Source organism: Mesorhizobium sp. CA8 (assembly GCF_020164955.1).
GTDB lineage: Bacteria > Pseudomonadota > Alphaproteobacteria > Rhizobiales > Rhizobiaceae > Mesorhizobium.
Window position 1 is genome coordinate 1 of sequence record NZ_JAIUHG010000022.1, and the last position, 56,575, is coordinate 56,575.

A 56,575-nucleotide genomic window follows, 5' to 3' on the forward strand; every position below is an offset into this window, starting at 1 on the left:
ACGGCAAGCGCTCGATCAGGGGTCTCAGCCTGTCGCTCGGCTCCAACAAGGTGTCGGGCGATCTCGCGCTCGACGACAAGTTCCTGCCGCTCGGCACGCTGACGCTTGCCGTGCCTGACATCGGACCGCTTGCGGCGCTCGCGGATCAGACCGCCACCGGCGACATCAACGGCACGATCGCCTTTGCCAAGGACGGCGAGGCGCCGACCGTCACCATCAATGCGGCCAGCACGTCGATCGCGCGCGGCGATCTGGCGGCGAAAGCCATCACTGTCAACGCGCTGATCGCCAACTACCTGAAAGGGCCGGCGATCTCAGGCACGATCAAGGCCGACAGCGTGACCTCCGGCAGCACGGTCATCAGCGGCATCGGCATCGACCTCAAACGGGACGGCGACTGGACGAACTTTACCGGCGGCGCCACGGCTTCCGGCATTCCGGCCACCGCCACCGGCCGCGTGAAGATCGCCAACGGCACGACCAGCGTGGAAATCGCTTCCGGCGAGGCGACGGTGCGCGGCATCAAGGCGGCCATCGCCGAGCCTTCCAGCCTCTCCATCGCCAATGGCGTGACCGCCATCGAGAAGCTCGCGCTCAATCTCGGCGGCGGCTCGGCAACCGTTTCGGGCAGCGCCGGTCAAGCGCTGGACCTGACGGCAAACCTCGTCAACCTCCCGTTGGCGCTCGCCAACGATTTCGTGCCCGGCCTTGACGGGACCGGAACGCTGGAGGGTACGGCACACGTCACGGGTCCCTCGTCCAACCCCGACATTCAGTTCAACGCGAAGGTGGCGGGCGCCGAGACCAGCCAGACCCGGCAGGCGGGGCTCGGGCCGCTGGATCTGGACGCCGCCGGCACCTACACGCTGGCGGGCGGCGTCGCCCTGGATCACGCGACGCTTTCGGGCGAAGGGATTTCAGGCAAGGCCGCCGGCACCCTCAACCCGAATGGCGCCAGCGATTTCTCCCTCGATCTTACCTCGTCCGGAGCCAGCCTGCCGTTGACGGTCGGCAGCGCCGAGAGCCCGGTCAAGATCGCGGTCCGGTCCTTGTCGGCAAAGATGGCGGGCGAAAGCACGCAAGCGCGGCTCGATGTATCCGCAATCCTGCCTTCCATTGCCGCCAGCCAGGCGACAGTGGACGGCCTCACCCTGGTGCTGCATTCGGATGCCTTCGACCTCAAGGGGCGGGCAGGTCAGGTTTCCGGCACAGTGTCGGTGGACAGGATCGGCCTCGACAATCCCGTGATCGCTCCGCTGATCGCCGGCAAGGTCACGGCCAAGGTCAATGGCCGCCTGACGACCGATGCCGTCGCCGTCAACAGTGGCTCCTTGACGAGCGATGCGCTCAACAGCCAGGTCGCCGGCCGGATATCGCTGGGTGACGGCGCGGTCGACCTCAATATGACGGCCGATGTCGCTTCTTCCGCTTTGCCGCCCGCTGCACGCGGTGTGCTTGGCGAGAGGGCGCAGTTGAGCGCCGTGCTGAAGCGCGATGCCAATGGCAATGTGAATGTCGACGGGCTGAAGCTGAATTCGGGCGCGCTCAGCGCCGATGGGCAGGCGAGCCTTGCCGACGGCAAGCTCGCCGCCGGGATCAGAGGCGCGTTGAGTGATGTTTCGGGACTGTCGAAAGACGCCAAGGGCGCCATCGCCTTTGCCTTGAACGCACAAGGCCCGGTCACCGCGCCGGACCTGTCGATGACGGTGAGCAGCGACCGGCTTTCGGTGGCGGCGCGCGAGATCACCGGGCTGAAGCTCATAGCCAGCGGCAAGGCCGATGCCGCCAATCCGGCGGCCGAAATCTCGCTGACCGGCAGCGCCGAGGGGCAGGCGCTAGACATCGCAGCCTCGCTGGTGACGGCCGACGGCAAGCGCTCGATCAGGGGTCTCAGCCTGTCGCTCGGCTCCAACAAGGTGTCGGGCGATCTCGCGCTCGACGACGCCTTCGTGCCGGTCGGCACCGTTTCGCTCGACCTGCCCGATCTTGGGCCGCTGGCCGCGCTGGCCTTGGAAAAGGCCGAAGGCAATGTGCGCGGCACGATCGCTTTTACCAAAGCAGCCAACGGACCCAATGTCGCCGTCAAGGCGAACACCTCGCAGATCAAGCGCGGCGATCTCTCCGCCAGGAATGTCGCCATCGACGCGCAGATCGCGAACTACATGGCAGCACCCGTTATCGCCTGTAAGGTGCGCGCCGAGAGCGTGACCTCCGGCGGAACCGCCATCACCGGCATCGACGTCGACCTCAAGCGCGACGGCGACTGGACCGGCTTTTCAGGCGGCGCCACCGTCAAGAATATTCCGGCCAAAGCCGCCGGCCGCGTGAAGGTCGCCAACGGCACGACGACCGTCGAGCTCGCGTCGGGCCAGGCGACGGTGCAGGGCGTCAAGGCCACGATCGCGCAGGCCTCGACGATCACCATCGCCAATGGTGTGACGACGCTAGACCGGCTGGTGCTGAACCTCGGCGGCGGCACGGCGACGGTGACGGGCAAGGTCGCGCAGGCGCTCGACATCAACGCCAATCTGGCGAGGGTGCCGATCTCGCTCGCCAACAGTTTCTCGCCGGGTCTCGACGCGGCCGGCTCGGTCTCGGGCACGGTCAAGGTCACCGGCGCGCCGGCGGCCCCCTCGGCCACCTTCAACATCGATGCTTCCGGCGTGCAGACCTCGCAGACCCGCGGCGCCGGCCTCGGCGGCATGAATGTATCGTCGTCGGGAACTTTTGTCGGCAACAAGCTCGCTTTCGACGCCAACATCAGCGATGGCGCCGGCCTCGGCCTCAAGGGCGGCGGCGCGGTGACGACGGCAGGCACGCCCACCTTGGCGCTCGACTTCAAGGGCAAGGTGCCGTTTTCCTTCCTTGCCGCCAAGCTTGCCGTGCAAGGCCTGGCGCTCAACGGCACCGCCAATGTCGATGTGCAGGTGCGCGGTCCTGCGTCCGCGCCGGTGATCAGCGGCAAAGTCACGACATCGGGCGCGCGCCTTATCGATGCGCGTTCCGGCCTGGCGGTCAACGACATCGCCGCCGACGTTTCGATCGGCGGCGGCGTCGCCAGGATAAACCGCCTAACCGGAACGCTTTCGACGCGCGGCAGCCTGTCGGCGAGCGGAACGGTAGGCATCACGCCGGCGCAGGGCTTTCCGGCCGACCTGTCAATCAAGCTCACCGATGGCCGCTACACCGACGGTCGGGTGGTGACCGCCAATCTCGGCGGCGACCTGACGATCAAGGGGCCGCTCGTCTCGGCGCCGGTGATCGCCGGCACCGTCAACCTGGGGCGGACGGTCATCACCGTTCCGGACAAACTGCCCGGGTCACTCTCGGAACTCAACGTCAAGCATAAGAATGCGCCTCGTGCCGTGCGGGCACAGGACAAGGCGTTGCACCCGGCCACGTCCAGCGGCAGCAATGGCGGCAGCGGGCTCACCCTCGACCTGACAGTGAATGCGCCCAACCAGATTTTCATCCAGGGCAGGGGCGTCGATGCCGAGCTCGGCGGATCGCTCAAGCTAACCGGCCCGGCGTCGTCGCCGCAGGCCGTCGGCACCTTCACCTTGCAGCGCGGGCGGCTAACGATCCTCGCCAAACGGCTGACATTCACGGACGGTACGGTCGGGTTCCAGGGATCGCTGGTGCCTTACCTCAATCTCACCGCGACCACGACGACAAGCAGCGCCACCGTGACAATCGTGGTTTCCGGCGAGGCGACCAATCCGAAATTCAACTTCTCTTCTGTTCCGGCGCTGCCGGAGGATGAGGTGTTGGCACAGCTGATCTTCGGCCGTTCGATGTCGAATCTTTCGCCGCTGCAGATCGCCCAGCTCGCCGACGCTGCCGCTCAATTGGCAGGCGCCGGCGGCTCGACCTCGTTGCTCGACAACCTGCGCAACGCGATCGGCATCGACGATCTCGACGTGACGACGGACGAGAAGGGCGGCACCGCGGTTTCGGCCGGCAAATACCTCAACGACCGCACCTATGTGACCATACAGAAGGGCGACAAGCCGGGCTCGGGCAAGGCCACGATCGACCTCAATGTCGGTCGCGGCGTGAAGCTGCGCGGCGAAGCCAACGATGCCGGCGAAGCCAAGGGCGGCGTCTTTTACGAACGCGAATATTGAGGCCGCCCCGGTGCTTCTCTGGCTGCCCAGAGGACTGTCCGCCGCGGGGTGGGGCCGTTATCCGTTAACATGTATTGATTTAATCGCCTGCGACGATTTTTTGGGAAATCCGCCTCGCGATAACAAATTTGCGTCATGACTGTCGCTATCGCGCGAACCGGGTTGCAGCCAAAGATGCACATTCCCTGGCATGTTCCTGCTCCATACCGTCTTTTGACAACGCGGTCTGGATGCGGAATGTTAAAAGGCGGAAAGCCAACAATGGGAGTAAGTCATGGCAATCTATAAGAGCAATGGTGATCGCGTTCCCGATCACATCCTGAAAATGGCCGAAGAAGCCAAATCGGGCGGCGTGGACCGCCGCGAATTCCTGGCTTTGGCCAGCGTCTTCGGCGCATCGACGGCAATGGCCTATGGCATGCTCGGCCTCGCCGCGCCGACCCCGGCCCGGGCCGAGGACGTGCAGGGCAAGAAGGGCGGCGTGCTCAAGGTCGCGATGTCGATCAAGGATCCGAAGGATCCGCGCACCGCCGACTGGTCCGAAATCTCCAATGCCGAGCGCCAGGCGCTCGAGCCGCTGGTGAAATACACGAAGGAATACACCTTCGCGCCCTACCTCCTGGCGAGCTGGGACATCAATGACGACGCCACCGAATACACGCTGCATGTGCGGCCGGGCGTCGAATGGAACAATGGCGACAAATTCACCGCCGACGACGTGATCTACAATTTCACCCGCTGGGCGGACAAGGGCGCGGAAGGCAATTCTATGCCTGGCCGCCTCGGCAGCCTCGTCGACGAGAAGACCAAGAAGCTGCGCGAAGGCTCCGTCGTCAAGGTCGACGACATGACGATCAAGCTGAAGCTTTCCAAGCCCGACATCGCCATCATCCCGAACCTTTGCGACTATCCGGCGCTGGTCGTGCACAAGACCTTCGACGAGAAGGGCGCGAACTTCAAGAATTGCCCGATCGGCACCGGTCCGTTCGAGCTCGTCTCCTACGACGTCGGCCAGAAGGTGGTCTACAAGCGCCGCACGACCGGCAAGTGGTGGCAGGGCGAGGCCTTCCTCGACGGCGTGGAGTTCATCGACTACGGCACCGATCCGGCCGCGACCGTCTCGGCCTTCGAGTCGGGCGAAGTCCACACCAACCACGAAACGACCGCCGACTATATCAAGATCATTGCCGACGTCGGCGCGCCGGTCTCGGAAGTCGTGACGGCGGCCACCGTGGTGTCGCGCTTCAACGTCACGCACAAGCCCTATGACAACCAGAAGGTTCGTCAGGCGATGTTGCTTGCCGTCGACAACGCCACCGTGCTGCAGCTCGGCTACGGCAATGCCGGCACCCCGGCCGAAAACCACCATGTCGCGCCGATCCATCCGGAATATGTCAAGCTGCCGGAGATCAAGCGCGACATCGCCAAAGCCAAGCAGATGCTGACGGAAGCCGGCGCGATCGATTTCGAGCACGAGCTGATCAGCAACGACGAGGACTACCACAAGAACACCACGGACGCGATCGCCGCCCAGCTGCGCGAAGCCGGCATCAAGGTGAAGCGCACCGTGCTGCCAAGCTCGACCTTCTGGAATGACTGGACGAAGTATCCCTTCTCGGAAACCAACTGGAACATGCGCCCGCTGGGCATCCAGGTGATCGCCATCGCATACCGCAGCGGCGAAGCGTGGAACGAGACGGCTTACGCCAATCCGGATTTCGACAAGAAGGTGAACGAGGCGCTCGGCATCGCCGATGCAGAGAAGCGCAAGATTGTGATGAAGGATATCGAGCAGACCTTGCAGGATTCCGGCATCATCATCCAGCCTTACTGGCGCAAGCTCTACATCAATATCAAGCCCGAGGTGAAGAACCACTCGATGCACCCGACCTACGAGCACGACTTCGGCAAGGTCTGGCTCGAGCAGGCATGATCCATGGCGCGATGAATACGAGGGGCGGCGGCCCCTCGTATTCGCAGCTTCGTCGCCGTTGCATATCCTGCAGCGGTGGCGAGGCGTCATCCGCCTTTCGAAACAGGGTTGAACGTATCTGACCCCAACCCGGCCGGCAGGGGGGCACATGTTCTCATTCATCGCCAGACGCATCGGCACGATACTGCTCACGATGCTGTGCCTGACGCTGGTCGTCTTCTTCCTCGTCAATCTCGAGCCCAATCTGAAGAAACTGGCGATCAGCCAGACTGAGATGCACACGCCCGCCGACCAGCTCGAAAGCTGGCTGGTCAACCATGGCTACCGGCAGAACTTCTTCCTGCGCTACGGCCAGTGGCTGGGCGTCCTGCCGAAGCATCCGATCACCGATCCGGCGACCGGCAAGACGACGCAGCGCTTCTCCTTCTGCAATGATCCGACCGAGCCGCAATTCTCCGGCGTGCTGCAAGGCGATTTCGGCTGCTCGACCAAGTTCAAGACGACGGTCGCGGCCAAGCTGTTCCCCGCGCTGGGCGCCACCGGATTGCTGATGTTCTGGGTGCTGGCGGTGATGGTGCCGATCTCGCTTTTGATCGGCATTCTCGCCGGCATGCGCGAAGGCTCGCGAACCGACCGTGTGCTGTCAGTGGCCTCGATCGCCTCGACGGCCACGCCCGAATATGTGTCGGGTGTCATCTTCACCGTCATCTTCGCATCCTGGCTCGGCTGGCTGAACGGCTCGGCGGCGTCCGCCAGCCAGGGCATCACCTTCTACAATTTCACGCTGCCGGTGATCACGCTGGCGATCTACGGCATCGGCTATATCGCACGCATGACACGCGCCTCGATGGTCGAGGTGATGACGCAGCAATATATCCGCACCGCCCGGCTGAAGGGCCTGTCCTTCAGTAGCGTGGTGATCAAGCATGCGTTGCGCAACGCGCTGATCGCGCCGTTCACCGTCATCATGCTGCAGTTTCCGTGGCTGCTCACCGGCGTCGTCATCGTCGAGGTGATGTTCCGCTACCAGGGGTTCGGCTACACGCTGGTCGAGGCGGCCGGCAACAACGACATCGACCTGCTGCTCGGCTGCTCGCTGGTCTCGGTGTTCATCGTGCTGATCACGCAGCTGATTTCCGACGTCGGCTACGCGTTTCTCAATCCGCGTATCAGGGTTCAGTAGAGGGCAGCGCCGATGCAAACCGAATATATCAGCGCCTTCGACGTGGTTCTCGGTGTGCTCTGGCGGTTCTGGCCGGTGTGGGTCGCGCTCATCCTGGTGATGGGCGCCAGCTTTGCCTACAAGAAGCGGCTCGGGCTCTACGGCCAGCTCTTCGACAGCGGCGTCGGTATTGCCGGCGTCTTCATCTGCCTGTTCTGGCTGTTCACGGCGATCTTCGCCTCCACCATCTCGCCCTTCGATCCGCTGGCGCAGGTCTCGGTGATGAAGGACACGCTGCCCGGCGCGATCGAGCCGGCGTCGAAGCTCGTCTATTATTTCGGCGGCGACAAGCTCGCCCGCGACGTGTTCTCGCGCATGGTCTATGGCAGCCAGATCGTGCTGATCATCGCGCCGGCCGCCACCGGTTTCGCGCTGATGGTCGGCATCACGCTCGGCCTGCCGGCCGGTTATTATGGCGGCAAGATCGACACGCTCTTGTCGTTCCTTGCCAATCTGGTGCTGGCCTTCCCGGTCATTCTTTTGTTCTATCTGCTGGTGACGCCGGGCATCATGGACACGCCGATCCCCTATGGCATGGCGGGATTGTTCTTCCTGTTCCCGATCATCTTCTTCTGCGTGCTGTTCTGGACGCGCTACAAGAAACGGCCGGACCGGCTCTATATCCTACTCGGCATTACGCTGGTCTTAGGCGGCTGGATTTATGCGGGCCTGGTCTTCGACAAGGACCCGCTGCACATCGTGCACATCGATCCCAACCAGCTCAACATCTTCGTGGCGGTGGTGTTCGCCTCCAGCCCCGGCGTGTTCCGCATCGTGCGCGGGCTGACCATGGACATCAAGACGCGCGACTATGTGGCGGCGGCGCAGACGCGCGGTGAATCGCCCTGGTACATCATGTTGTGGGAGATCCTGCCCAATGCGCGCGGTCCGCTGATCGTCGATGCCTGTCTGCGCATCGGCTACACGACTATCCTGCTCGGAACGCTCGGCTATTTCGGCCTGGGCCTGGCGCCGGAGAGCCCCGATTGGGGCACCGCGATCAAGGACGCCAGCCGGCTATTGCGGTCCTTCATCCACCCGGCGCTGCCGCCCACGATCGCGCTGATGTCGTTCGTGCTGGGGCTGAACCTGTTGGCGGACTCGCTGCGCGAACAGTCGATGAAGGATTGATGGTGGGGGTTCAGGCCCTACCTGCTGAAACAATTTAGGATTGGAGCGACCCATGAACGAGGCAGTTCGAAATCCGGCTCAACCAATCATCGAGATCGAGAACCTCTCGATCTCCTTCTTCACCCGCAAGGGCGAGATCCCGGCCGTGATGGATTTTTCCTGCACGGTCATGCCCGGCGAGGCGATGGGCATCGTCGGCGAGTCCGGCTGCGGCAAGTCGACCGTGTCGCTCGGCATCATGCGCGACCTCTCCAATATCGGGAAGATCGTCGGCGGCAAGATCAAATTCCAGGGCAAGGACATGGGTGAGCTCTCCGAGGATGAGCTGCGCTCGATCCGCGGCAACAAGATCGCCATGATCTACCAGGAGCCGATGGCGAGCCTTAACCCGGCGATGAAGATCGGCCAGCAGCTGATGGAAGTGCCGCTGATCCACGACAAGGTGTCGAAGGAAGAGGCGTACAACCGCGCCCTGGAGATGGTGCGGGCGGTGAAGCTGCCCGATCCTGAGCGCATGATGCGCTCCTATCCGCACCAGCTTTCCGGCGGGCAGCAGCAGCGCATTGTGATCGCCATGGCGCTGCTGTCGAAACCGGCGCTGCTTCTGCTCGACGAGCCGACCACCGCGCTCGACGTCACCGTCGAGGCCGGCATCGTCGAGCTGGTCAAGGGTCTGGGCGAGAAGTTCGGCACCTCGATGATCTTCGTGTCGCACAATCTCGGCCTCATTCTCGAGACCTGCGACAAGATCACGGTGATGTATTCCGGCGAGGCGGTCGAGACCGGCAAGATCGAGGACGTGTTCGACCGGATGCGCCATCCCTACACGCAAGGGCTGTTCCGTTCGATCCCGCTGCCGGGCGCCGACAAGAATTCACGGCCGCTGATCTCCATTCCCGGCCAGTTGCCGCTGCCGCATGAGCGGCCGAAGGGCTGCAATTTCGGTCCGCGCTGCCACCATTTCGTCGAGGGCGTCTGCAATGCGGCGGAAATCCCGATGATCCCGGTCGAGGGCCATGAGGGGCATTTCTCGCGCTGCGTGCGCTTCAACGAGATCGACTGGGAGGCGCTGCCGCCCGGCGCCAAGAAGGTCAACGAAAAGGTCGAGCCCGGCGCGCCGGTGCTGAAGATTCAGGATCTCAAGAAGTATTACAAGGTCGGCGGCAGCGAGGTGTTCGGCTCAAGCGAAGGCCGCGTCGTCAAGGCCAACGAGACGATCTCGTTCACCGCGCGCGAATCCGAGACGGTGGCGATCGTCGGCGAGTCCGGCTGCGGAAAGTCGACGCTGGCCAAGGTGCTGCTGGGCCTCGAGACCGCCAGCTCCGGCACGGTGACTTTAGCCAACAAGGAGATTCAGTCGACAGGCATCGAGAAACGCGGCGTCGATACGGTGTCGTCGATCCAGATGGTGTTCCAGAACCCGTTCGACACGCTGAACCCCAGCCACACGGTCGGCTCGCAGATCATCCGCACGCTGGAGAAGTTCAATGTCGGCAAGAATGTCGCAGAGCGGCGCCAGCGCATGCTGGAACTGCTCGACCTAGTGAAGCTGCCGCGCGCCTTCGAGACCCGCAAGCCGCGCCAGCTATCGGGCGGCCAGAAGCAGCGCATCGGCGTCGCGCGCGCCTTTGCCGGCGACGCCAAGGTGGTGGTGGCCGACGAGCCGGTCTCGGCGCTCGACGTCTCGGTGCAGGCAGCGGTGACCGAGCTGTTGATGGATATCCAGCGCAAGAACAAGACGACGATGCTGTTCATCAGCCACGATCTGTCGGTGGTGCGCTACATCGCCGACCGCGTCGTCGTCATGTATCTCGGCTATATCGTCGAGCAAGGCACGACCGACCAGATATTCTCGCCGCCTTACCATCCCTATACCGAGGCGCTGCTGTCGGCGATCCCGATCGCCGACACCAGCGTGGTCAAGAAACATATCGTGCTGGAAGGCGACATTCCCTCGGCAATGAACCCGCCGACCGGCTGCCCCTTCCAGACGCGCTGCGGCTACAAGAAGCTGGTCCCCGACAATCTGTGCGAGACGAAAGTGCCGCCGGTGAAGAATCTCGGCGGCGGCCATACGAGCCTGTGCTGGCTTTCGGACGACGTGCTGGCCAGGATGGAGCCGGTCATCAGGTTCGACAAGGAACATGCCGCGCGTGAAGGCGTGCCGGACGACGCGCCGCAGGGCGAGGGGCCGGGCTTTGCTGGTTCGCCGCCGCAGCGTCCTGACGGCAAAAACGCCAGCGCGGAGGCCGACGCGATCGGAAAAGGCGTCGAGGACAACGACGAGGTGCTCAAAGCCCGTCGCCACGAAGTGCGCGACGAGGATTCGGAAACCGGTGTCTCAAGGCCGAAGGACACGACAAGGCGGCACTAACCCGGGGACGGTTGTCAGCTGCCGCATTGCCGTAGCTGCGCCTGGTAGTCGCGGGCCATCTGGTCGGTGGCGCGCGCGTAGCTTTGAACGCCGGCGTCGCCGCGGTTGCCGCGGCCATAGGCTGTCCAGCCGAGATAGTAGGCCAGATAGAGGTTGTAGGTGTCGTTGCGGGCGACACCGAAAGTGTCGGCGGTCTTGGAGTGGTACCAGCCAACGAAATCGATGGCGTCGGCAAAGTGCGTGCGGCGCGCCGCCCAGTTGCCGGTCTCGCTTTGATATTGCGACCATGTGCCGTCCAGCGCCTGCGAGTAGCCGGTGGCGCTCGAGACATGCGTCCACGGGATGAAGCCGAGCAGCTTGGTGCGCGGCGGGCGGGCATTGCTCTTGAAGCCGGATTCCTTGCGCACCGTCGCCATCAGCACGGGAACGGGAATGCCGTATTTCTGCTCGGTCCGCTCGGCGGCGGATTGCCAGTTGTCGAACCAGCCGTCATTCTGGTCGAAGACGGCGCAGACATTGTTGATGTGGCTGGGCGCCGTCGCGCATGCCGAAAGCGCCAGCAGCACGGGAACAGCGACAATTTTACTAAAACTCGACCTACACATTAGAAGACGAATAGGCCGAAATCATAAAAGGAGTGTTGCGCGCTTCCTTAACGCGGGCTGGGAGGTGCGAAAAGCTGAGTATCGATATTTCGACTGCTCGTGTCGCTATTCTTTTCCTCGATTTTGAAAAATGCCGCCTTGGCTAAAATCACGCCGGCAAATGGCGAATTCCTGACAGCTCGCATGTGATGCCGGCGCTCTGATGCGCGCATGAGCGAACCAAGACGCAAGCGCGGTGCCGAGCGCATCAGCAACCGGGGACCAGCCGCCATCCCGCAACTGCCGGCGCGGCGGGTGGAGAATCCCTATGCGCCGATGGAGCTGCTGTCGGCCGACCAGATCGAGGCCATCCACCAGGCATCGATGCACATCCTGGAGAATTTCGGTATCGAGGTGATGAGCGCACGCGCCCTGTCGCTGTTCGAGCGCGCCGGCGCCAGGGTCGACCATGGCTCGATGAATGTGCGTATCGATCGCGGCATGGTCGAGGAGGCGCTGAAGTCGACGCGCAGCAATTACACGCTTACTCCGCGCAATCCCGCTCGGGCCATCCATCTTGGCGGCAGCATCATCAATTTCACGCTCGTTGCCGGCCCGCCCAATGTGCACGACATGGAGCGCGGCCGTCGCGCCGGCAACCTTGCGGATTATTCGGACCTTGTGCGGCTGGCGCAGCATTTCAACTGTATCCACATGCTGGGCAACCAGGTCTGCGCGCCGATCGAGCTGCCGGCGAACACGCGGCACATGGACACCTATTTCGCCAACCTGACGCTGACCGACAAATGTTTTCATGTCTCGGCGATCGGCCGGGGCAGGGCGCGGGACGGCATCGAGATGATGGCGATCGCGCGCGGGCTGACGCTCGAGCAGATGGGAGAGGATCCGGGCGTCACCACCATCATTTCGGTCAACTCGCCGCGCCGCTTCGACGAAATGATGGCCGAAGGGCTGATGACGATGGCCGAATACGGCCAGTCGGTGGCAGTGACGCCGTTCACGCTGATGGGCGCGATGAGCCCGGTGACGCTTGCCGGCGCGCTGGCGCAGCAGAACGCCGAGGCGTTGTTCGGCATCGTGCTGACGCAGCTCGTGCGTCCGGGCGCGCCGGTGATGTATGGCGCCTTCACCTCCAATGTCGACATGAAGTCGGGTGCGCCGGCCTTCGGCACGCCGGAAAACACCAAGGCCAACATCGCTTCGGGACAGCTGGCACGGCGCTACAAATTGCCTTACCGCACGACGCCTGGCTCGGCCTCCAACGCCGCCGATGCGCAGGGCGCCTATGAGACCATGATGGCGCTGTGGGGCGCGGTGCTCGGCCACGGCAATCTCGTCTATCATGCCGCCGGCTGGCAGGAGGGCGGGCTGACGGCCTCGTTCGAAAAGCTCATCATCGACGTCGAGATGATCCAGCACATGATGGAATTCCTGCGGCCGATCGCGGTCGACGATGCGGAGCTTGCGGTGGAGGCGCTGGGCGCGGTGCCGACCGGCGGCCATTTCTTCGGCGAGCCGCACACGCTGGAGCGCTACGCCACCGCCTTCTACCAGCCGATGCTTTCCAACTGGCAGAATTACGAGGCCTGGCAGGAGGCGGGCGCGCTCGACACGACGGCGCGCGCGACGCGGCTGTGGAAGAAGGCGCTGGAGGAATATGTCCAGCCGGCCATGGATCCCGCCGTGCGCGAGGCGCTCGAAGCCTATATGGCGCGCCGCAAGGAAGCGATCGGGCAGGGTGAGCCGTGAGGAAACAGCTTCCCATCCTGATTCATTTCAATCTCTCAACTCACTGAACCAACGAGAAAAGTCCATGAAGTCGCATGCAAAGGTCGTAGTCATCGGCGGCGGTGTCGTCGGATGCTCGGTGCTGTTCCATCTTGCCCGCCATGGCTGGACCGATGTCGTGCTTTTGGAGCGCGACGAGCTGACTTCCGGTTCGACCTGGCATGCGGCCGGCGGCATGCACACCATCAACGGCGACCCCAACGTCGCCAAGCTGCAGAAATACACGATCTCGCTTTATAAGGAGATCGAGGAGCTTTCCGGCCAAGCAACCGGCGTGCATCTCACCGGCGGCGTGCTTCTGGCGGCGACCGAGGCTCGGCTCGACTGGCTGCGCGGCGTGGTTTCCAAGGGCCGCTATCTCGGCATCGATCTCGAAGTGATCTCGGCCAAGGAAGCGGCGGAATTGATGCCGCTCATCGATCCCAGCCAGTTTGTCGGCGCCGTGCGCAACAAGGAGGACGGTCACCTCGATCCGTCCGGCGTGACGCATGCCTATGCCAAGGCGGCGCGGAAACTGGGGGCCGAGGTCGAGCGCTTCACCAAGGTCGAGGACATCGTGCGCCGTCCCGACGGGCTCTGGCGGGTCATCACCAACAAGGGCGATATCATTGCCGAGCATGTCGTCAATGCCGGCGGGCTCTGGGCGCGCGAGGTCGGCCGCATGGTCGGCCTGGAGCTGCCGGTCCTAGCCATGGAGCACATGTACCTGATCACCGAGGACATGCCGGAAGTCGCCGATTGGAACAAGAAGACCGGCACCGAGATCATCCACGCGGTCGATTTCGACGGCGAGCTCTATCTGCGCCAGGAGCGCGGCGGCATGCTCATGGGCACCTACGAGAAGGCGAACAAGGTCTGGTCCGAATTTTCCACGCCATGGAATTTCGGCCATGAACTCTTGGAGCCGGACATCGACCGCATCGCGCCGTCGCTGGAAGTCGGCTTCCGCCATTTCCCCGCTTTCCAGAAAACCGGCATCAAGCAGATCATCAACGGCCCCTTCACCTTCGCCCCTGACGGCAATCCGCTGGTCGGTCCGGTGCGCGGCCTGCCGGGCTTCTGGGTCGCCTGCGGCGTCATGGCAGGCTTCAGCCAGGGCGGCGGCGTCGGGCTTGCGCTCTCCAACTGGATGATCGAGGACGATCCGGGCGCCGACATCTGGGCGATGGACGTGGCGCGCTATGGCGACTGGGCGACGATGGCCTACACCAACGCCAAGGTGCGCGAGAACTATTCGCGCCGTTTTTCAATCCGCTTCCCCAATGAGGAACTGCCGGCCGGGCGGCCGCTGAAGACGACGCCTCTCTATGACACGCTTGCCGCCAAGGGCGCGCAATGGGGCGTGTCGTACGGCTTGGAAGTGCCGCTCTGGTATGCGCCGGATGGCGTCAAGGACGAGTTTTCCTGGCGGCGCTCGACCGACTTCGACCATGTCGCCAAGGAAGTCGCGTCGGTACGCAACGGCGTCGGCCTGTCGGAGATTTCGAACTTCGCCAAATACAAGGTGACGGGCGAGGGCGCGGCCGCCTGGCTCGATCGGATACTTGCCTGCAAGCTGCCCAAGCGTGGTCGCATGACGCTAGCGCCGATGCTGAAGGAGGACGGCAAGCTGATCGGCGATTTCACTTTAGCCAACATCGACGACGCAGAGTGGTTCATCGCCGGCTCAGGTATCGCCGAGCAATATCATATGCGCTGGTTCGAGGCGCATCTGCCCAAGGACGGCTCGGTGCGCATCGAGGCGCTGGGGCAGAAGCTCACCGGTCTTGCGATCGCCGGGCCGAAGGCGAGGGCGGTGCTCGCCAAAGTAACCCGCGCCGACGTTTCCAGCGCGGCCTTCCCCTTCATGGCGGTTGCGCGAATGGATATCGGCATGGCGCCATGCCTGGTCGGCCGCGTCAGCTACACCGGCGACCTCGGCTATGAGATCTGGGTGGCGCCGGAATACCAGCGCGCCGCCTACCAGACGCTGCTGGCTGCGGGCGAGGAATTTTCGATCGGCCTATTCGGCTCGCGCGCGCTCAATGCACTGAGGCTGGAAAAGAATTACGGCTCATGGGCGCGGGAGTACCGGCCGATCTACGGGCCGGTCGAGGCCGGACTCGACCGCTTCGTCGCCTATGGCAAGGACGCCGATTTCATCGGCAAGCAAGCGGCGCTCGCCGAGCGCAAACAAGGCGGCAAGCTCAGGCTGCGCGCCTTTCTCGTCGAGGCCGCCGATGCCGATGTGATCGGCGACGAGGCGATCTGGCATGACGGCGTCGTACGCGGCTGGGTCACCTCCGGCGGCTTCGCGCACAATTCCAAGACGTCGGTCGCCATGGGCTATGTGCTGAAGGAGATCGCCGACAGACCGGACGGTTTCGAGATCGAGATCCTCGGCAAGCGCCACAAGGCGCGCGTCCAGGCGGCGCCGCTCTTCGATGCCAATTTCGAGCGGATGCGCGGCTAGAGCAATTCCAGGAAAAGTGCGAAGCGGTTTTCCGTCCGGAATTGCGTCAAAGCAAAAAGCCTCCAGGCGCGCACCCTTGGATGCTCAGGCGCTGCGGCGGTTATCCAGCGCGAAGGCGCCGGACCCGGCGAAGATCAGGTAGAGGAAGATGAAGCAGAAGGAGATCGCCGAGTCGCCGCCGTTGTTGACGGGGAAGAAGTCTCGCGGAAAGTGCGCCATGAAATAGGCGATGGCCATTTCGCCGGCCAGAAGGAAGGCGACCGGGCGGGTGAAGAGGCCAAGCGCCAACAGGATGCCGCCGGCGAATTCGAGGATACCGGCAGCCGTCGTCAGCCCGGTGAGGGTGTGCGGCTCGGCGCTGACCGGGAAGTTGAACAGCTTCTGCGAGCCATGTTCGATGAACTGCAAGGCGGTTATGATGCGCAACACGCCCAGCGCTGGCGGACGGTACTGGGCAAGGCTTTTGAAAAGCTTCATCTCAACTCCATTTTACCCCCCTCGGCCTTAGTTTATCGCCCGCCGATGGACCACTCACATCGCATGGGCCGCCATCAACAATCGGTGAGTGGAAATGGCTTCAAATCCCATATCCTTCTCGTTATGGTTGCATATGTATTCTTATGGTTGTATTACTAGGGTGAAGTATCAAACCAGGCGGGTCCCTCAACCATGAAAAAAGTCGTCATCATCAGCCTATTCGCAATCCTTGCGGGCACCAGCTTCGCCGCGGCCGCCGATACCGGCTGCGATGCCTTCAAATGGCCGGTCACGCGCGAGCAGGCCCTGTTTGCGGCAGCGCAAGCCGCCCAGTCCGGCGCTACCCTCACGGTCGGGCGAGCGGTGGATTTCTCGCTCGCGGCTGTCGACACGGTGAGCTTTGAGGTGCCGCCGGACCGTGCACCGAAAGCCGGCACCTTCGGCGCGACGGCAAATGTGACCGTGCCGCCTGACGGCGAGATCCAGTTCAGCCTGTCCGACGAGGCCTGGATCGATGTCGTGCAGGACGGCAAGACCGTGAAATCGGCGGCTGTCAGCGGCGTCAAGAACTGCCCGGGGATTCGCAAGAGCGTGCGCTTCAAGCTCCAGGGCGGCGCGGCCATCGTCCAGCTCAGCGGAGCGAAAAAGGCCGATCTGAAGCTGGCAGTGCTGACGCCGGAGTGATCCGGCGCCAGTCTGTCAGGTAGGCACTGCTACCGTGCCGGCGCCAGCAAAGCGAAATGCGCGCCTTGCGGGTCTTGGCACTGGATGATCCACTGACCGCTCGGCACGTCCATCGGACCCATGATGACCTTGCCGCCATTGTCGGTGACGCGTTTGGCAGCGGCGTCGATGGCGTCGACGTTGAAATAGAACTGCCAGACGGGAACCGGGATCTGCGGCGGCTTGTTCATGATGCCGCCGCCGGATTCGGGGCCGGCGCCGAAGGTCTGGTAGATACCCATCTCGCCCATGTCGAACTGGCCGGCACTCTCCCAGCCGAACTGGCTGGAATAGAAATCGAAAGCGGCTTTCCAGTCCGAAGTGTAGAGCTCATGCCAGCCGACATGGCCGGGCGTGGTCGCCGGCACCGGCGGCTGCTCCGGCTGGTTGGGCTGCAAGAACATGAAGGAAGCTCCTTGCGGATCGGCGACGACGGCGAAGCGGCCGACGCCCGGAATGTCGTCCGGCGCGCGATGGACCGCACCGCCGGCGTCCTTGAGCGCTTGCGTCGAGGCGTCGGCGTCCTTGGTGTAGATGTAGCCCATCCAGGCCGGCGGCATATCCATCTTGGCGGGCTCCTCCGGCATCGTCATCAGCCCGCCGACGCCGCGTACGCTGGAATTCACCACGATGTAGCGGGGCATGCCGGGCGCCTTGTCGAAGGGTTCGGCTTTCCAGCCGACAACGGCGGTGTAGAAAGCCTCGGCGGCGTCGAGGTCGGTGGTCATCAACTCGTACCAGAAGAAAGGCTGCGGGGATTTCGGCATGGTCGGTCTCCTCACGGTTCGGGCAGCGATCGCGGTTCGATTCATCCTAGGACGATCCTGGCGCCAGAAATCCGACATCTGGGCCAGAATTCGAGGACGGCAAGCGGCTTAGGGTGTGTTGAGATTCAGGGTCAGGCCAAGCCGAAAATGATGGTTTTCTGCGCTTCCGGTGCTCACGGACCCGAATGTCCGCTCCGCTCCGGTTCTCGAAAGCCACCATTTTCGGCTTGGCCTGACCCTGAATCTCAACACACCTAAAGCGCGTCGCGCTGAAACGGATTCAAGCGGCGCGCTTTAAGTCTTTGTTTTGATGCAGTCGTTGTCCCAGAACCGCTGCACACTTCTGTGCGGTGCATCAGGCCAATGATCTTGCGTATCCGGCGCTTTTCGACTTTGCTGCCTTCAAAGAGGGGTACGCGTTTTTCCATGCGCCAGATGTCGCTCACGCCCGAGCTTGTCGCTCTGTGCCACCGGGAGGAGATCGACCCCGGTCCCAGCGGGGAGTGGACCCAGCTCAGCGACGACGATTTCCGCGCGCTTGCCACGCGCCTCGCCGGCGAAGCCGACGCGGGACCGCTTTGGGTTTCGCCTACGGTTCGCTGATCTGGAAACCGGCCTTCGAGTCGGTCGAGCAGCAGCGCGCTTCGGCGCATGGCTGGCATCGCTCCTTCTGCCTGGATCTCGTGCGCTGGAGAGGCAGCGCCGAGCAGCCCGGACTGATGATGGCGCTCGAACGCGGCGGACGCTGCGACGGCGTGATCTACCGCTTGCCGGACGGTGACAAGGCCGCCCAGATCGAAAGGTTGTTGCGACGCGAGATCGACGATCACGAGGCCGTTGCCTCCGTCAGATGGGTTCCGGTGCGCACGGCGCAAGGCCGGCTGCGGGCGCTGGGCTTCTGGGTCGGCGTGACAGGCAGGGGGACGTCTCTCGGGCAGCCGCTGGAGAAAGTGGCATGGGTGCTGGCACGTGCCTGCGGCCATGTCGGCTCCGGCGCCGAATATCTCTACAACACCGTCAGCCATCTCGAGACCTTCGGCATCCATGACCGCAATCTGTGGCGGCTGCAGGAGCTGGTGGCGGACGAGATTCGGTCGATCCACGGCCGCAGGATCACAAGCCACGACACCGCGGAGGTTTTCGAGGTGGTCGTAACATGACTTCATTTGTCATGTTTTACTGAACCAATACAGCGACTTGGCAGAAAATTGACCAATTGATAAAAAAATAAAACGTGCTAGCCTTCCCCAAAACGACAACAAGGGGAACTGGAATGGCGACTGGTCATTTCATCGAGGGCATAGCCGGCGGCCGGCTGTCTTCCGAACAATATGCCGACAACTTTTCCGACCTGCATCCGCCGCTCGACCACCACGAGGCGCTGGTAGAATCCGATCGCTGTTATTTCTGCTACGACGCGCCGTGCATGAACGCATGCCCGACTTCGATCGACATCCCGCTGTTCATCCGGCAGATCGCGACGGGCAATCCCCTGGGTTCGGCCAAGACGATCTTCGACCAGAACATCCTCGGCGGCATGTGCGCTCGCGTCTGCCCGACCGAGACGCTGTGCGAAGAGGCCTGCGTGCGCGAGGTGGCCGAAGGCAAGCCGGTGCAGATCGGCCGCCTGCAGCGTTACGCCACCGATGTCGCGATGAGCGAGGGCAAGCAGTTCTACAAGCGCGCCGAGCCGACCGGGAAGAGCATCGCCGTGGTCGGCGCCGGCCCGGCGGGGCTGGCGGCGGCGCATCGGCTTGCCCGCCACGGCCATGACGTGACCATCCTCGAGGCGCGGCCCAAGGCCGGCGGCCTCAACGAATATGGCATCGCCGCCTATAAGAGCGTCGACGATTTCGCTCAGGCCGAGGTCGACTACGTGACTTCGATCGGCGGCATCGACATCCAGAACGGCAAGGCGCTCGGCCGCGACTTCCAACTTGCCGACCTGATCCGCAACTATGATGCGGTTTTCCTCGGGATGGGGCTTGGCGGCGTCAACGCGCTGCGCGCCGAGGGCGAGGATGCCGGTGGCGTCGCCAACGCCGTGGAATTCATCGCCGAACTGCGCCAGGCGAGCGATCTCTCCAGCCTGCCGGTCGGCCGGCGCGTCGTCGTCATCGGCGGCGGTATGACGGCGATCGATGCCGCGGTGCAGTCGAAGCTGCTCGGCGCGGAAGAGGTGACGATCTGCTACCGGCGCGGCCAGGAGCACATGAACGCGTCGGAGTTCGAGCAGGATCTGGCCGCCGCCAATGGCGTCACCATCCGCCATTGGCTGCAGCCGAAGCGCGTCATTGCCGAGAACGGCAAGGTATCGGCCATCGAGCTCGAATACACTGCGATGAGCGGCGACAAGCTTATCGGCACCGGCGAAATGCTTCGGCTCAATGCCGATCAGGTGTTCAAGGCGATCGGCCAGAGCTTCGTGCCGGCGCATCTCAACGGCAGCGCGGAACAGATCGAGCTCGAAGGCGGCCGTATCAAGGTCGATGCCGAAGGGCGCACCTCGCTGGCCAAGGTCTGGGCCGGCGGCGACTGCATCTTCGGCGGCGACGATTTGACTGTTTCGGCAGTGGCGCAAGGGCGCGACGCGGCCGAGAGCATCCACCGGGCACTGACCTCTAACGGGAGGGCATGAGCATGGCAGACATCCGCAACAATTTCATCGGCATCAAGTCGCCAAACCCGTTCTGGCTGGCTTCGGCGCCGCCGACCGACAAGGCCTATAATGTCGAGCGCGCTTTCAAGGCCGGCTGGGGCGGCGTGGTGTGGAAGACGCTGGGCGAAGAGGGCCCGCCGGTCGTCAACGTCAACGGCCCGCGCTATGGCGCGATCTGGGGCGCCGACCGTCGGTTGCTTGGCCTCAACAACATTGAACTGATCACCGACCGCGACCTGCAGACCAATCTGCGCGAGATGAAGCAGGTGAAGATGAACTGGCCGGACCGGGCGCTGATCGCCTCGATCATGGTGCCCTGCGTGGAGGAAAGCTGGAAGGCGATCCTGCCGCTGGTCGAGGAGACCGGCGCCGACGGGATAGAGCTCAATTTCGGCTGCCCGCACGGCATGAGCGAGCGCGGCATGGGCTCGGCGGTCGGCCAGGTGCCGGAATATATCGAAATGGTGGTGCGCTGGTGCAAGCAGTACACGCGCATGCCCGTCATCACCAAGCTGACGCCCAACATCACCGACATCCGCAAGCCGGCGCGGGCGGCGCATGCCGGCGGCACCGACGCGGTGTCGCTGATCAACACGATCAACTCGATCACCGGCGTCGATCTCGACAGTTTCGCGCCGCAGCCGACCATTGACGGCAAGGGCTCGCATGGCGGCTATTGCGGCCCGGCGGTGAAGCCGATCGCCATGAACATGGTGGCCGAGATCGCGCGCGATCCGGAAACGCACGGCCTGCCGATCTCCGGCATCGGCGGCATCACCACGTGGCGCGACGCCGCCGAATTCATGGCGCTCGGCGCCGGCAATGTGCAGGTCTGCACGGCGGCGATGACCTATGGCTTCAAGATCGTGCAGGAGATGATCGCAGGGCTGGAGAACTGGATGGACGAGAAGGGCCACGCATCGCTCTCCGACATCATCGGCCGCGCCACGCCCAACGTCACCGACTGGCAGTATCTCAACCTCAACTATGTCGCCAAGGCGCATATCGACCAGGACGCATGCATCAAATGCGGCCGTTGCCACATCGCTTGCGAGGACACCTCGCACCAGGCGATCACCAGCATGGTCGACGGTGTGAGGCATTTCGAGGTGATCGAAGCCGAATGCGTCGGCTGCAATCTCTGCGTCAATGTCTGCCCGGTGGAGGGCTGCATCACCATGCAGCCGCTGGCCGCCGGCGTGCTCGACCAGCGCACCGGTTTGCCGGTGTCGCAGATCTACGCCAACTGGACCACGCACCCCAACAATCCGATGGCCAAGGTGGCTGCGGAGTAAGGTTGCCTTCGCAGAGTTTAGGTTCCTCGTCCCACGCAGCGGGGAGAGGTGGCCCGGCGAAGCCGGGACGGAAAGGGGTCTTCGGGACGGCTGGGAACTAGTCCCAGGCTCCTGACCGCCTGTTTATCTTGCTAACACCTCATTCTTCACCGGCTCTGACCTCACAGAGGTCGTCCCCCTCTCCGTCCCGGCTTCGCCGGGCCACCTCTCCCCCGCTTCGCGGGGTGCGAGGAACTCAAGCGCTCGGAGCCATCGCGAACAGAGCGTACCTCCATTTTTTTATTGCAGATAAGACATATCCAAGATAAAAGATATCCATGAATTGGAGATCAGCACGATGAAGCTCGGAGAAGGTGTTGAAGCGGCCATCCATTGCGCCGCAACGCTGGCCAGGGTCGATGGCAACAGCACCATGCCGGGGGCTGCATTGGCCGAGGCGTTTGGTCTGTCGCCGAGCTATCTCCTGAAACATCTCAATCAACTGACGGCGGCGCGCATCCTGGAATCGGTGCCGGGGCCGGCGGGCGGCTACAGGCTGGCGCGGGCGGCCGAGCGCATCACGCTGCTCGACATTGTGCTTGCAGTGGAGGGCAGGGAACCCGCCTTTCGCTGCGGCGAGATCCGCCAGCGCGGCCCGGTCAAGCTCGATGCCTCCGCCTATGTGAAGCCCTGCGGCATCAATGTCGCGATGCTCAAGGCCGAGCGCGCCTATCGGGCGGCGCTCGCCGAAGTGAAGCTGTCCGATATCGTGGCGGAGTACGCGGCCGAAGGCGATCCGCAATCCTATGCCGCGAGTTGCGCCTTCGTCGAGCGCCACCAGCGGCCGCAGAAATCCGCTTCACCGAAGCAGATTTGAACCTCCAAACCACCCAAGCGAGAAAGGAAAAAGACGATGAAACCGAGACTGCAGTTCTTTGCCAAGGCGCCGGAAATCATGAAGGCGGTGTCGGCGCTCAACAAGGCCGTCGACGAATGCGGGCTGGAAGTGAGCCTGCTGCATCTGATCAAGCTCAGGGCTTCGCAGATCAATGGCTGCTCATACTGCGTTGAGATGCACAGCCGTGAGGCAAGGCGCGACGGCGAGAGCGAAACCCGGCTCTATCTCGTCGCGGCCTGGAAGGAATCGCCGCTGTTTTCCGAGCGCGAGCGCGCCGCCTTGGCCTGGACCGAGGCCGTGACGCTGATCGCCGACAAAGGCGTATCGGACGAGCTCTACGCCCGCACGCTTGAGCATTTCTCGGAAGAGGAACTGGTCAAGCTCTCGGTCGCGCTCGGCATGATCAACACGTGGAACCGGCTGTGCATTCCCTTCCACGCTATCCATCCGATGCCGGCAGCCAAGGCCGCCTGAGTTTATCCGACGACAGCGTGGGCCTGTGACGGGCCCACGCTTCTTCATTTTGAGGATCAACGGCATGTTTGAGAATTCCCAGAGCGAGATTCTGGCCGTGGCGCGGCTGCTGCTCGGCGGCGCCTTCGTCTTTGCCGGCCTGCGCAATATCCAGAACAGAAAGCTGGTCGCCTCGCTGATGGCCGCGCGTGGTGTCCCACAGGCCACGCTCGCTCTGTGGCTGGGCATCGTGCTGCAGATCGCGGCCGGCGCGCTGGTGATCGCCGGCCTTTGGACCGCTTTGGCGGCAGCCGCGCTGATCGTCTTCCTCATCGTCGCGACGCCGATGTTCCACAATTTCTGGGACCATCAAGGCGCGGACCGCGCCTCCCGCCTCAACGGCGTCGTCAGCAATGTTGCCTTGGCCGGTGGGTTCCTGGCGCTGGTGGCGCAGGGCATGTAGGCGGCCGCGCTGCCGCGGCCGCGAGCGTTCGGGCTAGGCCGCGTAGCGCAGACCGCCGTCGCAGGTCAGCACCTGACCGGTCATGAAGCTGTTCGAAACCAGGAAGGCGATTGCTTCGGCGACGTCCTCGGCGCGGCCGATGCGGCCGACCGGTGTCTTGCCCGCATATTCGGCAAACACCACCTGCCGCTGGTCGTCCGGCAAAAAGTCCCACCAGGGCGTGTCGATGACGCCGGGCGCCACGACGTTGACGCGCAAAGGCTTCAGCTCGACGGCGAGGATCGGCGCGACGGTCAAAAGCATGCCGTTGATGGCACCGATGCCGGCCACGCCGGGCGCGGCAATCTGCGCCGAGACGGCCGAGATGAAAGTCACCGATCCGGCTTTGTTCAAGGTCGGCAGGGCCGCCTGCAGGCAGGAGAGTTGCGGCCGAACCTTTTCATCGACGCCGCTGCCGATATCGGCAAGGTCGAGCGTCGCGAACGGTCCCAGGCCCTTGCCGCCGCTCGCGGCGAGAACCAGGTGATCGAACGGCCCGAGGCGCTCGAAGAAATTCCGGACCTCGTCGGGCCTGGCGGCGTCGAAGGCGGCCTCGCCGACGGTGCCGTCGAGGCTCTTCCAGGCGCTCTTCAGCTTCTCCTCGTTACGGCCGGTAATCGTGACTTTCATCGTGGGGCTGACCAGCCTTTTGGCCGTCGCAAGGCCGATGCCGGACGAGCCGCCGATGATAACGCAATGTTCGATAGTCTCGTTCATGAATGTCGTTCCCTTGATGCTGAAGATGCGTGCCCGACCAATTCGAGGCTGAGGTCTCTCAGCCGGCGGCGGGCCTTCTCGTCATAGGCCTGGGCGTCGGCGCGCGATTCACGCTGGCCGTCGAAGTAAAGGCCGCTGCGGCCTTCGAGCGCCGGCGACGTCGCCAGGTTGAGAATGGCGTCGGCGCCGGTCTCGACCGAGTTCCACGGCGTGACGCCCGCCTGCCGGACCATGGTGGTGTCCATATAGCTTGCCGGATGCAAGGCGTTGACCGTGATGCCGGTGCCGTCGAGCTGTTCCGCCAGATCGATGGTGAACAGGATCTGCGCCAGCTTGCTCTGGCAATAGGCGCGCACGCCGCTATAGCCTCGCGTCAGCATGACGTCGTCGAAATCGATCGCCTGCTGGCCGGCCGAGGCGACATTGACGATGCGCGCCGGCGCGCTGGCCTTGATGAGCGGCAAGAGCTCCGACGTCAGCAGGAAGCCGGCGAGATAGTTGACGGCGAAGCGCAGCTCATAGCCGTCGGCGCTGACCTGCCGGCTGGCGGCCTGGCCGCCGGTGCCGAGGCCGGCATTGTTGATCAGGACGTCGAGCCGATCGGTCCTTGCGCGCACCGCTTCTGCGAGGCGGCGCACTTCGGCAAGCGAGGCCAGGTCGGCGGGGAGAAATTCCGCCTTGCCGCCTTTTGCCTCTATGGCGGCCACGGTCGCCTTGCCGCGGGCTTCGTCGCGGCCATGCACCAGCACGCGGGCGCCGCCGGCGCCGAGCCGCTCGGCGACCACGCGGCCGACGCCATCGGTCGAGCCGGTGACGAGAATTGTCTTGTCCTTGAGTTCCACGTTCAGAGCCTCCTTGCGCTGCTCTGAACGGAAAGATGGGACACGGCGCGTATCTCAAACAGTTCAAACTTTATCCTGGTATCGGTACTGCTATAATAGGCGCATGGATGCCATCGCCCATTCTCCCGAAGATCACCGCCGGCGCGAGCTCGGCGCCTTCCTGCGTTCCCGTCGCGAGAGGCTTTCGCCTGATACCGCCGGCATCGCCTGCGGCGCGCGGCGGCGCACGCCCGGACTGAGGCGTGAGGAAGTGGCGATGATCGCTGGCGTCGGCACGACCTGGTACACCTGGCTGGAGCAGGGCAGGGACGTGCGGCCTTCGGTCGAGGTGCTGTCGGCTCTCTGCCAGGCGCTGCGGCTCGACGCCGCCGAGCAGCGGCATCTGTTCACGCTCGCTGGCCGCCAGCAGCCGGAGCGGCGGCGCATCGTGCAGGGCAAGGTCGAAGGACCGTTGCTGCACATGCTGCAGAGCCTGGTCCTGCAGCCCGCCTATGTCGTCGGCCCGCGCTGGGACGTGCTGGCATGGAATGACGCGGCCGTCGCCATCTTCGGTGATTACGGCCTGCTGGAGGGCGATGCCCGCAACATCATCCACGGCGTGTTCACCGATCCGCACCGGCGCCACCTTTTGGTGGATTGGGAGCAGCTGGCGCGCGCGACCCTTGCCGCGTTCCGCGCCGAGAGCGCGACATACACCGGTGATCCGGATTTCGAACGGCTGATCGAGTTGATGATGCGCGCAAGCCCCGAGTTCCGCGAATGGTGGCCGCAGCGCGATGTGGTGCACCGGCTCTCCGGCCTGAAGCGTCTGCGGCATCCGATCGCCGGCGCGATGACGTTCGAGCATATGAGCCTGTCCATCGACGATGGCTCGGATATGCGGCTGATCGTCTACACGCCGCTTGCCGAGCAGAACTCGGTAGCGAAGCTGCAGAAATTGTTGGATGCACAATCGGTCCAGAAACGCAGCGCGTGAGGCTGGCTGGCGGCAGCCCCCCAGCTTCGTCATCCACGGGCGGAGCGGCAGCGAAGCGGACGCGGAGACCCGAGGATCCATTCCGTTACCTTAATCGAAGGGTGCAGCGGAGCAGAATTCTGGACGCTCCGAGGTCACGGAATGGATCCTCGGGTCTGCGCCGCGTCGCTTCGCTCCTTGCTCCGCCCGTGGATGACGAAGTGATGGGCGCCTCGGCCAATCTCCAAGGTCAGCAAAAGTTGGCCCCACATACGGGTCCACCTGTCGGCGCTAGCCCTTCGGTTTCAGCCCATCCAGGAACAACTGCTCCAGGAACCGGGCCGCGTCCTCGAAGCGGCCGTCGCCGCCGCGGTCGGCGCCGAGCACGGCGCGCACCTGGACGTCGAAATCGGCATAGTGCTGCGTCGTCGCCCAGATCGAGAAGATGAGGTGCCAGGGGTCGGTGCGGGCGATCTTGCCGGCGCGCATCCAGCCCTTGATGACGGCGGCCTTCTCGTCGACCAGGGTCTTCAACTCGCCCTCCAGCATCGGCTTGATGCGCGGCGCGCCCTGCAGGATCTCGTTGGCGAACAGCCGGCTTTCGCGCGGAAAGTCGCGCGCCATCTCAAGCTTCCTGCGGATGTAGCTTCTGAGCTCCGTCAGCGGATCGCCGATGTCGTCAAGCTCGCGCAATGGCGCCAGCCAGGTGTCGAGCAGGCGCTGCATCAACGTCTCGTGAATGTCCTCCTTGCGGCGGAAGTAATAGAGAAGGTTGGGCTTCGACATGCCGGCGGCCTCGGCGATCTGATCGATGGTCGAGCCGCGAAAACCGTTGGCGGAGAAGACTTCGAGCGCGGCTTCGAGGATCAGCTCGCGCTTTTCCTGCTGGATGCGGGTGCGGCGGGGAGCGGAGCCTTCCATCGCCGCCGTCATCCGTCTTCGCGCGAGCTCGCTGGACCAATTGTCTGGACCAGTTTTTCCTTGGGCTGTGGAGCGCGCTTTTTATGCCGCATTTCCGCTAGTAATCCCTTGTCCGCCGACAGGCGGTGCTAACGTTTGTCCAACCGGTCAAAATTTGCCTAGCACGAAAACGCAGCGAAGACCAAGCGTTGGCCGCACCGAAACACGCTTACAAGGGGAAGTCTTGGTCATGTCCAACCGGCTGAAAGTCACGCCGAACGATCTCAGCGCATTCTGGATGCCGTTCACGGCAAACCGCCAGTTCAAGCAGGCGCCGCGCATGTTCGTGTCCGCCAAGGACATGCATTACACCACCAGCGACGGCCGCAAGGTGCTCGACGGCACTGCGGGCCTGTGGTGTGTGAACGCCGGCCACTGCCGGCCGAAGATCACCGAGGCCATCCAGAACCAGGCTGCCGAGCTCGACTACGCGCCGGCTTTCCAGATGGGCCATCCGATCGTGTTCGAGCTGGCGAACCGGCTGGTCGATATCGCGCCCAAGGGCATGGACCATGTCTTCTTCACCAATTCCGGATCGGAATCGGTGGATACCGCACTCAAGATGGCGATCGCCTATCACCGCGCTCGCGGCGAGGGCTCGCGCACCCGCCTGATCGGCCGCGAACGCGGCTATCACGGCGTGAATTTCGGCGGCATCTCGGTCGGCGGCATCGTCTCCAACCGCAAGATGTTCGGCACGCTGCTCGGCGGCGTCGACCATCTGCCGCATACGCATCTGCCGGAGAAGAACGCCTTCTCGAAGGGCGTTCCGGAACATGGCGCGGAACTGGCGAACGATCTCGAGCGGCTGATTGCGCTGCATGATGCTTCGACCATCGCGGCCGTCATCGTCGAGCCGGTCGCCGGCTCCACCGGCGTCATCCTGCCGCCGAAGGGCTATCTGCAGAAACTTCGAGAAATCTGCACGAAGCACGGCATATTGTTGATTTTCGATGAAGTGATCACCGGCTTCGGCCGCCTCGGCGCGCCGTTCGCTGCGGACTATTTCGGCGTCACCCCGGACATCATGACCACCGCCAAGGGCGTCTCCAACGGCGTCATCCCGATGGGCGCGGTGTTCGTCAAGAAGGAGATCCACGACGCCTTCATGACCGGCCCGGAGCACATGATCGAGTTTTTCCACGGCTACACTTATTCGGGCAACCCGATCGCCTGCGCCGCGGCGCTCGGCACGCTGGACACCTACAAGGAAGAGGGCCTTTTGACGCGCGGCGAGGAGCTGGCGCCTTACTGGGAAGACGCGCTGCATTCGCTGAAGGGCGAACCGCATGTCATCGACATCCGCAACATCGGTCTGATCGGCGCGATCGAGCTGGCGCCGATCGCCGGCAGCCCGACCAAGCGGGCGTTCTCGGCCTTCGTCAAGGCGTTCGAACGCGGCGCGCTGATCCGCACCACCGGCGACATCATCGCGCTGTCGCCGCCGCTGATCATCAGCAAGGGCCAGATCAACGAGCTGATCGACCATGTGCGTGAGGTGCTGAGGTCGATCGACTAGGAGCTCCGGGAATGGTCTCTGCCAAGCGCGAAGCGGCTTTGGAAAAGGAAAGGCAGTCTCTTGAGGCTGCCTATTCCGCTGCCTTGCTGGTTGCGCTTCGCGACTGCGCGGATGGCAGATGGGGACTGTTCGGCCAGAACGAAGGAACGCTTCCCGCCTCTCTTGAAAGCCGGTATTTGCCGGAAAGTGCAAAGCGGCTCGCCGCGATAGGCGACGAGCTTGTCGCGGTTCGGGAAGAAATGGGTTTTGTCGACCTGTTTGCGCCCATGCAACGACTGGCTGAACTGAGGACGGAACGCGGGCCTAATCGGCCAGGGGAGCCGCGGCTGGCGCAAATGTTCCTCGATGAATTGAAGGAATAGCACGAGCCTGCGAAGCACGCAGGCAGGTCGGCGGGTCGCACCGACCGATCGTTTGTTGCGATGGCAGTCAATCAGGCAGGCTGCGCGCCGATGCCGGTCAGGATCACCCGCTTGATGTGTTCCTTGGCTTCCCGCCATTGCCGGTCGGAGAGCGACTTGCCGCCGTTCAGCGTCTCGATCTGGTGGCCGAAATCGGCGTAATGCTGGGTCGTGGCCCAGAGCATGTAAAGCAGATGACGCGGGTCCACCGGGTCCATCTTGCCCTCCTCGATCCAGCGCCTGATGATCTCGACGCGGCCGTCGGTCCATTCGCGCAGCGTCGATTCCATATAGTCCTGAAGCACCGGCGCGCCGTGCATCACTTCCGAGGCCCAGACCTTCGAGCCGTCTGGGTGGCGACGCGATATTTCCATCTTGGCGTCGATGTAGGCGCTGATGCCGTCCACCGGGCCGCGCGCCGCGTCGAAGCAATTGGCCGCCTGCAGCCAGATCTCGAAAATGTTTTGAACGACGGACCGGTAGAGCTCTTCCTTGGTGGCGAAATAATAGTGGAGATTTGCCTTCGGCAGCCCCGCCAGATCGGCGATCAGCTGCATCGTGGCGCCGCCGAACCCGGCTTCCGCAAACACCTTTTCGGCGGCGAGCAGGATGGCTTTTTCATTCTCCCGCCTTATATCCTGGCGTCGCATGGGACGGGTGGGTTCGGTCATGTCTCCCCCAAGATTCTCGTTGACCGCTTGGTCAGCTTGTGTAGTCTGAAAGCTGACCATACGGTCAGGATGCAAACCACTCAAGGGGCGACAAGACCCCTGGTGAAAATGGGAACCGCAAATGGCCGCACCCGGCGAAAACCTGCGAGTGAATTCAGACCGCTTGTGGGATTCCATCATGGAGATGGCGAAGATCGGCCCCGGCATTGCCGGCGGCAACAATCGCCAGACACTGACCGATTCCGACAAGCAAGGCCGCGAGCTGTTCAAGTCCTGGTGCGATGAGGCCGGGCTCACCATGGGCGTGGACCAGATGGGCACCATGTTCATGACGCGGGCCGGCACCGATCCGGACGCGCTGCCGGTCTATGTCGGCTCCCATCTCGACACCCAGCCGACCGGCGGTAAATATGACGGCGTGCTCGGCGTACTTTCCGGCCTGGAGGTGGTGCGCTCGCTCAACGATCTCGGCATCAAGACCAGGCACCCGATCGTCGTCACCAACTGGACGAACGAGGAGGGCGCTCGTTTCGCGCCGGCGATGCTCGCCTCGGGCGTGTTCGCCGGCGTGCACACCCAGGAATATGCCTATGCCCGCAAGGATCTCGACGGCCTGACCTTCGGCGACGAGCTGAAGCGGATCGGCTGGGTGGGCGACGAGACGGTCGGGGCGCGCAAGATGCACGCCTATTTCGAATATCATATCGAGCAGGGGCCGATCCTCGAAGCCGAGAACAAGCAAATCGGTGTCGTGACCCACTGCCAGGGCCTGTGGTGGCTGGAGTTCACGCTGACCGGCAGGGAAGCGCATACCGGCTCGACGCCGATGAACATGCGCGTCAATGCAGGCCTTGCCATGGCGCGCATCCTGGAGATGGTGCAGACGGTCGCGATGGAAAACCAGCCGGGTGCCGTTGGCGGGGTGGGTCAGGTGAAGTTCTCGCCCAATTCCCGGAACGTCCTGCCGGGTACGGTGATCTTCACCGTCGACATCCGCTCGCCGGACCAGGCCAAGCTCGACGGCATGCGCGCCCGCATCGAAAAGGAAGCACCGAAGATCTGCGAGGCGCTCGGCGTGAAATGCTCGGTCGAGGCGGTCGGCCATTTCGACCCGGTTACCTTCGATCCGACGCTGGTCGGCCGCGTGCGCACAGCCGCCGAAAAGCTCGGTTACAGCCATATGAATATCATCTCCGGCGCCGGCCACGACGCCTGCTGGGCGGCCAAGGTGGCGCCGGCGACCATGGTCATGTGCCCCTGCGTCGGCGGCCTCAGCCACAACGAGGCCGAGGAGATCACCAAGGAATGGGCGGCGGCGGGCGCCGACGTGCTGTTCCACGCGGTGGTGGAGACGGCGGGGATCGTCGAATGACCGACTAGATCAATCACCTCGCAACGCCGCTCGCAAAGAAGCGCGAATGAACAGGGGAACAGATATGACCAAAGTCATCCGGAATGGCACCGTCGTCACCGCCGATCGCACGTGGAAGGCCGACGTGCTTATGCAGCATGGCAAGATCGTCGCCATCGGCTCCAACCTGCACGGCGACCATGAGTTCGACGCCACGGGCTGCTACGTCATGCCGGGCGGCATCGATCCGCACACCCATCTCGAAATGCCCTTCATGGGCACTTATTCGGCCGACGATTTCGAATCCGGCACGCGCGCCGCCCTTTCCGGCGGCACGACCATGGTAGTCGATTTCTGCCTGCCGGCGCCGCAGCAATCGCTGCTGGAAGCGCTGCAGATGTGGGACAACAAGACCTCGAAAGCGTCCTGCGATTATTCCTTCCACATGGCGATCACCTGGTGGGGCAAGCAGGTGTTCGACGAGATGGCTCAAGTCGTCGACCGGGGCATCACCTCGTTCAAGCATTTCATGGCCTATAAGGGCGCGCTGATGGTGGACGACGACGAGATGTATTCGTCGTTCCAGCGTTGCGCCGATCTCGGCGCGCTGCCGCTGGTCCATGCCGAGAATGGCGACGTGGTTGCGGCGCTTTCGCAAAAGCTTCTAGCCGCCGGCAACAACGGCCCCGAAGGCCATGCCTATTCGCGCCCGCCGGAAGTGGAAGGCGAGGCGACAAACCGCGCCATCATGATCGCCGACATGGCGGGCGTGCCGCTCTACGTCGTGCATGTCTCCTGCGAGCAGAGCCATGAAGCGATCCGCCGCGCGCGCCAGAAGGGCATGCGCGTTTATGGCGAGCCGCTGATCCAGCACCTGACGCTTGACGAGAGCGAATATTTTAACAAGGACTGGGACCATGCGGCGCGCCGCGTGATGAGCCCGCCCTTCCGCAGCAAGTGGCACCAGGATTCGCTGTGGGCCGGCCTGCAGGCCGGCTCGCTGCAGGTAGTGGCGACCGACCATTGCTCCTTCACCACCAGCCAAAAGCGCAACGGCATCGGCGATTTCACCAAGATCCCGAACGGCACCGGGGGGCTCGAAGACCGTTTGCCGGTTTTGTGGACGCGAGGCGTCAACACCGGGCGGCTGACGATGAACGAGTTCGTCGCGGTAACCTCGACCAACATCGCCAAGATCCTCAACATGTACCCGAAGAAGGGCGCGATCGTCGAAGGCGCCGACGCCGACATTGTCGTATGGGACCCGAAGCGCAACAAGACGATCTCGGCCAAGAACCAGCAGTCGGTGATCGACTACAACGTCTTCGAAGGGTTCGAGGTGACCGGCCTGCCGCGCTTCGTCTTCTCGCGCGGCGAACTCTCGATCGAGGAAGCGGACGTGAAGGCCAAGGTCGGCCATGGCGAGTTCGTCGCCCGCGAGCCGAACGCCGCGGTCAACCGCGCGCTGTCGACCTGGAAGGAGATTTCCGCGCCGCGCAAGGTGGAGCGAACCGGCATTCCGGCCACCGGGGTCTGACCATGCGGGCTCTTCATCTTGCGATCGCGGCGGCCGCGATGCTGGCCGCCGGCCAGGCTCATGCCGCCGGCATCGACCTCAGCAAGCCTTACGGCGACAAATATGGCTGCATCAACAGGAACGGCCAGCAGGTCGCTGCCGACAAGATGCTGCTTCTGACCGACAAGGAACTGATCACGGCGGCCAGCGCCTGCACCTTCAGCGACAAGCAGACGCAGGCCGATGGTTCGCTGGCGGTGACGGCAAAATGTGAGGCGGAGGGCGAAGAGGGGCAGGCGCCGGCCAAGTTCATCATCAAGCGCAGCGTGAAAAACGCGAAGAAGCTGATCGTGGCCGACGAGGACGGCAATGTGATGGGCGAAGTCGCGCGATGCAAATGACGGCGATCCCGTCCGTTCCTGTGAGACGTATTCGTTCCGGCCGCATTTATGCGACGCCAAGCGATGCCGCTTGGCTGCAAAATGCCCTAAGCGACGAGGCCATCCAGCTCCGGCAGCAGGACGACGCTTTCCTGCTCGTTGGGATCGGTGCGGGCGATGACCGCCGAAGAGGGGGCGCCGCTCAGATTGGCGGGCAGATGCGGCACGCCCGCCGGAATGTAGAAGAGGTCGCCCGCCTTGACGACGATGTGATGCTCGAGCCGGTCGCCGTACCAGGTGTGGACTTCGCCGGAGAGCACGTAGATCGCCGTCTCGTGGCTTTCATGCATATGCGCCTTGGCGCGCGCGCCGGGCGGCATGGTGAGAAGATGCATGCAGATGCCGGAGGAGCCGACGGTCTCGGCCGCGATACCGGCGAAATAGCTCAGCCCCTGCTTGCCCTGATAGGTGCTTTCGGGGCGAACGAGATGACAGGTGGGTTTAGGCGACATCGGCAAGGCTCCGGGCGGCGTCGATCGGGTGGGACAGGACGAGTGCAAAGCAACGCTATCATAAAATCAACCGGATTGCGGACAGCGCGTCAGCGGCTGCGAAAGGCAGGCTGCAGCCGATGACCGAAAAGCCGCCAGCCGTCGTTTCGGCAAGCAAGCTCGACCTCACCTTCCAAACCAATGACGGTCCGGTGCAGGCGCTGTCCAATGTCGATCTGACCATCGGCAAGGGCGAATTCGTCTCCTTCATCGGCCCGTCCGGCTGCGGCAAGACGACCTTGCTGCGCGTCATCGCCGATCTCGAGAAGGCGACCGCCGGGACGATCTCCGTCAACGGCATGACGCCGGAGCAGGCGCGCGAGAAACGCGCCTATGGCTATGTCTTCCAGGCTGCCGCCTTGTTTCCGTGGCGCACGATCGAGCGCAATGTGGCGTTGCCGCTGGAGGTCATGGGCCTCAGCCAGGCCGAGCAGGCGGAGCGCATCAAGCGCACGATGGAACTCGTCAACCTCTCGGGCTTCGAGAAGAAATATCCCTGGCAGCTTTCCGGTGGCATGCAGCAGCGCGCCTCGATCGCGCGCGCTCTCGCCTTCGATGCGGATCTGCTCTTGATGGACGAACCGTTCGGCGCGCTGGACGAGATCGTGCGCGACCATCTGAACGAGCAGCTTCTCGACCTCTGGGCGCGGACCAACAAGACGATCTGCTTCGTCACCCATTCGATCCCCGAGGCGGTGTATCTGTCGACGCGCATCGTGGTGATGTCACCGCGGCCCGGCCGTGTCACCGACATCATTGAATCGACGCTGCCGAGGGAGCGGCCGCTCGACATCCGCGAGACGCCGGAGTTTTTGGCGATCGCCGCGCGGGTGCGGGATGGCTTGAGGGCAGGGCATAGCTATGATGACTGAGGCGATGGCGAATGAGTGCGGACGAGGCCGCTACGCCTTCGTCATCCTAGGGCGAAGCGACGCGAAGCGGAGCGCAGACCCTAGGATCAATGCCGTGACCTCGGCCGAAGGGTCAAAGCGGCGGAGAATGTCCGACGCGCAGAGCGCGGCGCAGGGAGCCGCATCCTCCACCGCTGCAGAGCGTCGAGGTAACGGAATGGATTCTAGGGTCTGCGCCGCGTCGCTTCGCTCCTTGCTCCGCCCTAGGATGACGAAAAATACCAGCGCCGCAGCACTCCAGTCGAACGTGCCCGGCCTTCGCTTCGCTCCGGCCACCCTCTCTCAGGTGGGGAGAGGAGGGGAGCCGCGCTAGATGGACTCCTTCCGTTCCAAGATCGTCCCCGTCACCACCATCCTCGCCGGCGTGGTCGTGCTCTGGTATGTGTTCGCCGTCATACTCAATGCGCCGTTCCAGCGCGATCTCGACGGCAGGGCCAACGAAACGCCCGGGGCGGTCGAGTTCATCGGCAAAACGCTGTCGCAGCCGAAGCCGACGCTACCGGCGCCGCATCAGGTGGCGGTGAATTTCTTCCAAAACACCTTCCTGCGGTCCGTCACGTCGAACCGCAGCCTGGTCTATAATGCCTGGGTGACATTGTCCTCGACGCTGCTCGGCTTCGCCTTCGGCACCGCGCTCGGCATCGTCATTGCGGTGGGCATCGTGCATGTGGCGACGCTCGACCGCAGCCTGATGCCGTGGATCATCGCCTCGCAGACCATTCCGATCCTGGCGGTGGCGCCGATGATCATCGTCGTGCTGGCGGCGATCGGCATCACCGGCCTGATCCCCAAGGCGCTGATCTCGACCTATCTGTCGTTCTTCCCGGTCGCCGTCGGCATGGTGAAGGGCCTGCGCTCGCCCGAGCTCATGCATCTCGACCTGATGCACACTTATAATGCCAGCGCTTCGCAAACCTTCTGGAAGCTGCGGGTACCGGCCTCGGTGCCATTCCTGTTCACCTCGATGAAAGTGGCGGTGGCGGCAAGCCTCGTCGGCGCCATCGTCGGCGAATTGCCGACGGGTGCGGTCGCCGGCATCGGCGCGAAGCTGCTTGCGGGCGCCTATTACAGCCAGACGATCGATATCTGGTCGGCGCTTGTCGCGGGGTCCGTCGTCGCGGCGCTGCTGGTGATGGTCGTGGGCATCGCCGGACGCCTGGTCGACCGCGCCATGGGCGGGAGGCCGGCATGAATTGGCTGAAGCCATCATGGCAAGCGGTGCTGGCAATCCTGCTTTGTCTCATCGCCTTTGCGCTTGGCGCAATGACGAAGCCGGAGGCAGCCGCGCTGGCGGAGCCGGCCGCAACGCTGGCCTATCCCTATATGGGCGCCAAGGGGCTGATCATCGGGCTGCTGCTCATTGCGGCGCTGGTCTCGACCTTAAGGCTGACGCCGGTCGTCGAGGCCATCGTGCTCTTCGTCGGCGCTCATGCCGCAGCCTGGCTCTTGGTCAAGGGCATCGCCGGTTTCGAGGGCACGGCGCTGGCGCCATATTTCCTGCTGCTTGCCGCTGCCTGGCTGCTTGCCTGGCACTGCGTTGCCTTGCTCTCCTCGTTGCGTCCGAGCGGGAGCGTCGCAAGGAACGCGCTGCGCCTGATCATCCCGGCGATCTTCGGCACCTGGATCCTGATCATCTGGGAGGCGGTGACGCGCGGCGCCGGCATCCCCTTCATTCTTTTGCCGCCGCCGAGCGCCATCGGCGCGCGCATCGCTAACTCGCTGCCGATCCTGGGGTCGGACGTGCGGCAGACGATCTTCAAGGCGGTGCTGATCGGCTATGTCGTCGGCAATCTCGCCGGCTTTACTGTCGCTATCCTCGCCGACCGCGTGCCGTTCCTGCGGCGCGGGCTGCTGCCGATCGGCAATATGGTTTCGGCGCTGCCGATCATCGGTGTCGCGCCGATCATGGTCATGTGGTTCGGCTTCGACTGGCCATCCAAGGCCGCGGTGGTCATCATCATGACCTTCTTCCCGATGCTGGTGAACACGGTGGCGGGGCTTGCCGCGTCCGGACATATGGAGCGCGACCTGATGCGCACTTATGCATCGGGCTACTGGCCGACGCTGCTCAAGCTCAGGCTGCCGGCGGCAATGCCCTTCATCTTCAATGCGCTGAAGATCAACTCGACGCTGGCGCTGATCGGCGCCATCGTCGCCGAGTTCTTCGGAACGCCTGTGGTCGGCATGGGATTTCGCATCTCGACGGAAGTCGGGCGGATGAACATCGACATGGTGTGGGCCGAAATCGCAGTTGCAGCACTTGCGGGTTCGGTCTTTTATGGCGTGGTCGCTCTCGTCGAGAGAGCCGTCACATTTTGGCATCCCTCTGTCCGTGGTGGATAGGGGCGGTGGGTTTGGGTGCTAACTTCAGAGGGTAATAAGATGAAAAGACTGCTGATTTCTGCTCTAGCCGGCGCCATGTCGCTGGCCGCCTTCCAGGCCATGGCCGCCGACAAGGTGACACTGCAACTGAAATGGGTCACGCAGGCCCAGTTCGCCGGCTATTATGTCGCCAAGGCCAAGGGTTTCTATGACGCCGAAGGTCTCGACGTCGACATCAAGCCGGGCGGCCCGGACATCGCGCCCGAGCAGGTGATCGCCGGCGGCGGCGCCGACGTCATCGTCGACTGGATGGGCGGCGCGCTGGCGGCCCGCGACAAGGGCGTGATGCTGGTCAACATCGCCCAGCCGTTCAAGAAGGCCGGCATGGAGCTGGTCTGCCCCAAGAACGGTCCGATCAAGACGGAAGCCGACTTCAAAGGCCACACGCTCGGCGTCTGGTTCTTTGGCAACGAATATCCGTTCTACGCCTGGATGAACAAGATCGGCCTCAAGACCGATGGCGGCCCGGACGGCGTGACCGTGCTCAAGCAGAGTTTTGACGTGCAGCCACTGATCCAGAAGCAGGCCGACTGCATCTCGGTGATGACCTATAACGAATACGGCCAGGTGCTGGACGCCGGCTACAAGCCGGAAGACCTGGTCGTGTTCAACTACTCCGCGATGGGCAACGACCTTCTGGAAGACGGGCTCTACACGCTGGAGGACAAGCTCAAGGACCCGGCCTTCGAGGACAAGATGGTGCGCTTCGTGCGCGCCTCGATGAAGGGCTGGAAATACGCCACGGAGAACACCGACGAGGCGGCCGAGATCGTCGTCGACGCCGGCGGCCAGGACGAGAACCACCAGAAGTTCATGATGAAGGAAGTGGCCAAGCTGGTCGACAATGCCGACGGCAAGCTGATCCCGGCCGCTTACGAGCGGACCGCCAAGGCGCTGCTCGACCAGAAGATCATCAGCAAGGAAGCGAGCGGCGCTTACACCACTGCGATCACCGACAAGGCGATCAAGTAAGCTCCGCTCTCAATGCGGAAGATGGAAGGGGCGGGCGACCGCCCCTTTTTCGTTGCTTGCGGTAAAAAAATAACTGCGTGCCGGGATACATTCAGCCGCTCGGCCGTTAATTGGCGCATCCGCGCGCCGGGGAGCCGCGGAGGATGCTGCAATCAACGGAGGTTCTTCATGCGCATCCTATCCGTGCCGATGCTTTCGGCCTTGGCCGTTTCGACCGCCTTCCTTCTCGCATCGCCGGCCATGGCCGAGATGGTGAAGTACAAAGCGACGCTCGACGGCAGCCAGCAGAGCCCGCCCGTCACCACCAAGGGCAAGGGAACCGCCACACTCACCTTCGACACCACAAGCAAGAAGCTCAGCTGGAACGTCAAATATTCCGGCCTCAGCGGGCCAGCCGTGGCCGCCCACATACACGGGCCGGCGGATAGGGGCGCAAACGCGGACCCGGTCATCCCGTTCAAGAAGCTGAAGAGCCCGATCAAGGGATCGGCGACGCTGACGGACGCGCAGGCAGCCGATCTGGAGGCCGGCAAATATTACGTCAACGTCCACACAGCCAAGAACAAGGACGGCGAGATCCGCGGCCAGATCGAGAAGGCGATGTAGCGCCCGATAGGATCGCGATCAATTCGGACGTCGGCGCGAAGGAACTTTGCCTACGCCTTTGTAGGCGCTCAGGCCTTGTTGCGAATCTGCGTCAGCGTGCGGGTCGGCGTGATCGCTTCGGGATCCAGCCTGATCTCGACGATCGCCGGCTTGCCGCAGGCGCGCGCGCGTTCGAAGGCCGGCCCGAAGTCGGCGGTTTTTTCCACCGTCTCGCCATGGCCGCCATAGGCGCGGGCCAGCGCCGCGAAGTCCGGGTTTTTAAGGTCGGTGGCGACGACGCGGCTCGGATATTCGCGCTCCTGATGCATGCGGATCGTGCCGTAAATGCCGTTGTTGACGACGATAACGACGATCGGCAGGTCATACTGGACAGCCGTCGCGAACTCCTGGCCGTTCATCAGGAAACAGCCGTCGCCGGCAAAGGCGACCACCGTGCGATCCGGGAACAGTGACTTGGCGGCGACCGCGGCCGGCGTGCCGTAGCCCATCGATCCGGAAGTCGGGGCCGCTTGCGTGCCGAAGCGGCGGTTGCGGTAGAAGCGATGCACCCAGGTGGCGTAGTTGCCGGCGCCATTGGTGAGGATGGCATCCTCCGGCAGAACCTTTCCGAGATAGTCCATGATCGGTCCCATCTGGACGGCGCCGGGGCCGGTCTGCGGCGGCGTCGACCATTCGAGATAGGCGGCGTGGGCCTTTTCCGCCTCGCCCGCCCAAGCGGTCTTGGCGGCGGGCCTGCGCTTGGCGAAAGCCTCGACGAAGGCGGCAGGCGAAGCGTTAATGGCCAGCGTCGGCCGGTAGACGCGACCGAGCTCGCCGGCATCCGCGTGGACATGCGCCAGCGCCTGGTCGGGGTACGGGCTTTTCAGCAGCGTGTAGTCGGAAGACGGCATCTCGCCCAGGCGGCCGCCGATCAAAAGCACGACGTCGGCCTGCTTGATCCGCTCCGCCAGCTTGGGATTGATGCCGATGCCGACATCGCCGGCGTAATTCGCATGCAGATGATCGAACAGCATCTGGCGGCGGAAGGAGCAGCCGACCGGCAGTGCCCATGTCTCGGCGATCGTGCGCATATGCGCCACCGCTTCCTCGTTCCAGCGCGTGCCGCCGAGAATGACGAACGGCCGCTTGGCGTTGCTCAGCAACATCTCCAGTGCGTCGAGCTCGGCTTCGCCCGGGCGCGTCTCGACCGGCGTGTGCGGCAGCGCTTCCGGAGCCTCGACCTCGCTGGTCAGCATATCTTCCGGCAGCGAGATGACCACCGGGCCGGGACGGCCGGACGTCGCCACGGCGAAGGCGCGCGTGACGAATTCCGGGATGCGCGCGGCATCGTCGATCTCGACCACCCATTTGGCGATGTCGCCGAAGAAGCGCTTGTAGTCGACTTCCTGGAAGGCCTCGCGCTCCTTGGCGTGGCTGGCGACCTGGCCGATGAACAGGATCATCGGCACCGAATCCTGCATGGCGATGTGGACGCCGGCCGAGGCGTTGGTGGCGCCGGGGCCGCGGGTGACGAAGCAGATGCCGGGCTTGCCGGTCAGCCTTCCCTGGCAGTCGGCCATCATCGCAGCACCCCCTTCCTGGCGGCAGACGATGGTGCGGATCGACGAGTCATGCAGCGCGTCGAGCACTGCGAGATAGGATTCGCCCGGAACGCAGAAGATGCGGTCGGCGCCGTTCGCTTCGAGCGCATCGACGATCAGTTGTCCGCCTGTTTTCATTTTGCTGCTCTCTCCAGTTCGGCAAGGATTTCTTGAGTGTGCTCGCCAAGGCGCGGCGAGGGGCGTTCATAGACGAGCGGCGTGCCCGACATCACCATCGGCGCGCGCACCGAGGGCAGGCGGTTGCCATGGCCGTCGTCGAGGTCGAGCCGCATGCCGCGCGCGATCGTCTGTGGATCGTCGAACATCTGGCCGATCGTGTTGATCGGGCTTGCCGGGACGCCGGCAGCCTCGAGCTTCGCCAGTAGCGGATCGCGATCCCAAGTGCTCAGCGTCGCGATGATCAGCTCGCGGAGCTTGGCGCGATTGGCGACGCGGGCGGGGTTGGTGGCGAAATCCGGATTGGTGGGCAGATCGGTCAGGCCGACCACGGCGCAGAACTTGCCGAACTGGCCGTCATTGCCGACCGCCAGAATGATGTGGCCGTCCCTGACCGGCAGCACCTCGTAAGGGGCAATGTTCATATGCGCATTTCCCATCTGCACCGGCGACTTACCGGAGACAAGATAGTTGAGGTTCTGGTTGCCGAGCGCCGAGATCTGGCTGTCGTAGAGCGCCATGTCGATATGCTGGCCTTCGCCGGTCTTTTCGGCATGGCGCAGTGCCGCCTGGATGGCGACCACCGAATAGAGGCCGGTGAACAGATCGGAGATGGCGACGCCGGCCTTCTGCGGCTCGCGGCCCGGCTCGCCGGTGATCGACATCATGCCGGCCATGGCCTGGATGATAAAATCATAGCCCGCGCGCGGCGCATAGGGACCGTCCTGGCCGAAGCCGGTGATCGAGCAATAGACGAGGCGCGGGTTAATCGCCTTCAGGCTTTCATAGTCGAGGCCGTATTTCTTGAGGCCGCCAAGCTTGAAGTTCTCGATCAGCACGTCGGCGGTGGCGACCAGCTTGCGCAGCGTCTCAGCGCCCTCGGGCTTGGAGAAATCGATGGCAATGGAGCGCTTGCCGCGGTTGCACGAATGGTAATAAGCGGCCGAAAGGTTCTCGCCGTCATGGCTCATGACGAAGGGCGGACCCCATTTGCGGGTGTCGTCGCCGCCATCGGGGCTCTCGACCTTGATGACATCGGCGCCGAGATCGGCGAGCAACTGCCCGGCCCAGGGACCGGCCAGAATGCGGGCCAGTTCGATAACGCGGATGCCTTTCAGCGGAGGTTCGGCCATGGATCACCGTAATGGGTCGAAAGCGCAGCCTCTATCAACAGCAGCCGCCCCTGTCACGGCCCTTGCAGTGGGCCACGCAGGTCAGGATTTGAGCACGCTGTCGGCCCAGGCGGCAAAATCGTTCGTGACGGCGTCGCGGTTGATCTCGTTCAGGCTTTCATGGCGGGTTTCCGGGTAAACCTTTGAAACCAGATTCGAAAAGCCCATTGCCCGCATCCGTCTGGCGAGGTGGTTGACGGCCTTGCCGTAATCCGATGCCGGGTCCTTCTCGCCGCCGACGAGATTGAAAGGAAGGTCGCGGCGGACGCCGGCAAAGCTGGAATCCTTGCCGGCGTGCTGCGCCATCTTGACCGCGTCGCGCCACATCGAGATGGAGGCGTCCCAGCCGCAGAGCGGATCGGCGATGTATTTGTCGATCTCGGCAGGGTCGCGCGACAGCCAGTCGAATAAGGTCCGGTGGTCGGGCACCGCCTTGCCCCATGCCTGGAAAGTGAGCTTGGGCAGAAGGCGCGACGGCACGTCGGAGCCCAGCCGCATCCGCTCCCAGCCGAGGATGAGCAGCGCCAACTGGCCGAGCAGGCCTTGCGAGAAATTACCGTTCCAGATCGCGGCGGCATGGACGCGTTCGGAATGGCGCAGCACGAAGTTGAGCGCGACCGAGGCGCCCAGCGAATGTCCGAAGACGATCACCGGCAAGCCCGGATGCTCGGCTGCGATCAAGTCGTGAACGGCATCGACATCGGCGATCACTTTGGCGATGCCGTCGCTGTCCGCGAACTTGCCGAGCGGCGCGTCGGCCGCCTTCGAGGCGCCATGGCCACGATGGTCATGGGCATAGACGTGGAAGCCGCGCGGCGCGAGGTATTCGGCAAAGCGGGCGTAGCGCGCCGCATGCTCGGCCAGGCCGTGATTGATCTGGACCACGGCGCGTGGCTTCGCGTCCGCGTGTTTCACATAGAGGTTGAGCTCGGCCCCGGTCGGTGAGGCCAGGCTGGTCTTTCTGTCAAATGGCATGTCTCGCTCCCTCGGCGACTGTTGGGCGAGGCTTCTGCCGGCGTCAAGTGGACGAGCGCTTGCGATTCCGCCGATGAGAGTGCTCAGCTGGGAATTGTTTTTTCGAGCGGGGAAAAAGATCGCAATTCTGACACGTCGGCTGTTCTAGTGTGACGAATCCAATACGGTCCAATGATCGCCGGGAGAGCGGGATGCGGGTTTGGGCATTGTGGGGTTCGATGGTGCTGGCTCTGGCCGGTGCCGGCGCGGCGCATGCCGACGTGAAGATGAGCGGCACTTTCGTGGCCGACAGCGCCTGCCCGGCGACGCAGGCCATCAAGAGCGGCAAGAACCCCGGCAATATCTCGACCGAAGCCGGGAAGAGCTACGACCTTCTTGCCAGCAACAAGGACGAGCCTACGCACTACCTCATCCAGGTACCCGGAGCCGATCCCGAGCGGCGCTGGGTGAAGATCAGCTGCGGCCATGTCACCGGCGGCAGTGCTACGACCTCGCCGGGGCCTTCCGGTCAGACCAAGTCGTCGTCAGCCTCCGGAAAACCCGAATATGTCTTTGCGCTGAGCTGGCAGCCGGCTTTCTGCGAGACGAAGGCAAGCAAGCCCGAATGCAAGGCGCAGAGCCCCGGTGAGTTCGATGCTTCGCACTTTACGCTGCATGGGCTGTGGCCGCAGCCGAACGGCAATTTCTATTGCCAGGTGTCGGCAAGCGACAAAGCCAATGACAATCCGGCGCACTGGGGAGACCTGCCGCCGGTCGACCTCGACGCCAATACGCGCGCCGAGCTCGACCAGGTCATGCCGGGCACGGCTTCCAAACTCGAGCGGCACGAATGGATCAAGCACGGCACCTGCTACGGCAAGAGCCAGCAGCAGTATTTTTCAGACGCGCTCAATCTGATGCGGGCGGTGAACGGTTCGGCCGTGCGCGATCTCTTCAACAAGAACATCGGAAAGCAATTGACCTCGGACCAGATCCGCGGCGCGTTCAACGAGGCCTTCGGCGCAGGAGCGGGCGACCGGGTGCGCGTGTCCTGTCTGGTCGACCCGTCGAGTGGAAGGCGTATGATCGGCGAGATCACGCTCGGCTTGTCCGGCCCGATCGGCCCGGATAGCAAGCTCGCCGATCTCCTGATGGCGTCTGCGCCGACAGCCAAGGCCGGTTGCCCGAAGGGCACGGTCGACCCTATCGGTTTCCAATAGGCGAGAATTTTGGTCAGCCCGTTCTTTGTCAGGCTGATCTGGGGGCCGCCTGCAGGATGATAGCCTCGCTGCCAGGTTCGCCGACCACGCGGTCGCGGCCGCTCAATTTCGCCTTGTAGAGGCGCTGGTCGGCCAGCGCGAAAATGTCGGCAAGACAGCGCGTCGTCTCGCTGACGGTGGAGACGCCGGCGCTCACCGTGATGTTGAAACGGCCGGTATGCGCCGAGGCCTTGGCGGCGTTCCTGATGGTCTCGCCGAGCAGTCTCGCGGGCCCGTGCGACTGCTGCGTCAGCACGGCGAATTCCTCGCCGCCGATGCGGAACACCTGATCGTTGGCGCCGACCGTCTCGGCCAGCAGGGCAGCTATCGATTTCAGCACCTTGTCGCCCTCGGCATGACCGAAGCGGTCGTTGATAGATTTGAAGTGGTCGACGTCGACGACGAGCAGGCTGAGCGGCTTGCCGATCCTGATGGCGGTCGAGACTGCGGACTCGCCGTCGGCATCGAAACTGCCGCGATGCAGCAGGCCGGTGAGGCCGTCACGGCCGACACATTTGATCAGCGCTTCGTAGCGCTCGCGATAGGTGAGGGCGTCGAAAATGTCGGAGAGGCCGCGCGGCACGGCGACATCGTGGTCTTCGACCCATTTCAGATAAGCGACGAGCATGCCGCTATAGGCAAGTGCGGCGCCCATCTTGGCGAACCAGCCGCCGAAGAAGACCTCGACCGGCGCCCCGGCGACGAAATGCAGCGCGGTGAAGAAGCCGGCCTGGTCGAAGGTGAGCACGCAGGCGACCGATACGAGGATGCGCAGGAACGGCCTTGCACGCAGATAGGCGCCGAGCTTCTCGTAGAGCAGGATAATCAGGATTGCGTCCACGAAGAGCAGCGTGGTGCCCCAGACCATCAGCCAGCCCATCTCGTCGATGAAGGCGATATCGGGAAGCTTGCCGCTTGGAAGCGGAGCGATCGCGTGCAGGCGCAGGACCAGCACCAGCCCGATCATCACGGCGTTGCCAAGCAGCAGGCCGTAGATCGGCTGGCGAACGGTCGCCGCATCCTCCTTCATGTAGAGCAGAAGCAGCATGACGAGCTTGCCGGAGAAGAGCACGGCGGAGCCCGGCGATACCAACCCGAACGGCAGCGCGACATAGAAGACGCTGGCAAGGTAGGTTTCGAGAAAATGCATGACGCCGAGCGCGCAGATGAACACGCCAAGCCCGATGCGGCGCCGGAAGCGGAAAAGCGTGACCATGGCGCCGAAGTAGAGAACCGCTTCGGCAAGGAGCAGGGCACCGTTCAGCACGTCGTCGATCCGATCCTTCCCTAAACCGCGTCATGGCCGCGATTTCCAACCTAGCATCGTTTTGAAGGCGAATGGTTAACCCCCGATTTCGCACGATCGCGAGAGCGGTGAAAAAAGCCTGAGCGGATTTGGGCGCCTCAAACCGACGAATCCGCGCGGATTGGCGCGTCTCACGCCGAAAGCGATTGCCGTTCGGCGCTTCATCGCCTACATAGCGCCCAACCCCATCCACCTTGACACTTCAGTTCCAGGGAAAGCGCGCGTGGCTCGCCAGTTCATCTATCACATGTCCGGCCTGTCGAAGGCCTACGGCACCAAGAAGGTGCTTGATAACGTTCACCTGTCCTTCTATCCGGATGCCAAGATCGGCATTCTCGGCCCCAACGGCTCGGGTAAGTCGACGATCCTGCGCATCATGGCCGGGCTTGACAAGGAGTTCCAGGGCGAGGCGTGGCTGGCCGAGGGCGCCACCGTCGGCTATCTGGCGCAGGAGCCGCAGCTCGACAACACCAAGACCGTGCGCGAAAACGTCATGGACGGCGTCGCCAGGAAGACGGCCATCATCGAGCGCTACAACGAGCTGATGATGAACTATTCCGACGAGACGGCCGACGAGTCGGCCAAGCTCCAGGACGAGATGGACCGCCTCAATCTCTGGGACCTGGAGCAGCAGGTCGAAATGGCGATGGACGCGCTGCAGTGTCCGCCGCCTGACTCCGAAGTAACCAACCTGTCGGGCGGCGAGCGCCGCCGTGTGGCGCTGTGCAGGCTGCTGCTGGAACAGCCCGACCTCTTGCTGCTCGACGAGCCGACCAACCATCTCGACGCCGAGACCACGCAATGGCTGGAAAAGCATCTGCGCGACTATCCCGGCTCGGTGCTGATCATCACCCACGACCGCTACTTCCTCGACAACGTCACCGGCTGGATCCTCGAGCTCGATCGCGGCCGCGGCATTCCTTACGAGGGCAATTACACCAAATATCTCGACGCCAAGGCCAAGCGCCTGATCCAGGAAGGCCGCGAGGACGACGCCCGCCAGAAGTCGATCTGGCGCGAGCGCGAATGGATCCAGTCCTCGCCCAAGGCGCGCCAGACGAAGTCCAAGGCGCGTATCAAGGCCTATGAAGAACTGGTCGAGCAGTCGCAGAGCCGCAAGCCGACCGACACCCAGATCGTCATCCCGGCGAGCGAGCGCCTCGGCAACCTCGTCATCGAGGTCGAAGGCCTCAGCAAGGGCTTCGGCGACGAGCTCCTGATCGAGGATCTGTCGTTCAAGCTGCCGCCGGGCGGCATCGTCGGCGTCATCGGCCCGAACGGGGCCGGCAAGACGACGCTGTTCAAGATGATCACGGGCCAGGAAACGCCGGATGCCGGCTCGATCCGCAAGGGCGATACGGTGCGGCTCGGCTATGTCGACCAGAGCCGCGACGCGCTCGACCCGAACAAGACTGTGTGGGAAGAGATATCCGGCGGCGCCGAGGTCATCAAGCTCGGCAAGCACGAGGTCAACAGCCGCGCCTATTGCTCGTCGTTCAACTTCCGCGGCGGCGACCAGCAGCAGAAGGTCGGCAACCTGTCGGGCGGCCAGCGTAATCGCGTCCACCTGGCCAAGATGCTGAAGGGCGGCGGCAACGTGCTGCTGCTCGACGAACCGACCAACGACCTCGACACCGAAACACTGGGCGCGCTGGAAGATGCACTGGAAGCCTATGCCGGCTGCGCCGTCATCATCAGCCACGACCGCATGTTCCTCGACCGCATGGCCACCCACATGCTTGCCTTCGAGGGCGACGCGCATGTCGAGTGGTTCGAAGGCAATTTCGAGGAATATGAGAAGGACAAGCTGCGCCGCCTGGGCGCCGAAGCGGCCACCCCGCACCGCATGACGCACAAGCGGCTGACGCGGTAAGATATGGCACTTTTCGATCGTCTTTCAGCCAAAGGATTTCAGGTCGAATTTCACTCGCATGCCGAGGCGATTCTTTCAGTCGACTTTCCTGATGCGGTGACGGAATTGGAAGATGTGCTCCTTGCCGCATCGATCCCAATTGAGGAGATTATTGCTGGAGGCGGCGGCGAAACGAAGAATACCCAGCGGCTACGACGCGGATTGGCTGCCGCTGGTTGGCTGACGACGACCTTCACCATTGAAAAAGTGATTAATGGAGTCGGCAAAGAAGCGATTTCTCACAAAATGGACCATGTTCGACGCCTTCCTCAGCGGAACGGATCGGACGCGGTAGTAGCGCTTGAAATCGAATGGAACAACAAAGACCCATTTTTTGATCGAGACCTTGAGAATTTCAAACGGCTGCATGCCGAAGGGGCTATTTCTGTCGGCATGATAGTCACGCGCGGGAGATCACTGCATGACAATATGCTTGGTCTGGTTCTGCGGTTTTTCGATGAGCGGCAAATACAATCGTTTGATGATTTGCTGCGGTGGGGATATGATCCAACGGCGCGCCAGCGTGCCGCAATAACAAAGCGTATAGAGCGCTCGAAGAATCCCGTGACTTTTAGAGAGGCGTTCGCAAACAAATTTGTGGCCGATAAGTTCGGCGAAGCCACCACTCATTGGCGAAAGCTCGATGACCGCATTTCCCGAGGAGTGGGCAACCCGTGTCCTATCGTCACAATTGGACTGCCAGATTCGATCGTCAGCTTCGGAGAAGATCCTTCAACTCTTCAGTCGATAATCGATGCCGTCGGCGACGACGAATAATCAGCTATCATTCTGCAGGCTCTGTGGCCGAGTTGTAAGCATATGTCTTCCAAGTCGGCTTGTAGTCCTCGTCCGCTTGGTTACCCCAATAAGTCCACTTCGGCCTGGTGCCGCGGGCAAAAAGCTCAAGGTACGGTCCTTTCGAACAGCTCTCGATCAATTCGTACTGTTCGTCGGGCTTCCGCGAATGCTCGCGCTTGCGCGATGAGAGATAATTGACTTGGCTGCGCCCAGGGGCTTCCGTGCGCGCGTTTTTTCCGCGTACGCCGAACAGCAATAGCTCCGTTACGTTGCGAAAGTAGAAGCCGACGCCTCGACCGTCGGAGCCGCCATCTTTGCGCACCTTATGCCAAACAATGTTCGATTTGTATTCGAACCCCCAACTGCGCATGACCTCCAGGCCATCCGGCAAAAGCGCGTTGGGAACCCAAAGATAGAGGTGCGCAGGTTGTAAAGTTAACTCTGCCACGGGAAGGGCGCAGATGTCGTCGGTCGTCATTGTCTCGTAGCGAGATAAGCGACGATGCTCAGGAGCAACTTTTCCAGTGCGGTTTGTAAAGCGCCATGGCGGATCGGCCAGCACGGTGTGAAAGCGCTTGCCGGCTGTCTTTTTCGCCAAATCGATGGCTGCATTCATCGCTTCGGCGTTCACCGTGGCCCCCTGGGAAATGCGATAGAACAAAAGAGGAACTTTTCCCTTCTGTCAAGACTGACACGATTCGTATCGATATGTCTGGCACATTGTGCAGTTTTCGACATATGCGTATCTGGCCGAGTGCGGAGATAACGAAGAGGGTTCAACATGTCCAAGCCGGACTGGTCCGCCGCCCAATATCTCAAATTCGAGGATGAGCGCACGCGGCCGGCCCGGGATCTGGTTGCGCAGGTGCCGGTCGATTTTCCGCGTCGCGTGGTCGATATTGGCTGCGGTCCCGGCAACTCGACTGAGCTTCTGGTCGAGCGCTGGCCGGATGCCCAGGTGAGCGGCTTCGACACCTCGCCGGACATGATCGAGAAGGCGCGGGCGCGGCTGCCGAACGTCGATTTCGAGCTGGCGGATGCCGCCGGATGGCAACCGGAGCATCCCGTCGACGTCATCTTCGCCAACGCCGTGTTCCAGTGGTTGCCGGACCATCCGGCGGTGTTCCAGCGGCTGACGGGATTGCTTGCGCCCGGCGGCGCCCTGGCCATCCAGATGCCCGACAATCTCGGCGAGCCCTCGCACCGACTGATGCGCGAAACCGCGGCGGAAGTGCCGTTCTCGGCGAAGCTCGAGGGCGCTGCGCGCGCGCCGCTGCCGCCGGTGTCCTTCTACTACGATTTTCTGTCGCCGCTCGCCGACCGGCTCGACATCTGGCACACCATCTACAACCATCCGCTGGCCGATGCCGAAGCCATCGTCGAATGGGTCAAGGCGACGGGGCTGAAGCCGTTTCTCGATCCGCTCGACGTGGATGAGAAGAAGGTGTTCCTTGACAGCTACACGGCGAAGATCGCCAAGGCCTATCCGAAGACGGCGAACGGCAAGGTGCTGCTGCGCTTCCCGCGCATCTTCATCGTCGCCAAGCGCGCTTGAGCATCCACCACCTGAATGCCAGCGGTGGTTGTCGAATTAAGCTGGAATAAACCGGGCAAATGCGACAAGTGTAGCGCCTCGCCTCGGCACAACTTGCCGCCCCTCGGACGGATTGGACATGCATCGCGTCATCATCAGCGGCATCGGCGCCGAAATCCCTGAGCCCGTCATCACCAATGAAGAGCTGGTCGCAAGCTTCAACAGCTGGGTCGATACCGAGAATGCGCGCCGCGCCGACACCGGCGAGCCGCTTTTGCAGAAATCGGACAGCGACTTCATCGTGCATGCCTCCGGCGTGAGAACCCGCCATGTGATCGAGCGCGAGGGCATCCTCGACCCGACCCGCATGTCGCCGCGCATTCCGGCGCGGCCGGACGACGCACTGTCGCTCGAGGCGGAGTTCGGCCTCGCTTCGGCCAGGAAGGCGCTTGCCCATGCCGGGGTCGACGGGTCGGAGATCGATCTGGTGATCTGCTCTGCCTCGCACCATCAGCGGCCCTATCCGGCCATCGCCATCGAGATGCAGGAGGCGCTAGGCACCAAGGGCGCCGGCTTCGATATGGGGCTTGGCTGCTCTTCCGCCGCGGCGGCGCTGCATGTCGCGGTCAACCTGGTGAGGGCAGGGGCGCACAAGCGCATCCTGGTGTCGACGCCGGAGATCATCACCGGCCACCTCAATTTCCGCGACCGGCAGACGCATTTCATCTTCGGCGACGCTTCGGTCGCCATGGTCGTCGAGGGTTTGGCGCAGGGCGAGAAGCGGCCGGAACGCTTCGAGGTGCTCGACACGCGCACCTGGACGCAGATGTCAAACAACATCCGCACCAATCTCGGCTACTACACGCGCACGGCGCAGGATGATCCCTACATGATCAACCTGGAGGGCAATCTCATCAAGCAGGTCGGCAACAAGGTGTTCAAGGAAGTCACCGTCGCCGGCCAGAAATTCATTGTCGAGTTCCTGGCCGAGCACGGGCTGACGCCGGAAGGCATTCGCCGCTTCTGGCTGCATCAGGCCAATGCGCGCATGAATGCGATGATCCTGAAACTGTCCTTCGGCCACGACGTCGACCATGACCGCGCGCCGATGGTGCTGGAGCGGCTCGGCAACACCGCCGGCGCCGGCGCGATCGTGGCGCTGTCGGAGAACCATGCCGATATGAAGGCTGGCGATTTCGGCCTGATCTGCGCCTTCGGCGCCGGCTATTCGATCGGCGGCGCGCTGCTGCGCATGCTTTGAGATGCGGCTTCAGGCCGGCGCGAAGGGCACCAGCATGGGCACGCGCCTGGCGTAGTCGTCATAGGCCGGGCCGAGCTCGCCGCGCAGGAAGCTTTCTTCCAGCCGCGCCTTGACGACGACGCCGACGAGCAGCAGGGCGGCGCCGGCAATGCCCCATACCGTGCCCTTGACTGCCATGGTCGCCAGGACGGACAGCAGCAGTCCCGAGTAGATCGGATGGCGGACTAGGCCATATGGGCCCGTATCGACCACGCGATGATCCGCCTTGGCGGTGACAGTGGCGGACCACAGCCGGCCGAGATGCAGGCGCGCCCACCAGGCGAAGGCGATGCCGATGGCGATTAGGGCGACGCAGATCCAGGCTTCGGTAAGCGTCGGCGTCCAAAGCCGCAGCCGGCCGCCATAGTCGTGCGCCGGCACGAACAGCAGCGCGGTGCCGGCCACCCAAAAGACGCGGTAGCGTGCCTCTGTCTTGAAGTCCGCGCGCTTCTGCGCCGGATCGGCCCAGGCAGCGGCAAGGATCCAGGACACCACCCAGAACAGCCAAAGCGCCGCGACAGCGTGTCCAACCTGCATGATCGAGCCTGCTCCCGACACAGCACGCATCGCTTATGTCGGCCGCACGGCGGTAATGCGACGAGTGTGCAGCGCGGGTGGCATTTTCTGGTAATAACCTCGTGATCGCCATCAAACGGTGTGATCGGATCATCAGCGCTTTCGACTGGACCGCATTCTCAGCGGCCTTTAGACCAGCGGCATGCAGGAAACGAACCTGGAACTTTTTCCAGCGGCCGAACCGACATTCGACATAGTGCCCGGCCGCAAGCTGACGGCAAAGGCGGCGGCGCTCTACGCCGCTCCGCACAACCATTTCGAGACGAGGGCGGTCGAAGAACTGCGGCTTGGCTTCGACGGGATCGCCGGCGACTTCCATGGCGGCACAACGCGGCGTTCGGGCGGGCGCGAGCCCTGGTATCCGCGCGGCACCGAGATGCGAAACGAGCGGCAATTGTCACTTGTCGCGGCGGCCGAGCTCGCCATCATCGCGCAACGCATGGGTCTCGAGGAGATCAAGCCGGAGTGGATCGGCGCCAATCTTGTGATCGAAGGCGTGCCGCATCTTTCGATGCTGCCGGCCGGTTCGCTGATGTTCTTCAACGGTGGCGTGACACTCAAGGTCGACGGCCAGAACAAGCCGTGCCGCGTTGCCGGACAGTCGATCGCCGAGCATGTCGGCGCCGCGGATCACAATGCCACCGCGCTGCTCTTCCCCAAGGAGGCGAAGCGACTGCGCGGCCTCGTCGCCTGGGTCGAAAAGCCGGGCGTCATTCGGGCTGGCGAAGAGATTTCCATCCGGGTCCCCGAGCAGTGGATTTATCGGTGAGGCATGCTGATATTCAGGTGAGGTCGGCCTGCGAAACGGCGATTTCCTGCGCTTCCGGTACTCACGTGCCCAAACGCACGCTCCGTTCCGGTTCTCGGAAACCACCGTTCTCGACTCGCCCTGACCTGAATCTCAACATGCCTCGGCCGGTCCAGGTCCGGCCAAGGCAGTGTCAGGCTTTGCGGTTCTTGTTGGCGCCCTGCGCCATCACCGAGACATGGTCCCACTTTTCCCAGGTGGCGATGCGGTTGGCATATTCCTGCCTGATCATCGGCAGGCCGCCATCGCCGAAGAAGACCCTGAGCGGCGGCTCGGCGGCATCGACGATCGCCAGCATCGCCGGTCCGGTCGCTTGCGGATCGCCGGCGACCGAGCGGCTGCGGCGCTCGGCCATCGCCGCGCGGACCGGCTCATAGGCCTCCAACGGCTTGGAGACCTTGGCCGACGGCCCGGCCCAGTCCGTGGAGAAGCCGCCCGGCTCGACAAGGGTGACGTGGATGCCGAAGCCGGCGACCTCCAGGCTGAGCGACTGGCTGAAGGCTTCCAGCGCCCATTTCGAGGCGTGATAAAGGCCGAGCGAGGCAAAGGCGTTGACGCCGCCGATCGAGGAGATCTGGATGATGTGGCCGGAGCGTTGCGCCCTCATAATGGGCAGCGCGGCCTGGGTCACCCAAAGTGCGCCGAAGATGTTGGTCTCGATCTGGTCGCGTGCTTCCTGCTCGCTGACCTCCTCGATGGCGCCGAAATGGCCGTAGCCGGCATTGTTGATGACGACATCGAGCCGGCCGAAGCGCTTCTGCGCTTCGGCGATCGCGGCGTCGACCGCCTGCTTGTCGGTGACGTCGAGCTGCATGGCAGCGACTCTGTCGCCATATTTCTCGACGAGATCGGCAAGCGTGCCGGCATCGCGCGCGGTTGCGGCGACGCGATCGCCGCGGGCGAGCGCGGCCTCGGCCCAGACGCGGCCAAAGCCCTTCGACGATCCGGTGATGAACCAAACCTTGTCAGTCATGATCTGCTGTCCTTGCCCAGAGGGCGATGAATTCGGAGGGATAAACGGAGGAATCTCCGCTTATCCCATGTACGGCGCCGCCGCCGTTTTTCCAGAGGCGGCATCCGATTTAATTTGGTGGGATGCGCATAGAGGGCGAAGGCGCCTATTCGTCCTCGTCGTCTTCCTGAAGCAGGCGTGTAGCGCGCCAACGGGTGAGCACCTCATTGGTCCGGCCGATTACGAAGAAGCGCGCCGAATCCCGGTCATAGCCCTCGGCGAGCAATTTCTCGTAATCGGTGTGGACATGGCGGACATGGGCGATGGTGGCCAGCCATACCGCGATCGTCGGCGGCAAGCTCTTCATATGCACCGACCCGGCGTCGGCGCGGATCTTTTCCATGTCGGCGTAGGGCGCAAGCGGCAAAAGCGCGGTCAGCGCCTTGGCGATGGCACGGCGGCGGCCGGTGGGGGCGCTCATTTCTCGTCTCGCCCGGCAATCGTCGCTTCCGGGAAGGCATCCGTGGAAGCGTAATACGGCTTGATGTCGATGACCGGTGTGCCGTCGAGCACATCGATGGCGTCGATCCCGATCCGGCCGGCCTCGATGTCGACTGCGACGAGTTTCGCGACATGCAGGCCGACAGGGTTCGGCCGGGCAGGGGAACGCAGCGAGAAAACGCCTTTCGGTTCAGCCGCATGGCGCGGTTTCTGCACAATCAGATTCCGCGGCGCGTAGTGGAGCCAGGACAGGATGACGACGTGGCTGGCGCGTTCCAGGCTTTGCAGCCCCGGGCGATAGGGCTCGTCGATCACGACCGTCGCGGCTCGCCCCGATTCCCGGGCGGCGCGCATGTTCTTGGGGCAATTCTCGCGACTGGCCCAGGGCGAGACGATGCGGCCGAGGAAGACGAGATGGCCGTCCGGCCGCAACCCCGCCGGATCGGCTGCAAGAAGCGTCTCACCTTCGCGCGTTTCAAACATCTTCTTCACCCCACACAAGAACCGTCTGCCACGCGCGGATCACGGCTGCGCCATTTTCTTGTCCGGAAGCGACATACCGCTTGCCAGGATATCAAAACCGACATAAACATATCTTTATATCTTTCAACGAGAGCCCGCTCATGCATGTCTCGCTCGACACAATGGTAGATACATTGAAGGCGGCGGCCGAATCCAGCCGGCTGCGCATCCTGGTGCTGCTGGCGCGCGGGGATCTCACCGTATCCGACCTCACCGAGATCCTTGGCCAGTCGCAGCCGCGCGTCTCGCGTCATCTGAAGCTGCTGCTCGATGCCGGGCTGATCGGCCGCTATCAGGAAGGGTCCTGGGCTTTTTTCAGGCTGACCGACATCGATAATTCGCGCGATTTCGTCCAGCGTCTGGTGTCGGGCATAAGCGAGGCCGATCCGCAGGTGGTGCGCGATCTCGAGCGGCTGGCGGCGGTGAAGCGCAAGCGGCAGGACCGGGCCGCTGAATATTTCTCCGAGAATGCCGCGAGCTGGGATCACATCCGCTCCCTGCATGTGCCGGACCGCGCGGTGGAGGCGGCACTCATCAGGCTCGTCGGCAAGCGGCCGTTCCAGTCGATGCTCGACCTCGGCACCGGCACGGGCAGGTTGCTCGAAATCTTCGCGCCGCTCTACCGGCGCGGCGTCGGCATCGACATGTCGCGCGAGATGCTGACCGTGGCGCGCGCCAATCTCGACAAGGCCGGCATCGCCAATGCGCAGGTTCGCCAGGGAGATATTTTCTCGCCGCCGGTCGAGCGCAACGCCTTCGATCTCGTCACCATTCACCAGGTGCTGCACTATCTCGACGATCCCGCCCGCGCCATCGCCGAAGCGGCACGGCTGCTCAGGCCATCGGGCCGGCTGATCGTCGTCGACTTCGCGCCGCATAATCTCGAATTCCTGCGCGACCAGCACGCGCACATGCGGCTGGGCTTCTCCGACCGGCAGATGTCCGACTGGTTCGAGGAGGCCGGCCTCGATCTCGAGGACAGCCAGGAATTCGAGCCGCGCGGCGGCAACGAGGCAGGGCTTACGGTGAAGCTCTGGCTCGGCCGCGACCGTCGCCTTTTGATCGCCGATCCGTCCAACGATTCCTTGCCAGTAAGGGAAACAGCCTGATGAACCAGTTCCGCTTTTCCCGCCGCCCCGACATCGGCGACAAGGTCAGGGTCTCGTTCGAATTTTTCCCGCCGAAGACCGACGAGATGGAAGTAAGGCTGTGGGACACGGTCACAAGGCTGGAGCCGCTGAAGCCGAAATTCGTCTCGGTGACCTATGGCGCCGGCGGCTCGACCCGTGAGCGCACGGCGCGCACGGTCAAGCGCATCTTGAACGAGACATCGCTGACGCCTGCGGCGCACATGACTTGCGTCGATGCGGCGCGCGATCAGGTCGACACGGTCATCCGCGAATTCGCGGATATGGGCGTTAAGCGCTTCGTGGCGCTGCGCGGCGATCCGGCGGCAGGTGTCGGCACAAGCTATCGTCCGCATCCCGACGGCTATGCCAATGGCGCCGAACTGGTGGGCGCGCTGAAGAACGCGGGCGATTTCGACATCTCGGTCTCGGCCTATCCGGAAAAGCATCCGGAAAGCCCGGATTTTGCCACCGACATCGATATGCTGAAGCGCAAGGCCGACAATGGCGCGACGCGGGCGATCACCCAATTCTTCTTCGATAACGACCTCTACGAGCGCTATGTCGAGCGGGCGCGGCGCGCCGGCATCTATATCCCGATCGTGCCGGGCATCCTGCCGGTGCATAATTTCACGCAGGTCGCCAATTTCTCGTCTCGCTGCGGCGCCCTGGTTCCGGCATGGCTGGCCGAGCGCTTCGAAGGACTGGAGAACGACCCCCAGACGCATGCGCTGGTGGCCTCGGCCGTGGCGGCCGAGCAGGTGCTCGACCTTGTCGAGCGCGGCGTCGGCGACTTCCATTTCTACACGATGAACCGCGCCGACCTCGTCTTTGCCGTCTGCCACATGATCGGCATCCGCTCGCATGAGGCGGAGGCAGCCGGATCCGCCGCGGCTTGAGCCAAAGCTGTAACGGGAAGTCAGGGTTTCCACGGAAAAGGCCGGGTAGAACCCGGCCTTTTCGAACTGTTGGACTATTTCGGTGCTTAGTCTTCCCGGCTTTGGCGGGTCAGGGAAGAACACCTATGATAAGGGCACCGATGAATGCAAATGCGGCACAAATCATCAAAGCGTTGATCGGCCTCGCCAGTCCCATGCCATAGCCTCCTCTTCAGAGCTATGGCCGGAATCTAGAGTCATTTGGGTCACAGGCAAGCGGAAAACGTGCTGCAATGCGACATGGTTGTGGAATTTGCGACCTGGAATTTGCCATTAGCCGTTGAAACTCTTTGGCAAAAGCCGGCTTCACGGTTGTGAATAAATTGTGGCGCCGCTGTGACATGACACCGCTACCATTTGCCGAACAATCGTCCATCGATGGTGATCAGACCGAGTCCGATCAGAGTCATGCCGCCGATCTCGAACAGCGCCAGCCGCTCGCCGAGGAAGAGGAAGCCGAGCAGCACCGCGCTGACCGGCACGATCAAGGTGACCAGCGAGGCATTGGTGGCGCCGGCCGAGGCGACGAGGTTGAAATAGAGGATATAGGCGAAGGCGGTGGACAGCAGCGCCAGCCCCAGCACCGCGGCCCAGACCGGTGGCGAGGCCGAAAACAAGCCCGTCGGCCCATAGGCAATGAGCACGATGGGGATCATGATGATGCTCGATGCCGTCAGTTGCCCGGTGGCGATGACCGGCGACGGCACGCCCTTGAAGCGGCGCGCGATCATCAGGGCGATTGCGTAGGACACTGAGGCGCCGATCAGCGCGAACTTGGCCCAGACAGGGCCGCCGAGGCCGGCAATAAGGCCCGGGCCGATCATTACCGCCGTTCCCGCAACACCGAGCCCGATGCCGGCCAGCTTGTTCCAGGACAGCTTTTCGTCGGTCGTTAGCGCGTTGGCCAGGACAAGCGTCCAGAACGGCGTCGTGGCGTTGAGCACCGAGGCGACGCCGGCACCGAGCTGCGTCTGCCCGGCGAAGATCAGCGAGAAGGGCACGACGTTGTTGGTGAGCGCCAGCAGGAAGAACAGGCCGGC

The 56,575-nt window shown here is 63.4% G+C and carries 51 protein-coding genes and 1 pseudogene (1 of these 52 cut by a window edge); 33 read left to right on the plus strand and 19 right to left on the minus strand.

What is annotated here, in order from left to right:
- From LB553_RS21850 to LB553_RS21870, 5 genes are all read left to right on the plus strand, one after another.
- The coding region (locus LB553_RS21850) for a translocation/assembly module TamB domain-containing protein (RefSeq protein WP_224516376.1) at nt 1-4,127 on the plus strand (4,127 nt) is incomplete at its 5' end.
- A 274-nt stretch (nt 4,128-4,401) separates the two neighbouring features.
- Nucleotides 4,402-6,060, plus strand: a complete 1,659-nt coding sequence (locus tag LB553_RS21855) for an ABC transporter substrate-binding protein (protein ID WP_224516377.1) — start codon at nt 4,402-4,404, stop codon at nt 6,058-6,060.
- A gap of 148 nt (nt 6,061-6,208) precedes the next feature.
- Nucleotides 6,209-7,243, plus strand: coding sequence for an ABC transporter permease (locus tag LB553_RS21860; RefSeq protein ID WP_040984157.1), 1,035 nt, complete (start codon nt 6,209-6,211; stop codon nt 7,241-7,243).
- 12 nt (nt 7,244-7,255) lie between these two features.
- Nucleotides 7,256-8,413, plus strand: a complete 1,158-nt coding sequence (locus LB553_RS21865; RefSeq protein ID WP_224516378.1) for an ABC transporter permease — start codon at nt 7,256-7,258, stop codon at nt 8,411-8,413.
- A 52-nt stretch (nt 8,414-8,465) separates the two neighbouring features.
- Nucleotides 8,466-10,787: an ABC transporter ATP-binding protein gene (locus tag LB553_RS21870; RefSeq protein ID WP_224516379.1), complete on the plus strand. Its 2,322-nt coding sequence runs from the start codon at nt 8,466-8,468 to the stop codon at nt 10,785-10,787.
- Between the two features lie 14 nt (nt 10,788-10,801).
- Here the strand turns inward: LB553_RS21870 and LB553_RS21875 are convergent, their stop codons facing one another.
- Entirely contained in the window at nt 10,802-11,392 is a 591-nt protein-coding gene (locus tag LB553_RS21875; protein WP_224516380.1) for a transglycosylase SLT domain-containing protein, read from the minus strand.
- A 210-nt stretch (nt 11,393-11,602) separates the two neighbouring features.
- On the opposite strand from LB553_RS21875, the gene LB553_RS21880 reads away from it, so the two are divergent.
- Nucleotides 11,603-13,141: a trimethylamine methyltransferase family protein gene (locus tag LB553_RS21880; RefSeq protein ID WP_224516381.1), complete on the plus strand. Its 1,539-nt coding sequence runs from the start codon at nt 11,603-11,605 to the stop codon at nt 13,139-13,141.
- A 64-nt stretch (nt 13,142-13,205) separates the two neighbouring features.
- Nucleotides 13,206-15,632, plus strand: coding sequence for a GcvT family protein (locus tag LB553_RS21885; RefSeq protein WP_224516382.1), 2,427 nt, complete (start codon nt 13,206-13,208; stop codon nt 15,630-15,632).
- Nucleotides 15,633-15,716: 84 nt separating this feature from the next.
- On the opposite strand, the gene LB553_RS21890 is transcribed toward LB553_RS21885, so the two are convergent.
- Nucleotides 15,717-16,109, minus strand: coding sequence for a DoxX family protein (locus LB553_RS21890; protein ID WP_224516383.1), 393 nt, complete (start codon nt 16,107-16,109; stop codon nt 15,717-15,719).
- Nucleotides 16,110-16,301: 192 nt separating this feature from the next.
- Between LB553_RS21890 and LB553_RS21895 the strand changes: the two genes are divergently transcribed.
- Nucleotides 16,302-16,793, plus strand: coding sequence for a hypothetical protein (locus tag LB553_RS21895; protein WP_224516384.1), 492 nt, complete (start codon nt 16,302-16,304; stop codon nt 16,791-16,793).
- Between the two features lie 29 nt (nt 16,794-16,822).
- On the opposite strand, the gene LB553_RS21900 is transcribed toward LB553_RS21895, so the two are convergent.
- Both LB553_RS21900 and LB553_RS21905 read right to left on the minus strand, forming a co-directional pair.
- Complete coding sequence (locus LB553_RS21900) at nt 16,823-17,599, minus strand: VOC family protein (RefSeq protein WP_224516385.1); 777 nt, start codon at nt 17,597-17,599, stop codon at nt 16,823-16,825.
- Nucleotides 17,600-17,853: 254 nt separating this feature from the next.
- Entirely contained in the window at nt 17,854-18,045 is a 192-nt protein-coding gene (locus tag LB553_RS21905; RefSeq protein WP_224516386.1) for a hypothetical protein, read from the minus strand.
- Here LB553_RS21905 and LB553_RS21910 point away from each other — a divergent pair.
- From LB553_RS21910 to LB553_RS21935, 6 genes and pseudogenes are all read left to right on the plus strand, one after another.
- Nucleotides 18,026-18,759: pseudogene (locus LB553_RS21910) on the plus strand (gamma-glutamylcyclotransferase). The gene LB553_RS21905 and the pseudogene LB553_RS21910 overlap by 20 nt on opposite strands.
- A gap of 113 nt (nt 18,760-18,872) precedes the next feature.
- Nucleotides 18,873-20,237: an NAD(P)-dependent oxidoreductase gene (locus LB553_RS21915; protein WP_224516387.1), complete on the plus strand. Its 1,365-nt coding sequence runs from the start codon at nt 18,873-18,875 to the stop codon at nt 20,235-20,237.
- A 2-nt stretch (nt 20,238-20,239) separates the two neighbouring features.
- Nucleotides 20,240-21,553 carry an NAD-dependent dihydropyrimidine dehydrogenase subunit PreA gene (gene preA, locus LB553_RS21920; protein ID WP_224516388.1) on the plus strand — a complete coding sequence of 438 codons (1,314 nt, stop codon included), beginning with the start codon at nt 20,240-20,242 and terminating at the stop codon, nt 21,551-21,553.
- A 337-nt stretch (nt 21,554-21,890) separates the two neighbouring features.
- Complete coding sequence (locus tag LB553_RS21925; RefSeq protein ID WP_224516389.1) at nt 21,891-22,409, plus strand: RrF2 family transcriptional regulator; 519 nt, start codon at nt 21,891-21,893, stop codon at nt 22,407-22,409.
- 36 nt (nt 22,410-22,445) lie between these two features.
- Nucleotides 22,446-22,904: a carboxymuconolactone decarboxylase family protein gene (locus LB553_RS21930; protein WP_224516390.1), complete on the plus strand. Its 459-nt coding sequence runs from the start codon at nt 22,446-22,448 to the stop codon at nt 22,902-22,904.
- A gap of 64 nt (nt 22,905-22,968) precedes the next feature.
- Nucleotides 22,969-23,346: a DoxX family protein gene (locus tag LB553_RS21935; protein ID WP_224516391.1), complete on the plus strand. Its 378-nt coding sequence runs from the start codon at nt 22,969-22,971 to the stop codon at nt 23,344-23,346.
- A gap of 33 nt (nt 23,347-23,379) precedes the next feature.
- Here the strand turns inward: LB553_RS21935 and LB553_RS21940 are convergent, their stop codons facing one another.
- Together LB553_RS21940 and LB553_RS21945 are read right to left on the minus strand one after the other, a co-directional pair.
- On the minus strand, nt 23,380-24,102 hold the full coding sequence (locus LB553_RS21940; protein WP_224516392.1) for an SDR family oxidoreductase: 723 nt from the start codon (nt 24,100-24,102) through the stop codon (nt 23,380-23,382).
- Nucleotides 24,099-24,944, minus strand: coding sequence for an SDR family oxidoreductase (locus LB553_RS21945; protein ID WP_224516393.1), 846 nt, complete (start codon nt 24,942-24,944; stop codon nt 24,099-24,101). Before LB553_RS21945 ends, LB553_RS21940 begins: the two co-directional genes overlap by 4 nt.
- A gap of 103 nt (nt 24,945-25,047) precedes the next feature.
- Here LB553_RS21945 and LB553_RS21950 point away from each other — a divergent pair, with 103 nt between their 5' ends.
- Nucleotides 25,048-25,920, plus strand: coding sequence for a helix-turn-helix transcriptional regulator (locus tag LB553_RS21950; protein ID WP_224516394.1), 873 nt, complete (start codon nt 25,048-25,050; stop codon nt 25,918-25,920).
- A 270-nt stretch (nt 25,921-26,190) separates the two neighbouring features.
- Here LB553_RS21950 and LB553_RS21955 read toward each other — a convergent pair whose 3' ends face one another.
- Nucleotides 26,191-26,820, minus strand: a complete 630-nt coding sequence (locus LB553_RS21955; RefSeq protein WP_095769027.1) for a TetR family transcriptional regulator C-terminal domain-containing protein — start codon at nt 26,818-26,820, stop codon at nt 26,191-26,193.
- A gap of 229 nt (nt 26,821-27,049) precedes the next feature.
- On the opposite strand from LB553_RS21955, the gene LB553_RS21960 reads away from it, so the two are divergent.
- Together LB553_RS21960 and LB553_RS21965 are read left to right on the plus strand one after the other, a co-directional pair.
- On the plus strand, nt 27,050-28,378 hold the full coding sequence (locus LB553_RS21960) for an aspartate aminotransferase family protein (protein ID WP_224516395.1): 1,329 nt from the start codon (nt 27,050-27,052) through the stop codon (nt 28,376-28,378).
- Between the two features lie 11 nt (nt 28,379-28,389).
- Nucleotides 28,390-28,740: a hypothetical protein gene (locus LB553_RS21965; RefSeq protein WP_224516396.1), complete on the plus strand. Its 351-nt coding sequence runs from the start codon at nt 28,390-28,392 to the stop codon at nt 28,738-28,740.
- A gap of 71 nt (nt 28,741-28,811) precedes the next feature.
- Here LB553_RS21965 and LB553_RS21970 read toward each other — a convergent pair whose 3' ends face one another.
- Complete coding sequence (locus LB553_RS21970; RefSeq protein ID WP_224516397.1) at nt 28,812-29,450, minus strand: TetR/AcrR family transcriptional regulator; 639 nt, start codon at nt 29,448-29,450, stop codon at nt 28,812-28,814.
- Between the two features lie 121 nt (nt 29,451-29,571).
- Here LB553_RS21970 and LB553_RS21975 point away from each other — a divergent pair, with 121 nt between their 5' ends.
- The 3 genes from LB553_RS21975 to LB553_RS21985 all read left to right on the plus strand — a co-directional run bounded on the left by LB553_RS21975 (nt 29,572) and on the right by LB553_RS21985 (nt 32,718).
- Nucleotides 29,572-30,822 (plus strand): Zn-dependent hydrolase, encoded by a 1,251-nt coding sequence (locus tag LB553_RS21975; RefSeq protein ID WP_224516398.1) that lies wholly within the window; start codon nt 29,572-29,574, stop codon nt 30,820-30,822.
- Between the two features lie 64 nt (nt 30,823-30,886).
- Complete coding sequence (gene hydA, locus LB553_RS21980; RefSeq protein ID WP_224516399.1) at nt 30,887-32,338, plus strand: dihydropyrimidinase; 1,452 nt, start codon at nt 30,887-30,889, stop codon at nt 32,336-32,338.
- A gap of 2 nt (nt 32,339-32,340) precedes the next feature.
- Nucleotides 32,341-32,718 (plus strand): hypothetical protein, encoded by a 378-nt coding sequence (locus LB553_RS21985; RefSeq protein ID WP_224516400.1) that lies wholly within the window; start codon nt 32,341-32,343, stop codon nt 32,716-32,718.
- An 86-nt stretch (nt 32,719-32,804) separates the two neighbouring features.
- Here LB553_RS21985 and LB553_RS21990 read toward each other — a convergent pair whose 3' ends face one another.
- Nucleotides 32,805-33,209, minus strand: a complete 405-nt coding sequence (locus LB553_RS21990) for a cupin domain-containing protein (RefSeq protein WP_095815694.1) — start codon at nt 33,207-33,209, stop codon at nt 32,805-32,807.
- A gap of 119 nt (nt 33,210-33,328) precedes the next feature.
- Between LB553_RS21990 and LB553_RS21995 the strand changes: the two genes are divergently transcribed.
- The 5 genes from LB553_RS21995 (at nt 33,329) to LB553_RS22015 (ending at nt 38,119) form a co-directional block, all read left to right on the plus strand.
- Nucleotides 33,329-34,120: an ABC transporter ATP-binding protein gene (locus LB553_RS21995; protein ID WP_224516401.1), complete on the plus strand. Its 792-nt coding sequence runs from the start codon at nt 33,329-33,331 to the stop codon at nt 34,118-34,120.
- 352 nt (nt 34,121-34,472) lie between these two features.
- Nucleotides 34,473-35,351 carry an ABC transporter permease gene (locus tag LB553_RS22000; RefSeq protein ID WP_224516402.1) on the plus strand — a complete coding sequence of 293 codons (879 nt, stop codon included), beginning with the start codon at nt 34,473-34,475 and terminating at the stop codon, nt 35,349-35,351.
- A complete protein-coding gene (locus LB553_RS22005) occupies nt 35,348-36,502 on the plus strand; it encodes an ABC transporter permease (RefSeq protein WP_224516403.1) in 1,155 nt (384 codons plus the stop codon). Before LB553_RS22000 ends, LB553_RS22005 begins: the two co-directional genes overlap by 4 nt.
- Nucleotides 36,503-36,541: 39 nt before the next feature.
- Nucleotides 36,542-37,513, plus strand: coding sequence for an ABC transporter substrate-binding protein (locus LB553_RS22010; protein ID WP_095768959.1), 972 nt, complete (start codon nt 36,542-36,544; stop codon nt 37,511-37,513).
- Between the two features lie 168 nt (nt 37,514-37,681).
- Nucleotides 37,682-38,119: a CHRD domain-containing protein gene (locus tag LB553_RS22015; RefSeq protein ID WP_224516404.1), complete on the plus strand. Its 438-nt coding sequence runs from the start codon at nt 37,682-37,684 to the stop codon at nt 38,117-38,119.
- A gap of 68 nt (nt 38,120-38,187) precedes the next feature.
- On the opposite strand, the gene LB553_RS22020 is transcribed toward LB553_RS22015, so the two are convergent.
- From LB553_RS22020 to LB553_RS22030, 3 genes are all read right to left on the minus strand, one after another.
- Entirely contained in the window at nt 38,188-39,837 is a 1,650-nt protein-coding gene (locus LB553_RS22020) for a thiamine pyrophosphate-binding protein (protein WP_224516405.1), read from the minus strand.
- A complete protein-coding gene (locus tag LB553_RS22025) occupies nt 39,834-41,009 on the minus strand; it encodes a CaiB/BaiF CoA transferase family protein (protein ID WP_224516406.1) in 1,176 nt (391 codons plus the stop codon). The genes LB553_RS22020 and LB553_RS22025 overlap by 4 nt, the downstream gene beginning before the upstream one ends.
- 81 nt (nt 41,010-41,090) lie before the next feature.
- Nucleotides 41,091-42,023: an alpha/beta hydrolase gene (locus LB553_RS22030; protein WP_224516407.1), complete on the minus strand. Its 933-nt coding sequence runs from the start codon at nt 42,021-42,023 to the stop codon at nt 41,091-41,093.
- Nucleotides 42,024-42,214: 191 nt separating this feature from the next.
- Between LB553_RS22030 and LB553_RS22035 the strand changes: the two genes are divergently transcribed.
- Nucleotides 42,215-43,222: a ribonuclease T2 family protein gene (locus LB553_RS22035; protein ID WP_224516408.1), complete on the plus strand. Its 1,008-nt coding sequence runs from the start codon at nt 42,215-42,217 to the stop codon at nt 43,220-43,222.
- A 28-nt stretch (nt 43,223-43,250) separates the two neighbouring features.
- Here LB553_RS22035 and LB553_RS22040 read toward each other — a convergent pair whose 3' ends face one another.
- The gene (locus tag LB553_RS22040) at nt 43,251-44,528 is read right to left on the minus strand and encodes a sensor domain-containing diguanylate cyclase (RefSeq protein WP_224516409.1); all 1,278 of its coding nucleotides are present in this window, start codon (nt 44,526-44,528) and stop codon (nt 43,251-43,253) included.
- A gap of 262 nt (nt 44,529-44,790) precedes the next feature.
- Here LB553_RS22040 and ettA point away from each other — a divergent pair, with 262 nt between their 5' ends.
- Nucleotides 44,791-46,440: an energy-dependent translational throttle protein EttA gene (gene ettA, locus LB553_RS22045; RefSeq protein WP_224516410.1), complete on the plus strand. Its 1,650-nt coding sequence runs from the start codon at nt 44,791-44,793 to the stop codon at nt 46,438-46,440.
- 3 nt (nt 46,441-46,443) lie between these two features.
- The gene (locus tag LB553_RS22050; protein ID WP_224516411.1) at nt 46,444-47,256 is read left to right on the plus strand and encodes a BglII/BstYI family type II restriction endonuclease; all 813 of its coding nucleotides are present in this window, start codon (nt 46,444-46,446) and stop codon (nt 47,254-47,256) included.
- A 7-nt stretch (nt 47,257-47,263) separates the two neighbouring features.
- Here LB553_RS22050 and LB553_RS22055 read toward each other — a convergent pair whose 3' ends face one another.
- Complete coding sequence (locus LB553_RS22055; protein WP_224516412.1) at nt 47,264-47,908, minus strand: MT-A70 family methyltransferase; 645 nt, start codon at nt 47,906-47,908, stop codon at nt 47,264-47,266.
- A 150-nt stretch (nt 47,909-48,058) separates the two neighbouring features.
- On the opposite strand from LB553_RS22055, the gene tam reads away from it, so the two are divergent.
- Nucleotides 48,059-48,832 carry a trans-aconitate 2-methyltransferase gene (tam, locus tag LB553_RS22060; protein WP_224516413.1) on the plus strand — a complete coding sequence of 258 codons (774 nt, stop codon included), beginning with the start codon at nt 48,059-48,061 and terminating at the stop codon, nt 48,830-48,832.
- A 118-nt stretch (nt 48,833-48,950) separates the two neighbouring features.
- Entirely contained in the window at nt 48,951-50,072 is a 1,122-nt protein-coding gene (locus LB553_RS22065) for a beta-ketoacyl-ACP synthase III (protein WP_224516414.1), read from the plus strand.
- A gap of 9 nt (nt 50,073-50,081) precedes the next feature.
- On the opposite strand, the gene LB553_RS22070 is transcribed toward LB553_RS22065, so the two are convergent.
- A complete protein-coding gene (locus LB553_RS22070) occupies nt 50,082-50,648 on the minus strand; it encodes a methyltransferase family protein (protein WP_224516415.1) in 567 nt (188 codons plus the stop codon).
- A gap of 181 nt (nt 50,649-50,829) precedes the next feature.
- On the opposite strand from LB553_RS22070, the gene LB553_RS22075 reads away from it, so the two are divergent.
- Nucleotides 50,830-51,456 (plus strand): MOSC domain-containing protein, encoded by a 627-nt coding sequence (locus tag LB553_RS22075; RefSeq protein WP_224516416.1) that lies wholly within the window; start codon nt 50,830-50,832, stop codon nt 51,454-51,456.
- 172 nt (nt 51,457-51,628) lie between these two features.
- On the opposite strand, the gene LB553_RS22080 is transcribed toward LB553_RS22075, so the two are convergent.
- The 3 genes from LB553_RS22080 to tsaA form a co-directional block, all read right to left on the minus strand.
- On the minus strand, nt 51,629-52,468 hold the full coding sequence (locus tag LB553_RS22080; protein ID WP_224516417.1) for an SDR family oxidoreductase: 840 nt from the start codon (nt 52,466-52,468) through the stop codon (nt 51,629-51,631).
- Nucleotides 52,469-52,613: 145 nt separating this feature from the next.
- Nucleotides 52,614-52,928: a DUF2293 domain-containing protein gene (locus tag LB553_RS22085; protein ID WP_224516418.1), complete on the minus strand. Its 315-nt coding sequence runs from the start codon at nt 52,926-52,928 to the stop codon at nt 52,614-52,616.
- Nucleotides 52,925-53,431 (minus strand): tRNA (N6-threonylcarbamoyladenosine(37)-N6)-methyltransferase TrmO, encoded by a 507-nt coding sequence (gene tsaA, locus LB553_RS22090; protein ID WP_224516419.1) that lies wholly within the window; start codon nt 53,429-53,431, stop codon nt 52,925-52,927. The genes LB553_RS22085 and tsaA overlap by 4 nt, the downstream gene beginning before the upstream one ends.
- A 140-nt stretch (nt 53,432-53,571) precedes the next feature.
- Here tsaA and LB553_RS22095 point away from each other — a divergent pair, with 140 nt between their 5' ends.
- Together LB553_RS22095 and metF are read left to right on the plus strand one after the other, a co-directional pair.
- The gene (locus LB553_RS22095; protein WP_224516420.1) at nt 53,572-54,579 is read left to right on the plus strand and encodes an ArsR/SmtB family transcription factor; all 1,008 of its coding nucleotides are present in this window, start codon (nt 53,572-53,574) and stop codon (nt 54,577-54,579) included.
- Complete coding sequence (gene metF, locus LB553_RS22100; protein WP_224516421.1) at nt 54,579-55,496, plus strand: methylenetetrahydrofolate reductase [NAD(P)H]; 918 nt, start codon at nt 54,579-54,581, stop codon at nt 55,494-55,496. Before LB553_RS22095 ends, metF begins: the two co-directional genes overlap by 1 nt.
- A 389-nt stretch (nt 55,497-55,885) precedes the next feature.
- Here metF and LB553_RS22105 read toward each other — a convergent pair whose 3' ends face one another.
- Nucleotides 55,886-56,575: the 3' portion of a DMT family transporter gene (locus tag LB553_RS22105; protein WP_224516422.1), read on the minus strand. 231 nt of this gene lie beyond the right edge of the window; only the last 690 of its 921 coding nucleotides appear in the window; its start codon lies off the right edge, out of view; it ends in the stop codon at nt 55,886-55,888.

What these genes read in the sequence shown, in the direction of transcription:
- LB553_RS21935 (WP_224516391.1), top strand. Translation starts at nt 22,969, where the DNA reads ATGTTTGAGAATTCCCAGAGCGAGATTCTGGCCGTGGCGCGGCTGCTG.
- LB553_RS22070 (WP_224516415.1), bottom strand. Translation starts at nt 50,648, where the DNA reads ATGCAGGTTGGACACGCTGTCGCGGCGCTTTGGCTGTTCTGGGTGGTG.
- hydA (WP_224516399.1), top strand. Translation starts at nt 30,887, where the DNA reads ATGACCAAAGTCATCCGGAATGGCACCGTCGTCACCGCCGATCGCACG.
- LB553_RS21915 (WP_224516387.1), top strand. Translation starts at nt 18,873, where the DNA reads ATGGCGACTGGTCATTTCATCGAGGGCATAGCCGGCGGCCGGCTGTCT.
- LB553_RS21895 (WP_224516384.1), top strand. Translation starts at nt 16,302, where the DNA reads ATGAAAAAAGTCGTCATCATCAGCCTATTCGCAATCCTTGCGGGCACC.
- LB553_RS21880 (WP_224516381.1), top strand. Translation starts at nt 11,603, where the DNA reads ATGAGCGAACCAAGACGCAAGCGCGGTGCCGAGCGCATCAGCAACCGG.
- LB553_RS21975 (WP_224516398.1), top strand. Translation starts at nt 29,572, where the DNA reads ATGGCCGCACCCGGCGAAAACCTGCGAGTGAATTCAGACCGCTTGTGG.
- LB553_RS21890 (WP_224516383.1), bottom strand. Translation starts at nt 16,109, where the DNA reads ATGAAGCTTTTCAAAAGCCTTGCCCAGTACCGTCCGCCAGCGCTGGGC.
- LB553_RS21950 (WP_224516394.1), top strand. Translation starts at nt 25,048, where the DNA reads ATGGATGCCATCGCCCATTCTCCCGAAGATCACCGCCGGCGCGAGCTC.
- LB553_RS22005 (WP_224516403.1), top strand. Translation starts at nt 35,348, where the DNA reads ATGAATTGGCTGAAGCCATCATGGCAAGCGGTGCTGGCAATCCTGCTT.
- LB553_RS22050 (WP_224516411.1), top strand. Translation starts at nt 46,444, where the DNA reads ATGGCACTTTTCGATCGTCTTTCAGCCAAAGGATTTCAGGTCGAATTT.
- preA (WP_224516388.1), top strand. Translation starts at nt 20,240, where the DNA reads ATGGCAGACATCCGCAACAATTTCATCGGCATCAAGTCGCCAAACCCG.
- metF (WP_224516421.1), top strand. Translation starts at nt 54,579, where the DNA reads ATGAACCAGTTCCGCTTTTCCCGCCGCCCCGACATCGGCGACAAGGTC.
- LB553_RS22080 (WP_224516417.1), bottom strand. Translation starts at nt 52,468, where the DNA reads ATGACTGACAAGGTTTGGTTCATCACCGGATCGTCGAAGGGCTTTGGC.
- tsaA (WP_224516419.1), bottom strand. Translation starts at nt 53,431, where the DNA reads ATGTTTGAAACGCGCGAAGGTGAGACGCTTCTTGCAGCCGATCCGGCG.
- LB553_RS21970 (WP_224516397.1), bottom strand. Translation starts at nt 29,450, where the DNA reads ATGACCGAACCCACCCGTCCCATGCGACGCCAGGATATAAGGCGGGAG.
- LB553_RS22075 (WP_224516416.1), top strand. Translation starts at nt 50,830, where the DNA reads ATGCAGGAAACGAACCTGGAACTTTTTCCAGCGGCCGAACCGACATTC.
- LB553_RS21960 (WP_224516395.1), top strand. Translation starts at nt 27,050, where the DNA reads ATGTCCAACCGGCTGAAAGTCACGCCGAACGATCTCAGCGCATTCTGG.
- LB553_RS21865 (WP_224516378.1), top strand. Translation starts at nt 7,256, where the DNA reads ATGCAAACCGAATATATCAGCGCCTTCGACGTGGTTCTCGGTGTGCTC.
- LB553_RS22085 (WP_224516418.1), bottom strand. Translation starts at nt 52,928, where the DNA reads ATGAGCGCCCCCACCGGCCGCCGCCGTGCCATCGCCAAGGCGCTGACC.
- LB553_RS22025 (WP_224516406.1), bottom strand. Translation starts at nt 41,009, where the DNA reads ATGGCCGAACCTCCGCTGAAAGGCATCCGCGTTATCGAACTGGCCCGC.
- LB553_RS22010 (WP_095768959.1), top strand. Translation starts at nt 36,542, where the DNA reads ATGAAAAGACTGCTGATTTCTGCTCTAGCCGGCGCCATGTCGCTGGCC.
- LB553_RS22020 (WP_224516405.1), bottom strand. Translation starts at nt 39,837, where the DNA reads ATGAAAACAGGCGGACAACTGATCGTCGATGCGCTCGAAGCGAACGGC.
- LB553_RS21875 (WP_224516380.1), bottom strand. Translation starts at nt 11,392, where the DNA reads ATGTGTAGGTCGAGTTTTAGTAAAATTGTCGCTGTTCCCGTGCTGCTG.
- LB553_RS21855 (WP_224516377.1), top strand. Translation starts at nt 4,402, where the DNA reads ATGGCAATCTATAAGAGCAATGGTGATCGCGTTCCCGATCACATCCTG.
- LB553_RS22065 (WP_224516414.1), top strand. Translation starts at nt 48,951, where the DNA reads ATGCATCGCGTCATCATCAGCGGCATCGGCGCCGAAATCCCTGAGCCC.
- tam (WP_224516413.1), top strand. Translation starts at nt 48,059, where the DNA reads ATGTCCAAGCCGGACTGGTCCGCCGCCCAATATCTCAAATTCGAGGAT.
- LB553_RS21870 (WP_224516379.1), top strand. Translation starts at nt 8,466, where the DNA reads ATGAACGAGGCAGTTCGAAATCCGGCTCAACCAATCATCGAGATCGAG.
- LB553_RS21900 (WP_224516385.1), bottom strand. Translation starts at nt 17,599, where the DNA reads ATGCCGAAATCCCCGCAGCCTTTCTTCTGGTACGAGTTGATGACCACC.
- LB553_RS21940 (WP_224516392.1), bottom strand. Translation starts at nt 24,102, where the DNA reads ATGAACGAGACTATCGAACATTGCGTTATCATCGGCGGCTCGTCCGGC.
- LB553_RS22000 (WP_224516402.1), top strand. Translation starts at nt 34,473, where the DNA reads ATGGACTCCTTCCGTTCCAAGATCGTCCCCGTCACCACCATCCTCGCC.
- LB553_RS21965 (WP_224516396.1), top strand. Translation starts at nt 28,390, where the DNA reads ATGGTCTCTGCCAAGCGCGAAGCGGCTTTGGAAAAGGAAAGGCAGTCT.
- LB553_RS21885 (WP_224516382.1), top strand. Translation starts at nt 13,206, where the DNA reads ATGAAGTCGCATGCAAAGGTCGTAGTCATCGGCGGCGGTGTCGTCGGA.
- LB553_RS21955 (WP_095769027.1), bottom strand. Translation starts at nt 26,820, where the DNA reads ATGGAAGGCTCCGCTCCCCGCCGCACCCGCATCCAGCAGGAAAAGCGC.
- LB553_RS21925 (WP_224516389.1), top strand. Translation starts at nt 21,891, where the DNA reads ATGAAGCTCGGAGAAGGTGTTGAAGCGGCCATCCATTGCGCCGCAACG.
- LB553_RS22095 (WP_224516420.1), top strand. Translation starts at nt 53,572, where the DNA reads ATGCATGTCTCGCTCGACACAATGGTAGATACATTGAAGGCGGCGGCC.
- LB553_RS21860 (WP_040984157.1), top strand. Translation starts at nt 6,209, where the DNA reads ATGTTCTCATTCATCGCCAGACGCATCGGCACGATACTGCTCACGATG.
- LB553_RS21930 (WP_224516390.1), top strand. Translation starts at nt 22,446, where the DNA reads ATGAAACCGAGACTGCAGTTCTTTGCCAAGGCGCCGGAAATCATGAAG.
- LB553_RS21990 (WP_095815694.1), bottom strand. Translation starts at nt 33,209, where the DNA reads ATGTCGCCTAAACCCACCTGTCATCTCGTTCGCCCCGAAAGCACCTAT.
- LB553_RS21995 (WP_224516401.1), top strand. Translation starts at nt 33,329, where the DNA reads ATGACCGAAAAGCCGCCAGCCGTCGTTTCGGCAAGCAAGCTCGACCTC.
- LB553_RS21985 (WP_224516400.1), top strand. Translation starts at nt 32,341, where the DNA reads ATGCGGGCTCTTCATCTTGCGATCGCGGCGGCCGCGATGCTGGCCGCC.
- LB553_RS22030 (WP_224516407.1), bottom strand. Translation starts at nt 42,023, where the DNA reads ATGCCATTTGACAGAAAGACCAGCCTGGCCTCACCGACCGGGGCCGAG.
- LB553_RS22035 (WP_224516408.1), top strand. Translation starts at nt 42,215, where the DNA reads ATGCGGGTTTGGGCATTGTGGGGTTCGATGGTGCTGGCTCTGGCCGGT.
- LB553_RS22015 (WP_224516404.1), top strand. Translation starts at nt 37,682, where the DNA reads ATGCGCATCCTATCCGTGCCGATGCTTTCGGCCTTGGCCGTTTCGACC.